Here is a 57,316-nt window from a genome sequence, read left to right as displayed (position 1 = left end):
TTTTCAGCGCGAACCAGATGAATGGCGTTAAGAACGGGCCATGCCAGCCACCAAAGAACAGCGTGACCATCAGCGCGGAAATGGTGACGATACCGATGTACTCGCCCACGAAGAACAGACCGAACTTCATACCGGAATATTCAATGTGGTAACCGTCGGCCAGTTCCTGCTCGGCTTCTGGCTGGTCAAACGGGTGACGGTGACACACCGCCACGCCCGCGATAGCAAAGGTAACAAAACCAAAGAACTGCGGGATGACGTTCCAGATGTCGGCCTGGTTGTTGACGATGTCGGTCATGTTGAATGAACCGGCCTGCGCCACCACGCCCATCAGGGAGAGACCCAGGAACACTTCGTAGCTGAGCGTCTGCGCGGAAGCACGCATCGCACCCAGCAGGGAGTATTTGTTGTTACTGGACCAGCCTGCGAACAGCACCGCGTAAACCGCGAGACCTGCCATCATCAGGAAGAACAGAATGCCGATGTTCAAGTCAGCGACCACCCAGGTCGGGCTGACCGGAACGATAGCAAACGCCAGCAGCAGCGAGGTAAAGGCGATCATCGGTGCCAGAGTAAAGATCACGCGATCCGAGAAGCGTGGGATCCAGTCCTCTTTAAAGAACATCTTGATCATGTCCGCGACCAGCTGGAGTGAACCACCCCAGCCCACGCGGTTCGGTCCGTAACGGTTCTGGAACAGACCGAGCAGACGACGTTCACCGAAGCTCATGAACGCACCGCAGGTGACCACCACCAGCAGAATAACAACCGCTTTCAGGATGTTCAGCAGGATGTCGATAAGATCAGGCGTTAACCAACTCATGCTTTTGCCTCCTGCAGGTTATCAAGACGCGCGCCGGCCAGCACCGGGGCAATGCCAGGCATACCCATCGGCAGACCCACCTGCCCTGCTGTCAGACCTTCAGAGATAATCAGCGGCAGGCTGATTGTCTGGCCTTCATAGCTAAAGCTGATGTTCGCGCCCGCGTTGACGCCAAGCTTCGCGGCATCCGCCGGGTTGAGCTTGATGTACGGCTGCGGCATACGGGTCTGGAAGACCGGGGAACGCTGGGACAGCTCGTCGCTACCAAACAGATGGTAGTACGGCGCAATACGCCAGTTGCCCTCTTCTGCCTGGAAGCGTGCCGGAACGGTGGAGAAGAACCCCAGACCGGTTTCGGAGGCTTCAATCAGGCGTACGCCCGGATCGCCGTGGCGCAGAGAACCACCCACTTCAGCCTGAAACTTGTTCCATGCCTGCGGGGAGTTCCAGCCTGGCGCCCATGCGAATGGGATCTGCGAACGTGGCGCAGACGGCTGGTTGTTCCCTTCCATCGAGAAGGCGAACATGGTGTCTTTATCCTGCGGCTGACGCGGTTCGTGTACGCTGATGTTGGCGCGCATTGCAGTACGGCCACTGTAGCGATGCGGTTCACGCGCCAGTTTCTGGCCGCGAATACGGAAGCTCGCTTCCGGCGCCGCATCTTTGATGCCTGCCAGTTGCGGCAGCTTTTCAATAACGGCGTCGATCACGTGGTCGAGCTGCGTCCAGTCCACCTCACGGCTCAGCACGGTGCTGTGCAGGGAGTGCAGCCAGCGCCAGCTTTCCAGCATCAGGGTAGTGTTGTCGTAGTAGGCCGGGTCATAAACCTGGAAGAAGCGCTGGGCGCGGCCTTCGTTGTTAATCACCGTCCCGTCGCTTTCCGCGAAGCTTGCCGCAGAGAGCACCAGGTGCGCTTTGTCCATAATGGCGGTGCGCTGATGGTCAATAACCATCACCAGCGGCGCTTTAGAGAGCGCAGCATCTACGCGTGCGGCAGAAGCATGGCGGTGGAGATCGTTTTCAAGTACGACAACGGCATCCGCAGAGCCAGATTCCAGCTCGCTCAGCGCCTCTTCCAGAGAGCCGCCGCCGATCATACCCAGACCAATGCTGTTTACCGCACGGGCAATCATGGTCACGCCAACGTCGGCGCCACGGCCTTTCAGCGCTTTGGCCACGTTCGCTGCCGCCTGAATGATCTCGCTGCTGCCGGCGTTGGTACCGGAGATAATCAGGGGTTTCTTCGCACCGGCCAGCGCCTGCACGATAACGTCAACTTTGTTCTGCAGATCGCGATCCAGTTCAACGGCCGGGGCACTGCTGTCCAGGCCATTAGCAATAGCAAAGCCGAGACGGGCCTGATCTTCCACCGGTGCACGGTAGGTCCAGGCCGCGATGTCATCCAGACGGGTGTCATCAACGTTGGTCACGAACAGCGGATGCTTCGCGCGCTGACCGATGTTGAGAATAGCCGCGATCTGCCAGTCAGCCACTTTCTGTGCCGCTGCCATTTCACGCGCTTTCCCTTTCACCGCCTGACGAACCGCCAGGGCTGCGCGCGCGCCGGTCTGGGTCAAATCTTCGCCCAATACCAGTACCGCATCATAGGATTCGATTTCGCGCAGCGCCGGGGTATGGATACCACCTTCGCGCAGCACTTTCAGCACCAGCTGCAGACGTTCCTGCTCGCCCTGGGCGATACCGGTGTAGAAGTTATCCGCACCCACCAGCTCGCGCAGCGCGAAGTTGCTTTCGATGCTGGCGCGCGGGGAGCCGATACCGATCACTTTCTTCGACTGGCGCAGAATATCTGCCGCGCCCTGCATCGCCTGTTCAGCGTTCAGGGTAATGACGTCGTCGCCACGGCGTTGAACCGGACGACGCGGACGGTCTTTCAGGTTCACATAGCCATAGCCGAAACGACCGCGGTCGCAGAGGAAGTAGTGGTTCACGGTACCGTTGTAACGGTTTTCGATACGACGCAGTTCGCCGTAACGTTCACCCGGGCTGGTGTTACAGCCCAGCGAACACTGCTGGCAGATGCTTGGCGCAAACTGCATGTCCCACTTACGGTTGTAACGCTCGGAGTGGGTTTTGTCGGTGAACACACCAGTCGGGCAGATCTCTACCAGGTTACCGGAGAATTCGCTCTCAAGCGTACCGTCTTCCGGACGACCGAAGTAGACGTTGTCATGCGCGCCATAAACGCCCAGATCCTGACCATCCGCGTAGTCTTTGTAGTAACGCACGCAGCGGTAGCAGGCGATGCAGCGGTTCATTTCGTGAGAGATGAACGGCCCCAGATCCTGGTTACGGTGGGTACGCTTGGTGAAACGGTAACGACGGAAGCTGTGCCCGGTCATCACGGTCATATCCTGAAGGTGGCAGTTACCGCCCTCTTCACAGACCGGACAGTCGTGCGGGTGGTTGGTCATCAGCCACTCCACCACGCTTTCGCGGAACTCTTTGGCTTCCAGATCGTCGATAGAAATAAAGGTACCTTCGGCGGCTGGCGTCATACAGGACATCACCAGGCGACCACGCGTGTCTTCCGCGTTTTGATATTGCTTCACCGCACACTGGCGGCAAGCACCGACGCTGCCCAGCGCCGGATGCCAGCAAAAATACGGAATATCAAGGCCGAGAGACAGACAAGCTTCCAGCAGGTTGTCCGCCCCGTTGACCTCATATTCTTTGCCGTCTACATGAATCGTAGCCATTAGCATGCTTCCAGTTGTCTCGAATAAATTCGAGCGTTAATCAAAATTCTTTTTACGCTTCATCCTTCAGGCTGCCTCTGCGTTGGCTTCCCTCGCTCACACCAGTCACTTACTGATGTAAGCTCCTGGTCCTCACTCAGTCGCCGCCTTGACGCAGACTGAATGATTTTGCGTAAGGAATTACCAGCGCGCTTTCAGCAGGTTCGGCTGAATACCATTGATTGAATGGGTATTGCTGAACGGCTGCTTGATACCTGCTTCGAATTCGTCGCGGAAATATTTAATCGCGCTCTGCAGCGGCTCGACCGCACCTGGCGCATGCGCACAGAAGGTTTTACCTGGACCCAGGAATCGACACAGTTGCTCAAGTGTCTCGATATCGCCAGGCTGGCCTTCGCCACGCTCAATAGCACGCAGGATCTTCACGCTCCACGGCAGGCCATCACGGCACGGTGTACACCAGCCGCAGGACTCGCGGGCGAAGAACTCTTCCAGGTTACGCACCAGCGACACCATGCCAATCTCGTGGTCGACGGCCATCGCCAGCGCCGTACCCAGACGGCTGCCTGCTTTACCAATGCTTTCGAATTCCATCGGCAGGTCGAGGTGGGCTTCGGTCAGGAAGTCAGTCCCTGCCCCACCCGGCTGCCAGGCTTTGAATTTCAGGCCATCACGCATACCGCCGGCGTAATCTTCCAGAATCTCACGTGCGGTGGTGCCGAACGGCAGTTCCCAGACGCCAGGGTTCTTCACGCGACCGGAGAAGCCCATCAGCTTGGTACCAGCATCTTTACTTGAGGAGATGCCCTGATACCACTCCACGCCGTTGGCGAGGATCGCCGGGACGTTACACAGGGTTTCGACGTTGTTTACGCAGGTCGGTTTACCCCATACGCCGGAGCTTGCCGGGAATGGCGGCTTAGAACGCGGGTTGGCGCGACGGCCTTCCAGGGAGTTAATCAGCGCGGTCTCTTCCCCGCAGATATAACGCCCTGCCCCGGTGTGCACGAACAGTTCAAAGTCGAAACCGGTGCCAAGAATATTTTTGCCAAGCAGACCCGCTTCGGTGGCTTCGGCAATCGCGCGACGCAGGTTCTCTGCCGCTTCGATGTACTCGCCACGCAGGAAGATGTAGCCGCGATAGGCTTTCAGGGCGAAGGCCGAGATCAGCATGCCTTCCACCAGCAGGTGCGGCAGCTGCTCCATCAGCAGGCGGTCTTTATAGGTGCCCGGCTCCATCTCATCGGCGTTACACAGCAGGTAACGGATGTTCATGGATTCGTCTTTTGGCATCAGGCTCCACTTCAGACCAGTGGAAAAGCCTGCGCCGCCGCGCCCTTTCAGGCCAGCGTCTTTAACCGCGTTAACGATCTCATCCGGCGCCATGCCGGAGAGGGCTTTACGCGCACCGGCATAGCCGTTTTTGCTCTGGTACTCTTCGAGCCATACCGGCTGTTTGTCATCACGCAGACGCCAGGTCAGCGGATGTGTCTCAGCAGTACGAATTACAGTTTTCATTTGTACTGCTCCAGCAGGTCAGGAATGGCTTCCGGCGTCAGATAACTGTGAGTGTCCTCATCAATCATCATGGTCGGCCCCTTGTCGCAGTTACCCAGGCAGCAGGTTGGCAGCAGAGTAAAACGACCGTCAAAGGTAGTCTGGCCCGGCTTGATATTGAGCTTCTTCTCAATCGCAGCCTGAATGCCCTGATAACCAGTGATATGGCATACCACGCTGTCGCAGTAGCGGATCACGTGACGGCCTACCGGCTGACGGAAGATCTGGCTATAGAACGTTGCCACGCCTTCGACGTCGCTCGCCGGAATACCCAGCACTTTTGCGATCTCATAGATCGCGCCATCCGGCACCCAACCACGCTGTTTCTGTACGATTTTCAGCGCTTCAATGGACGCCGCACGCGGGTCTTCGTAGTGGTGCATCTCGTGCTCAATGGCGGCACGCTCTGCTTCACTCAGCTCAAAAGCCTCGGTTTGTGGTTGTTGATTCTCGTGCATAATTAGCGGTCCACATCTGACATAACAAAATCGATACTACCCAGATACACAATCAGGTCAGAGACCAGACTGCCGCGAATGGCTGACGGGATCTGCTGCAGGTGCGGGAAGCTTGGCGTACGTACACGGGTACGGTAGCTCATGGTGCTGCCGTCGCTGGTCAGGTAGTAACTGTTGATACCCTTGGTCGCTTCGATCATCTGGAAGGATTCTTGCGCCGGCATGACCGGGCCCCAGGAAACCTGCAGGAAGTGCGTGATCAGGGTTTCGATATGCTGCAGCGTGCGCTCTTTCGGTGGCGGCGTGGTCAGCGGGTGATCCGCCTTGAACGGGCCTTCCGGCATGTTGTTGAGGCACTGCTCAAGGATGCGCAGGCTCTGGCGCAGCTCTTCCACTTTCAGCATCACGCGGGTGTAGCAGTCGGAAACACCGCCGCCAACCGGGACTTCAAAGTCGAAGTTTTCATAGCCGGAGTAAGGACGGGCTTTACGCACGTCGAAATCGATACCGGTGGCGCGCAGGCCAGCACCGGTGGTGCCCCACTCCAGCGCCTCTTTCGCGCCATAGGCAGCCACGCCCTGGGAACGGCCCTTCAGGATGGAGTTACGCAGCGCGGCTTTCTCGTAAGAGGCCAGACGCTTCGGCATCCAGTCGAGGAACTCACGCAGCAGACGATCCCAGCCGCGCGGCAGGTCATGCGCGACGCCGCCAATACGGAACCAGGCCGGGTGCATACGGAAACCGGTGATCGCTTCCACCAGATCGTAAATCTTCTGACGGTCGGTAAAGGCGAAGAAGACCGGGGTCATCGCGCCGACGTCCTGAATGAAGGTGGAGATGTAGAGCAGGTGGCTGTTGATACGGAACAGTTCAGACAGCATGACGCGAATCACGTTAACGCGATCCGGTACGGTGATGCCTGCCAGTTTCTCAACGGCCAGCACGTACGGCATTTCGTTCACGCAGCCGCCGAGGTACTCGATACGGTCGGTGTACGGAATGTAGCTGTGCCAGGATTGACGCTCACCCATCTTCTCAGCGCCACGGTGGTGGTAGCCGATGTCTGGCACGCAGTCGACGATCTCTTCACCATCAAGCTGCAGAATAATACGGAACGCACCGTGCGCAGACGGGTGGTTTGGACCGAGGTTGAGGAACATGAAGTCCTCGTTGTCGGTGCTGCGCTTCATGCCCCAGTCTTCCGGCTTGAAGGTCAGCGCTTCCATCTCCAGATCCTGCTTGGCTTTGGTCAGCTCAAACGGGTCGAATTCGGTGGCGCGCGCCGGGTAATCTTTACGCAGCGGGTGGCCGGTCCAGGTCTGCGGCATCATAATGCGCGTCAGATGCGGGTGGCTATCGAAGGTCATGCCAAACATTTCCCAGGTTTCACGCTCATACCAGTTAGCGTTCGGGAAGAGTTTGGTGATCGTCGGCAGATGCATGTCGTTTTCAGACAATGCCACCTTGAGCATGATATCCGTGTTGCGGTCTATTGAGATCAGGTGGTAGAAAACGGAAAAATCCGCCGCGGGTAAACCCTGGCGGTGAGTACGCAGACGTTCGTCCATGCCGTGTAAGTCAAACAGCATGACGTAAGGTTTAGGCAATTTCTTGAGGAAATCAACCACTTCCAGTAACTGCTCACGCTTCACCCAAACAACGGGTACCCCGGTGCGGGTGGCCTGAACAGTAAAGGCATCCGGCCCAAAACGGTTGCGCAGTTCGCCGATGACCGGGTCATCCAGATGATCCCGTGTTTGCCAGGCGGCGTCTTGCGCGGTTAAGTCGGTCATAGTGTTCACCATTGCAAAAGGTCCGTGGTGACTGTCGGGCGTGGCTTCGCGCTATTTGAATAGTGATATGCGAAGGTTATCTCCATGCCCACAGGCGCAAATTAAATTTCGTCTGGTGTCCGCAGATTGGTCACTGCGATACGTTCACCGCGTTTACGCTCGCGCTCAGACTGCATGTTAGCGCGGTACACGCCCTGATCACCCACAACCCAGGAGAGCGGACGGCGTTCTTTGCCAATCGACTCCTGCAACAGCATCAGCGCCTGCATGTAGGCTTCCGGACGCGGTGGGCAGCCCGGGATATAAACGTCAACCGGGATAAACTTATCTACACCTTGTACGACGGAATAGATGTCGTACATGCCGCCAGAGTTGGCACAAGCGCCCATGGAGATAACCCATTTTGGCTCGAGCATCTGGTCGTACAGACGCTGAATGACCGGTGCCATTTTGGTAAAGCAGGTGCCCGCTACCACCATCAGGTCAGCCTGACGCGGAGATGCACGCAGTACTTCTGCACCAAAACGCGCAACGTCATGCACCGCAGTGAATGACGTCACCATTTCAACGTAGCAGCAAGAAAGGCCAAAGTTGTATGGCCAGATGGAGTTCTTACGACCCCAGTTGACCATATCGTGCATGGCATGCTCGAGCTTGCCCATGTACACGCTTTTGTTGACTTCTTGCTCCAGGGGGTCGGTTACGATCTCCTGCTTTTGCAGGGGGTAACGGTCATTCTCACCGTTAGGATCTATGCGGGTGAGCGTATAATCCATCTTATTGCCTCGCTGTTACTGCTGACGATTAGGGATACTGTTTTCCGGGTTGATACGTTCACGGCGTGAACGTGCAGGTGTCCAGTCCAGCGCGCCAATACGCACCAGATAAACCAGACCGGCCAGTAACACTAAAATGAAAATTGCGGCCTCGACAAAGCCTACCCAGCCACTCTCACGAATGGAGGTCGACCATGCGAACAGGTAAAGCGCTTCCACGTCGAAAATGACGAAGAACATGGCTACCAGATAGAACTTGGCAGACAGGCGTAAACGCGCGGTACCTACCGAATCGATACCCGATTCGAATGGCGTGTTTTTGTGCCTTGCGCGGGCGCGACCGCCCAGGAACCAGCCGCCGACTAGCATCAGGCAGCACAGGCCAATGGCAACGATAAGAAAGATTGCGAATGCCCAGTGATGAGCGATGACTTCTGTGGATGTTGACATACTCATTGCTTACTCATCAAAAGTGATACCTGGAACACTGCTCTTACTGGCAGATGGGCATCACATCGATTCATGGGGAGGAACAAATAACCGTACACTAACTGTCGAAAATGAGACATAGACAGCAAAATGATGTGGTTTTTTACTCCTTTCTATAACCTTTTGTCAACTTTAACAAAAGTTTCTTCACATTAAATTACATTGATCGAACTTCATTAACATTTAATGCCCTTTACCCTCATTAAATGTGAGGCGCGTACCTGCGTGGGGGTGTTGAATCGTGTCCGTAATGTACTAATACAAAGATTACCCGCCTATTTTGACAGGAATTGCCGTCGATTCCTCCCCCCAAAGAGGAGTATTTTCTTGATCTGTGACACGCTTTTGTTAATTCAATCAAAAAAACGGCAACATCTTTGCTGCTTTTTTAACATGCCCATTGACATTAGAAAGAACAAGTATAGCGGGATTTTAGAGAAAGGCAGGATATCTATCAGATTGATAAAACAGAAAATTGGCAATGACCTAAGTCAAATCCCTCTGGATCCCATGCAAAAAAAGAACCACTGTGCGCAGCGGCAGCGGCAGTGGTTCGTCATCGTCTGGGCGAATTGTTATCAGATTATTAGGGATTCGTTTACTCGAAATCGCTTTCAATGATTACCGAGTCATCCCCTCCTTGTTGAGTAACAGTATTGTACTGCCAGGGGTTATGGTAATCATCCATGGCGTTAAAGATGGTCTGCGCAAGCTCGTTGTTACTGGCCGGATTATGGCACAACAGATATTCCGTATCCGGCAGCGCGGGCAATCCATCCGCTTTACCTAACACACGCAAATCGGGGCTCATCATCTCAACCGGACGTGCCGTTACGCCGAGCCCTGCTTTTACCGCGGCGCGGATCGCAGGCAGCGTGGAGGCAACATAGGCCAGGCGCCATGGCACATTGGCGGCGTTGAGCGTAGCCAGCACAACGTCGCGGAACGGGCTGGGATCGTCCAGCAGGACTAACGGCACCGGCTCGCCGCGCTGCAACGTGAACTCGGCGGCGCAGTACCAGTGTGTCGGCGAGGTGCGTAGCGTCAGACATTCGAACTGGCTGGTACGATGGGTGGTGACCACCAGATCGACCTCCTGCTCCTGCAACATATGAACCATAAAGGCGTTGCGTTTCACTCTGACATCAAGAGCAAGTTTCGGGTAAACCGAACTGATGCGGTTGAGCAAGAACGGCAGAATGGTATCGGCCGACTCATCAGAGGCGCCTAATGTTAAGACACCCTGCAGGTTGCTAAACATTAATGATGAACATGCTTCATCATTGAAGCGCAGAATTTTTCTGGCGTAACCCAGGAGCTGAATACCATGCTCCGTTAACAGCTTATTGCGGCCATGACGGGCAAAAAGCTCTTTACCGACCAGTTGTTCCAGTCGTTGCATTTGTTGGCTCACTGCGGACTGGGTACGGCAAACTGCCGCCGCCGCAGCAGCAAAGGTGTTCAGATCGGCGACCGCCACAAAGGTTCTCAGCAGATCGAGGTCGAGATTCAGTATCGGACGATTTGCATTAATCATATCTTTTCACTTACAGGTTGCTCGTACGGAGCTGCCCCGGGTTTAAGCTGTGTGCGTAAAAGTAATACAGTTCCTTCTGAACGAAATCCGCTGACGTCCCGGTCTGGCAGGGGCCTGCATAATGTAATTGTGCTGGTTATATCAGTGGTCAGAAACAACTTATCTGACGTTATTTTTATTCTCAAAATCGTTCGAGATATATAGGTATTTGCCGGATGATGTAAATTCGATTAAAGAAGATGCATATCCAACGTCAACTTTATCGCAGTACAGGTTGAGCGGCAATGGTATCGCTTAACTTCTCAAGGCAGAGATAATTCTAGCAATTACAATAAACTATTAAAGGTCCAGGCATCAAGGCCTGCTGTGACCTGTTATCTTTCATCGCTAAACCCGGCATACATCTTACCCTAAAACCTTTTTCTTTATAAGCCTTATTGCAAATCCTTTGATTTAACCTGAATGGTAACTAGCTAAACTAATTTTATTTATATTAACGAAAGTTGCGATTTCGTCTTTATTTAGAAATAAACAATAATTGAAACCGGACTTAATGATTAATAATGCTTAACATTAATTTCACATGAGCAACGTTAATATAAAAAGGCAGGAAAGCGAATAGCAGTGAGTTTCATTCAGCTTTTACGAAAAATCACTACAGTAAACTGTAGCACCGCCAGCGTAAGCCGCTCAATTCACGCCTTTTTTACAGCGTAAAATCCATATTAAAACACCCACAACAGGACAAAACACCAGTAACATCCCAAAATACACACAATAAAGTGATTAACCCCTTTAAAAATAGTTAAAAGATTCAGAGCAAACCGTCAGCAATGCACAAAATCTTCTTCTGCCAACGCTTCAAAATCGGGCGTTCGAGGAGTACATTGTTTCGTGCTGACTCCACGGCAGGACGTCGCAATAACAGTGAAAAGGTCAAAGATTCATGTCACCTATCGAAAAATCCAGCAAGTTAGATAACGTTTGTTATGACATTCGTGGCCCGGTTCTTAAAGAGGCAAAGCGTCTCGAAGAAGAAGGTAATAAAGTACTTAAGCTCAATATCGGCAACCCGGCGCCATTTGGTTTTGATGCACCGGATGAAATTCTGGTTGATGTGATTCGCAACCTGCCGACGGCGCAAGGCTACAGCGACTCCAAAGGTCTCTACTCTGCGCGTAAAGCCATCATGCAGCACTATCAGGCGCAGGGTATGCGCGATGTGACTGTAGAAGATATCTATATTGGTAACGGTGTTTCCGAGCTGATTGTCCAGGCGATGCAGGCCCTGCTGAACAGCGGTGACGAAATGCTGGTTCCGGCTCCGGACTACCCGCTCTGGACCGCGGCGGTCTCCCTTTCCAGCGGTAAAGCGGTGCACTACCTGTGTGACGAATCGGCTGACTGGTTCCCGGATCTGGATGATATTCGCGCCAAAATTACGCCGCGCACCCGCGGCATCGTCATCATCAACCCGAACAACCCTACCGGCGCCGTCTATTCCAAAGAGCTGCTGCTGGAGATCGTCGAGCTGGCCCGCCAGCATAACCTGATCATTTTCGCGGACGAGATCTACGACAAAATTCTGTATGACGCCGCGCAGCACCACTCTATTGCCGCGCTGGCGCCGGATCTGCTGACCGTCACCTTTAACGGCCTGTCAAAGACCTATCGTGTTGCGGGCTTCCGCCAGGGCTGGATGGTGCTGAACGGGCCGAAGAAACACGCCAGAGGTTATATCGAAGGGCTGGAGATGCTGGCCTCCATGCGTCTGTGCGCCAACGTCCCTGCGCAGCATGCGATCCAGACCGCGCTGGGTGGCTATCAGAGCATCAGCGAATTTATCGTGCCGGGCGGGCGTCTGTATGAACAGCGACAGCGCGCGTGGGAGCTGATCAACGATATTCCGGGCGTCTCCTGCGTGAAGCCAAACGGCGCACTCTATATGTTCCCGAAAATCGACATCAAACGCTTCAACATCTTTGACGATCAGAAGATGGTGCTCGACTTCCTGCTGCAGGAAAAAGTGTTGCTGGTACAGGGAACGGCGTTTAACTGGCCGTGGCCGGACCATGTGCGTATCGTAACGCTGCCGCGTGAAGATGAGCTGGAAATGGCCATCACCCGGTTTGGACGCTTCCTCGGCGGATACCATCAGTAAACAACTCTCGGGCTGCCACTGGCAGCCCGATTTGCATCTCACCGCCCCTCCCCTCACAATGAAACCTGTCGCTGTGCAGATTTAAGGTAACTTATGAGTCAGAGTCATTTCTTCGCCCATCTTTCCCGACTGAAACTGATCAACCGCTGGCCGCTGATGCGCAACGTGCGCACCGAGAACGTTTCCGAACACAGCCTGCAGGTGGCGATGGTCGCCCACGCGCTGGCCGCTATCAAAAACCGTAAGTTCAATGGTCAGCTGAACGCCGAACGTATCGCGCTGCTGGCGATGTACCACGATGCTTCAGAAGTGCTGACGGGCGATCTGCCCACGCCGGTGAAATACTTCAACTCGCAAATCGCCCAGGAGTACAAGGCGATTGAAAAAATCGCCCAGCAGAAGCTGGTCGACATGGTGCCGGACGAGCTTCGCGATATCTTTGCCCCTTTAATAGACGAGCAGAGCTACAGCGAAGAGGAGCACTTCATTGTGAAGCAGGCCGATGCGCTCTGCGCCTACCTGAAGTGTCTGGAAGAGCTCTCTGCCGGCAATCACGAGTTTTTACTGGCGAAAACGCGTCTGGAGAAGACGCTCGAAGCGCGCCGTAGCGAGGAGATGGACTACTTTATGGAGGTGTTTGTCCCAAGCTTCCAGCTCTCGCTGGATGAGATCAGTCAGGATTCGCCGTTGTGAGTTATGCCCGGCGGCGCTTCGCTTGCCGGGCCTACGGTTTCCAGGCAGCAAGCTTAGCGCCGCCGGGCAAAACTGTCAGAACGGGAACAACATCGGGATCATCACTACACACACCACCATCACCAGGATCGTGAAGGGCACGCCGAGCTTCACGAAGTCGCTGAAGCTGTATCTTCCCGGCCCCAGCACCAGGGTGTTAACCGGTGACGATACCGGCGTCATAAACGCCGCGGAAGCGGCCATCGCCACCATCATCGCAAACGGATAAGGCGAGACTCCCATCGATTTCGCCATCGCCAGCGCAATGGGAGCCATCAACACGGCAGTTGCGGTGTTGGAGATAAACAGCCCGATCGTGGCGCACATAACAAACAGGCACATCAGCATCATGTAAGGGCCATAGCCGCCGCCGAGCTCCATCAGCCCTTTTACCACTAAATCGACACCACCGGTTTTTTGCAGCGCCAGCGCAAAGGGCATCATGCCGACGATCAAAATGATGCTCGGCCAGTGAATCGCTTTGTAAGCGCTTTCAGCGTCGATACAGCGGAATTTCCCCATCAGCAGACAGGCGATGATCGCCGCCACCGGATTAGGGATTTCGTCGGTCAGCATCAGAGCGACCATCAGCACCAGACAAAAAATGGCGTGCGGTGCCTGGCTATGCGCCGGGGATGCATCGCTGACCTCAACAGGCAGGTTGAGCACCACAAAGTCTCGCCCTCTCTGCCCCAGCTGGGTAATCAGCTTCCAGTTACCCACGACCAGGAAGATGTCCCCCAGCTCCAGAGGCTCATCCACCACCGAGCCATCCATCGCCTCGCCGTCGCGCTTTAACCCCACCACGTTCAGACCGTACCGGGTACGAAAGCCGATTTCACGAATGGTTTTGCCGAGCAGCTCCGACTCAGGGATCAGCGAGACTTCCGCCATGCCCACATCCAGCGCCTGATCGGAGAAGTACTCCCCACGCAGGACCATCGGCTCCAGCAGCTGTTCGCTGCAAAATTCGCGCAGATCGACCTCTGCCGAAGACATATCAATGAGCAACACATCCCGGGCGCGAAACTCCGATACACCGTTTACGTTGACGATAACCCGACGAAAACGGCGCCAGCGCTCCACGCCGATGACGTTAGCCCCGTAGCGTTCGCGGAGTTTTAGATCGTCCAGGCGTTGCCCAATCAGCGGTGAACCGGGGCGGATCGCCAGACGGCGCGCGCGCCCGGTGAGGCGATACTCTTTGATCAGATCGCGAAACGTGCGGCGCTTCCAGCCGTCGCGAGTTTTATCCTGCTTTTCGCTTTTCAGGGCAAAGCGGGTTAACAGCATATAGACAATGCCCATCACCAGGATAACCAGTCCCAGCGGCGTCACGCTGAAGAAGCTAAAACCGTCCAGGCCTTCACGCAACAGTTCACTGTTGACCACCAGGTTCGGCGGAGTCGCCACCAGCGTCATCATGCCGCTGATAAGCCCGGCAAAACTGAGCGGCATCATCAGGCGCGACGGCGAAATCTGCATGCGCATGGAGACGCTCAACACCACCGGTATGAAGATAGCCACCACCCCGGTGGAGCTCATAAAGGCCCCGAGTCCAGCGACGGTGAGCATCAAAAAGACCAGCATTTTGGTCTCGCTGTTGCCCGCCACGCTCACCAGCCACGAGCCCATACTGGTTGCCACGCCGGTCCGCACCAGGCCGTCGCCGATAATAAACAGGGCGGCAATCAGAATCACGTTGGGATCGCTAAAGCCTGAGAAGGCTTCCGGGAGGGTTAAGGTGCCGCTCAGCACAAAAGCGACGATCACCAGCAGCGCCACGGCATCCATGCGGACTTTGCCGGTTGCAAAAAGAATAATGGCGATAAGAAGCAGGCTTAACACCCAGATAAGTTCACCGTTCACAACAGATCCTTGTCAGAAAAGAGTGCATCAGATAGTGCCATAAAAAAGCCCCAACAATGTGGGGCTAAATCATGTGATTACATTTTCCGGGTGACTGTTACATTCCCGTCGGGCTCACGGCTGACGGCGAGTGCCTCCAGCGTGGTGAGCACAAAATCTGCCTCATCCAGACGCGGCGAGTTAGCGGGGACATTGACGGCAATGACGTGGCTTCCGGCATTGAGGCCCGCCAGCACGCCGGCTGCGGCATCTTCTACCACCACACACTCTTCAGGCGCCAGCCCCAGCAGCTCCGCGCCCAGTAAAAAGGCATCGGGCTCTGGCTTGCCGCGCTTGACCCGCTCCGCGGTGATAAAGACTTCCGGCAACGGCAGGCCTGCCGCTTTATGGCGCGCATGGGCCACAGGAACCGAACCGGAGGTGACGATAGCCCAGGGGATCCCTGCTTCATTCAGATGCCTGAGCAGCGCCTGTGCCCCTGGCAGCGCGGTGATACCGTCGGTATCGGTAGCCTCGACCTGCTCAAGCCAGGTGAACTCCGCCTGAATTTCCGCTTCACTTTTTCCCTGGAGAAAGTGCCGTAAAGAGGTTATGGCCTGTTTGCCATGGATAAAATTCAGTACGTCCTGATGGTCGATGCCATGTCTGTCGGCCCAACGGCACCAGGAGCGTTCTACAACCGGTAGCGAATCGACCAGCGTACCGTCCAGATCAAACAGAAAACCTTTACACTGCACATCTACCTCCGTCAGGCATTAATAATTTGTTGAATCTCGTTGCTGCTCAGGTGGTACTGGCGCGGGCAAGCGTGCCACACGCTGAGCATGCGCTGATATTTTTCCCACATCGGGGTCTGGGCATTAAAGCCATGGGTACCGGCATCGAAATGGGTATAGCGACCTTCGACATTGACCATAAAGCGGACATAGCTCAGGTAACGGGATTCAGTGGCCGCATCAAAACCCAGGAAGGTGACACGACGTTCGTCGATGGTCTGGGCATCTTTCAGGTTGGTCCAGGAAACATGCAGGGCGTGGTACATCTCCATGATGTCGATGACCTGGCGGCAGGTCTCTTCTTTCAGTTCGCCAAAATCGCGATCCAGCTCGCGCATCTGTAAACCAAAGCCACGTTCGACGATAGTCTGCAAGCGGCGATAGCGCTCTGCGTTGTCGGGATCAAGCATCGTCATCATTTTGTACTGATTGGACAAAATCAGACGTTGAGCGTGGGTCATTTCCATCTTTCGACTCCTGTTGCGCATGGCAGCTTTAAAAAAAGACACGGTAACGGTGGGTTACTGTGCCTTCTTTTGATCATCGTTTCGATGATCAATCACAAGTCATCAAGGAATGTTTTATCAAGTTGCTTAAATGCCCGCTTCAGCGTATCCGCCAGCGCCTGATAATCGGGTTTTCCCTCTACCGGCGCGAGCGCCTGACCGGCATCCTGCAATTTGCCGCGTACTTCATAGAACCAGGACAATACGGATGGCGGTAGCGGTGTGACCGAGCGTTTACCAAGCCACCACAGCCCCTGCATCGGCAGGCTCAGGGCAAACAGCGCGGTAGCAACGGCAGGGCCAAGCTGCCCGCCCAGCGCAATCTGCCAGCACAGGGTAAAGACCGCGAGAGGCGGCATCAGGCGAATAGCGTGACGAGTGGCGCGGATCACGCGGTTTTCAATAAAGACGGGCGCCAGACGCTTTTCCAGAGGCCACGTCTTTGCATAGTGCTGCCCCCGGCGAAAAAGGCTAAAAAAGCTCACGGATGGATGCTCGGGTGTCGACATGGCTTACCTCAACTTCACATATAAAGATTAAAAAAATCGTGCAAAACCACAACTGGTCATGACAACGTTCAAAAACTTTTGTCAGCGCTACCCAGTATCAGGTATCCTGTGCCGGCCTGCAAAGGCCTTAGACGAGGAACGTTCACTCGTCAAATTATCGCATATTATGCCATTGCCGGAAAAATGCGCAAAATGGCATAAAATCATATGTATTCTTTTCATGATGCCAGAATGTCCTTCCGGCATGATGTTAATCATAAATGTCAGCGATATCTTGCGCTACGATCCTGGACTCACTGACGTTTTTTTAGCCACGTATCAATAATAGGTACTTCCATGTCGAGTAAGTTAGTACTGGTTCTGAACTGCGGTAGCTCTTCCCTCAAATTCGCCATCATCGATGCGCTTAACGGTGAAGAGTACCTTTCTGGTTTGGCCGAATGTTTCCATCTTCCTGAAGCACGTCTGAAGTGGAAAATGGACGGCAGCAAACAGGAAGCGGCTTTAGGTGCAGGCGCCGCTCACAGCGAAGCGCTGAACTTTATCGTTAACACTATCCTGGCACAAAAACCGGAACTGTCCGCTCAGCTGACCGCAATCGGTCACCGTATTGTTCATGGTGGCGAGAAGTACACCAAATCTGTGATCATCGATGACAGCGTTATTCAGGGCATCAAAGACTCAGCCTCTTTTGCACCGCTGCATAACCCGGCTCACCTGATCGGTATCGCTGAAGCACTGAAAGCCTTCCCGCAGCTGAAAGACAAGAACGTGGCCGTATTTGATACCGCGTTCCATCAGACCATGCCGGAAGAGTCTTACCTCTATGCCCTGCCGTACAAACTGTACAAAGAGCACGGCGTTCGTCGCTATGGCGCACACGGCACCAGCCACTTCTACGTCACGCAAGAAGCAGCAAAAATGCTGAACAAGCCGGTAGAAGAAGTGAACATCATCACTTGCCACCTGGGCAACGGCGGTTCCGTTTCTGCTATCCGTAACGGCAAATGTGTTGATACCTCTATGGGTCTGACCCCGCTGGAAGGCCTGGTCATGGGTACTCGCTCCGGTGATATCGACCCGGCGATCATCTTCCACCTGCACGATACCCTGGGTATGAGCGTAGAAGACATCAACAAGATGCTGACCAAAGAGTCTGGCCTGCTGGGTCTGACCGAAGTGACCAGCGACTGCCGTTACGTTGAAGATAATTACGCCGAGAAAGAAGATGCTAAACGTGCAATGGACGTTTACTGCCACCGTCTGGCCAAGTACATCGGTTCTTACACTGCACTGATGGACGGTCGTCTGGATGGCGTAGTCTTCACGGGTGGTATCGGTGAGAACGCGGCAATGGTGCGCGAGCTCTCCCTGGGCAAACTGGGCGTGCTGGGCTTTGATGTTGACCATGAACGTAACCTGGCCGCGCGCTTCGGTAAGTCTGGCTTCATCAACAAAGAAGGCACCACGCTTGCAATGGTTATCCCAACCAACGAAGAGCTGGTTATCGCGCAAGACGCGAGCCGTCTGACTGCCTGATTCCACACCGCCAGCAATGCTGGCGGTGCTGTTTTGAAGCCCGCCCGTTTTCGGCGGTAACGAAAGAGGATAAATCGTGTCCCGTACTATTATGCTGATCCCGACCGGAACCAGCGTAGGCCTGACCAGCGTCAGCCTCGGTGTGATCCGTGCGATGGAACGCAAAGGCGTTCGTCTGAGCGTGTTTAAGCCAATCGCTCAACCACGTGCTGGTGGCGACGCACCAGACCAGACCACCACAATTGTTCGTGCAAACTCTAACCTGCCAGCCGCTGAACCGCTGAAGATGAGCCACGTTGAGTCTCTGCTCTCCAGCAACCAGAAAGATGTGCTGATGGAAGAGATCATCGCTAACTACCACGCTAACGCCCAGGATGCGGAAGTGGTGCTGGTAGAAGGCCTGGTTCCGACGCGCAAGCATCAGTTTGCCCAGTCTCTGAACTTCGAAATCGCCAAGACGCTGAACGCGGAAATCGTGTTTGTGATGTCCCAGGGTACCGATACCCCGGAACAGCTGAAAGAGCGTATTGAGCTGACCCGCAGCAGCTTCGGCGGCGCAAAAAACAGCAACATCACCGGCGTGATTGTGAACAAACTGAACGCCCCGGTTGATGAGCAAGGCCGTACCCGCCCTGACCTGTCCGAAATTTTCGACGACTCCTCCAAAGCGAAAATCGTGAAAATCGAACCCGCTAAGCTGCAGGAATTCAGCCCGCTGCCAGTGCTGGGCGCGGTGCAGTGGAGCTTCGATCTGATCGCCACTCGTGCTATCGACATGGCGCGTCACCTGAACGCCACCATCGTGAACGAAGGCGATATCAATACCCGTCGCGTGAAGTCCGTCACCTTCTGTGCGCGTAGCATTCCGCACATGCTGGAGCACTTCCGTGCAGGTTCCCTGCTGGTGACCTCTGCTGACCGTCCTGACGTGCTGGTTGCAGCCTGTCTGGCCGCGATGAACGGCGTGGAAATCGGTGCGATCCTGCTGACCGGTGCCTATGAAATGGACCCACGCGTCAGCAAACTGTGCGAACGCGCATTTGCCACCGGCCTGCCGGTCTTCATGGTGAACACCAACACCTGGCAGACCTCCCTGAGCCTGCAGAGCTTCAACCTGGAAGTGCCGGCTGATGACCACCAGCGTATCGAGAAAGTGCAGGAATATGTGGCCGGTTGCATCAATCCTGACTGGATTGAATCCCTGACCGCGACCTCCGAGCGCAGCCGTCGTCTCTCTCCACCAGCCTTCCGTTACCAGCTGACCGAGCTGGCGCGTAAAGCGGGCAAACGCGTTGTTCTGCCTGAAGGCGACGAACCACGTACCGTTAAAGCCGCAGCAATCTGTGCCGAGCGCGGTATCGCGACCTGTGTGCTGCTGGGTAACCCGGATGAGATCACCCGCGTCGCAGCGTCCCAGGGCGTTGAGCTGGGTGCGGGTATCGAAATCGTGGATCCAGAAGTGGTGCGCGAAAGCTACGTTGCCCGTCTGGTTGAGCTGCGTAAGAGCAAGGGCATGACCGAAGCCGTTGCCCGCGAACAGCTGGAAGACAACGTGGTTCTCGGTACCCTGATGCTGGAGCAGGACGAAGTTGACGGTCTGGTTTCCGGGGCTGTTCACACCACTGCGAACACCATCCGTCCGCCGCTGCAGCTGATCAAAACTGCACCAGGCAGCTCTCTGGTCTCTTCCGTGTTCTTCATGCTGCTGCCGGAACAGGTTTACGTTTACGGTGACTGTGCGATCAACCCGGATCCAACCGCTGAACAGCTGGCAGAGATCGCGATTCAGTCCGCTGACTCCGCGATTGCCTTCGGTATCGAACCGCGCGTAGCGATGCTCTCCTACTCCACCGGTAACTCTGGTGCAGGTAGCGACGTAGAGAAAGTACGTGAAGCCACCCGTCTGGCGCAGGAAAAACGCCCGGATCTGGTTATCGATGGCCCGCTGCAGTATGACGCCGCAGTAATGGCTGACGTGGCTAAATCCAAAGCGCCTAACTCGCCGGTTGCCGGTCGTGCTACCGTGTTCATCTTCCCGGATCTGAACACCGGTAACACCACTTACAAAGCGGTACAGCGTTCTGCCGACCTGATCTCCATCGGGCCGATGCTGCAGGGTATGCGCAAGCCAGTGAACGACCTGTCTCGTGGCGCGCTGGTAGACGATATCGTCTACACCATCGCACTGACCGCGATCCAGGCTTCACAGCAGTAAGCTGCTGCCAAACGTAAAAAGGCGACCCCAGGGTCGCCTTTTTTATTATCAGAATTACGCTTCTTCTTGCTTAGCCGGTTCGTTGTTGGCGTTACGACTCATCCACAGCGCCAGCGCTTTTAACGAATCAGGCGTGAAGTCATCGCAACGGGCAGTGATCTCCGCCGGGGTCATCCAGAACACTTCGCTGACCTCTTCTTCCTGCAGCGCAAACGGACCGTGGGAGACGCAGCTGAAGAGGCCTCCCCAGACGCGGCAGTGACTGTCTTCAAAATAGAACTGACCGTGTTCGGCAAACGGCACACCGGCAATCCCCAGCTCCTCTTCCGCTTCTCGGCGGGCGGAGTCAAGTAACAGCTCATCGGCCTGCACCACGCCGCCAGCCGTTGCATCGAGCATGCCGGGCATGAAATCTTTCGTTTCGGTACGGCGCTGCACCAGAATGTTGCCCATACCATCATGCACCACGATATAGGTTGCGCGATGGCGCAGGCGCTGCGCCCGCATCTGCTCGCGGCTCGCCTGGGCGATGACTTCATTGTCTTCGCTGACTATATCTACCCACTCAGTACTTGCCAAATGACTCTGCTCCACCATCGGGAAACCTTCTCTTTAAAGCGCTCTCACGGCGCGTTTACTGTTGAGGAGTAAGTTACGGATTAATCCTGGACTCTGCAATAACCTGGCTGTCATTCAGCGTCATAACGCACAAATGGCCCTCTTCCAGCATCCCATAGCTGGGTGGAAACCCGCCTTTAGGCAGGCTGACGGAGCCAGGGTTGAAATGAATAATGTCGCCCTTCTTCCCGGCTACCGGAATATGAGTATGACCATAAACCAGTACATCGCCAGCATTCAGCGCGGGCAGATTATCCGGACCAAACAGATGGCCGTGGGTGATAAAGAGACGGCAGTCCTCCAGCAAGATCTGCTGCCACGGGGCGGTGATGGGAAAGTCCAGTAACATCTGGTCGACTTCGCTGTCGCAGTTGCCCCGTACGGCGATAATGCGCGAGGCAAAAGCGTTAAACCGCTCTGCAACCTCAGCAGGCGCATAGCCTTCAGGAAGCGGGTTGCGCGGGCCGTGATTCAGCACATCGCCGAGGATCACCAGCCATTGCGCCCCGCTCTGGTTAAACAGCGAAAGCACTTTTTCGGTCGCCGGTAGCGAGCCGTGAATGTCCGATGCAAACATCAGCTTCATCAGTGACTCCTTGTAGTGAAAAGCCGCCCCATCATACCTGAATCAGCAGGCCTTATCAGCCAGCCCGCTTCGCTGAAAGCGCCACATAACGCTGCACTGAGGCGCGCTGCCACTGGAAGCTGGCGTAATCCACCAGCTGCTGCGGTACGTCGTCACCATTGAGCACCAGGCGGTTGAGCATCAGCGCCAGATCGCTATCCGCAATGCACCACTCCCCGAATAAATTCTGATTGCCGTGGGCCAGCAGCGAGGTGGCGGTATCCATCAGCTGGCTTGCCGTGCGCTGGGCAGTTTCGCTCAGGGCCGGTTTTTTCACCCCTGCAAACACCACATCGGTAGAACGTTCTTCACGGATGGGCATCAGATCGCTGCGCAGCCACGCCTGAATCTGGCGCGCGCGGGCGCGTTTTTGCAGATCGAGCGGATAGATCCGTTCCCATTCCGGCGGCGCAAAACACTCTTCCAGATATTCGGTAATCGCAGAGGATTCACTGAGTTCAAACCCGTCCACCTCAAGCACCGGTACGCGACGGGTCAGCCCGTAGCCCTGCCACTGCGGCTGCCGGTTCTCCCCCCGGCTGAGGTCGATGGTCTTCAGGGCGAAGGGCAATCCCTTTTCGGCCAACGCGACGTACACGTTCATCACGTAGGGTGAGAAATAGTCGGCATCTGACCACAGGATAATCGCAGGTTGGCTCATAACGTCCTCATAAGGTTTAAGGTGATGGAGAGATATCCAAAATATAACCTCCTGTCCCGGCTGTCACTTGATGAAAACTCACGATTTATCATCACCACCTATACTCAATTCTATGCAGAAAAAAGCGCTATGACAGGAGTTGCGATGATTGACCTTTATTACGCCCCTACTCCCAACGGGCATAAGATCACTCTTTTTCTGGAAGAGGCCCAGCTGGACTACCGCATCCTGCCGATCAATATCAGCAAAGGCGAACAGTTCCGCCCCGAGTTTCTCGCCATTTCCCCCAACAATAAAATTCCGGCGATTGTCGATCACGATCCGGAGGATGGCGGTACCCCGCTGAGCCTGTTTGAGTCCGGCGAAATATTGCTCTATCTGGCTGAAAAAACCGGCAAGCTGCTGAGTGGGGAATTACGTGAACGCCACGTCACGCTGCAGTGGCTCTTCTGGCAGGTTGGCGGCCTGGGGCCGATGATTGGTCAGAACTATCACTTTAACCATGCTGCGCCGCAGCCTATTGCCTATGCCATCGAACGTTTTCAGGTCGAAACGCAGCGGCTCTACAACGTATTGAACAAGCGGCTGGAAAAATCGCCGTGGCTGGGGGGCGAACACTACAGCATCGCAGATATCGCCTGCTGGCCGTGGGTCAACACCCATGAAAATCATCGCGTCGATCTGGCATCATGGCCCGCGGTGAACAACTGGTTTGAGCGTATCCGCACCCGCCCGGCAACCGAGCGTGCAATGCAAAAAGTGCAGCAGATATAAACGCTTTCCTCATGTATTATGGTGTCGATAATGACACGGAGGAAGCCTGCAATGTCCCAGCAAGACGCAATTATTCGTATTAAAAATTTACGCCTGCGCACCTTTATTGGAATCAAAGAAGAGGAGCGTGCTAATCGCCAGGATATCGTTATTAACGTGACGATCCACTATCCGGCAGACAAAGCCCGCGCCAGTGAAGACATTAATGATGCGCTTAACTATCGCACCATTACCAAAAGCATCATTCATCTGGTGGAGAATAACCGCTTCTCTTTACTGGAAAAATTAACTCAGGATGTGCTGGATATCGCACGCGAACATCACTGGGTCACCTATGCTGAAGTCGAGATCGATAAACTTCACGCGCTGCGTTACGCCGACTCCGTCTCTATGACGTTAAGCTGGCAACGCTAAGCGCAACCCTGGAGGTTGTATGAAGATCCTGGTAACCGGCGGCACCGGCCTGATTGGCCGGCATTTAATCCCACGTTTGCAGGTATTAGGCCATGAGCTGACTGTGGTCACGCGTAGCTCTGAGAAGGCGCGCCAGCTACTCGGCTCCGGCATTGATATCTGGAAGGGGCTGACGGAGCACCAGGATCTTAACGGCTTTGATGCCGTCATCAATCTTGCAGGCGAGCCCATCGCCGACAAGCGCTGGACAAAAGAGCATAAACAGCGTCTGTGCAACAGTCGCTGGAACATCACCCAGCGGCTGGTTGATATGGTTAAGGCCAGCGACACGCCGCCCTCGGTGTTTATCTCCGGTTCGGCTTCAGGTTATTACGGCGATTTAGGCGAGGTGGTGGTGACCGAAGAGGAGCCGCCGCACAATGAATTTACCCATAAACTGTGCGCCCGCTGGGAGCAGATTGCCTGCGGCGCGCAGAGCGAAAAGACCCGCGTATGCCTGTTGCGCACCGGCGTGGTGCTGGCCCCCAAAGGGGGTATTCTCGGCAAGATGCTGCCGGTATTCAAGCTGGGTCTTGGCGGCCCGGTCGGTAACGGGCGTCAGTACCTGGCGTGGATCCATATCGAGGATATGGTCAACGGCATTCTCTGGCTGCTGGATAATGATCTGCGCGGCCCGTTCAATATGGTCTCCCCCTACCCGGTGCGTAACGAGCAGTTTGCCCATGCGCTGGGCCATGCGGTGCATCGCCCGGCCGTGGTTCGTGCCCCGGCCACCGCTGTCCGTATCCTGATGGGGGAATCCTCCGTGCTGGTGCTGGGCGGCCAGCGTGCGCTGCCGAAGCGCCTGGAAGCCTCCGGCTTTGCTTTCAGGTGGTACGACTTAGAAGAGGCCCTGGGAGATGTGGTAGGTTAAATTTACGCTGTCAGCCGTGTTAATTTGTTACGTCCGCTCCCTGTTCAAGGCGCTTCGATGGCAACAATTACTACTTCCCGTCTGACGCTCTCCCCTTTTGAGCCCTCAGACTGGCCCTTTTTCCATACCCTGCGTGAATCCCCGGAGATCATGCGCTATATGGCCACGATCGCTCCGGAAAAAGAGACCCGACGCCTGTTTGCCGCCCGTCTTACCGCCCCGCACACCTTTGTGATCCGCACCCATGATGATGCCACCCCGCTCGGGGATATTGGGCTGCAGATCAGCGCCCGCTACCCTGAAGAGGCCGATATTGGTTATACCGTGATTGCCGCCGCCCAGGGCCGGGGAATTGCCAGCGAGGCGCTGCGCGCCGTGTGTGAATATGCGTTTATCCGGGTGGGCGTCAGGGCGGTTAATGCCTGGGTGCTGGCGGAGAACGGCGGGTCGGTGCGGGTGTTAGAGAAAGCGGGATTTGTGCGCACCCAGGTACTGGAAAAAGCGTATGAGATTAACGGGGTGCGGTATGACGACTGGGTGTACCGACTGGAGGTGAGTGCGGCCTGAATGCCGGGCGGCACTGCGTTTGCCCGGCCTACACGCTCTGTTGGCCGGGCAAAAAACTACTTTAAAGACCCTTTCAGGAACTGCTGCAGACGCGGGCTCTGCGGGTTACCTAATACCTCATCCGGATGCCCCTGCTCTTCGATTACGCCCTGATGGAGGAAAATCACGTGGTTGGAGACGTTACGGGCGAAGCCCATTTCGTGCGTCACCACCACCATCGTTTTTCCCTCTTCGGCGAGCTGCTGCATGATGCGCAGCACTTCGCCCACCAGCTCGGGATCGAGCGCGGAGGTAGGTTCGTCAAAGAGCAGCACTTCCGGCTCCATCGCCAGCGCACGGGCGATAGAGACACGCTGCTGCTGACCGCCGGAGAGATGCACCGGGTATTTCATCTGCTGGCGTTCGTCGATACCCACTTTCGCCAGGTATTTCTCCGCGCGGGTACGGGCTTCCTGCTTGCTTAAGCCCAGCACCTGCACCGGCGCTTCCATGACGTTCTCCAGCACCGTCATGTGACTCCAGAGGTTAAAGTGCTGGAACACCATCGTCAGACGAGTACGCAACATCCGCAGCTGATGTTTATCCGCTACCTTCAGCTGACCGTCTTTGTCCTGCACCAGATTAATGTTCTCACCGCTGACCACAATCGAGCCGGCACTCGGCTTTTCAAGAAAGTTAATGCAGCGCAGGAAGGTACTTTTACCCGATCCTGAGGAGCCGATAATACTGATCACATCGCCCGCATTTGCCTGCAGCGACACCCCTTTCAGCACTTCATGTTCGCCGTAGCGTTTGTGCAAATCGATAACGTTTAATTTGTTCTCAGCCATCTTCATTCTCAGTGCGTCGAAGGTTTGACATGCTGCAACCAGCGTTTTTCCGCTTTGCGGAACAGGCTAATCAGGACATAAGAGATGATTAAATAGAGCACTGCCGCGATCCCGAAGGCGGTAAACGGCTGGTAGGTCGCCGAGTTAATATCACGGGCAATCTTCAGCAGATCCGGCACGGTAGCGGTAAAGGCCAGCGCGGTGGAGTGCAGCATTAAAATCACTTCGTTGCTGTAGGCAGGCAGCGCAATACGCAGCGCCGACGGCAGAATAATGCAGCGATAGAGCTTCACGGAGGAGAAGCCATACGCCCGCGCCGCCTCAATTTCACCGTGCGGCACGGAGCGGATCGCGCCGGCAAAGATCTCGGTGGTGTAGGCGCAGGTGTTCAGCGTTAAGGCCAGCACGGTACAGTTCAGCCCGCTGCGGAAGAACGCGTTCAGCATCTCGGTGCCTTTGACGATTTCCAGCGTGTACATTCCGGAGTAGAAGACCAGCAGCTGCACATAGAGCGGCGTACCGCGGAACACGTAGGTAAACAGCCATATAGGGAAGCGGATGTAGTTATTGCTGGAGACGCGGCCAATGGCGAGGAAAATCGCCAGGATCCCGCCCATCACCACAGAAGAAATCAGCAGCCAGAGGGTGATCGCCACACCGGTAAAGCGGTATCCGTCGGTCCACAGCAGGGATTTCCAGTATTCCTGAATAATTTCGATCACAGGTCAGCCCTCTTCACACCCACGGAATAGCGACGTTCGAGCAGCAGCAGCACGCCATTGGAGACGGTGGTAAACACCAGATAAATCACCCCGCAGACAATCGCGAAGTAGAACGGCTCCCAGGTGCTTTTGCCTGCCAGCTGCGTGGCTTTCACCACATCTTCCAGCCCCAGTAAGGAGACCAGCGCCGTCGCTTTGAGGATAACCTGCCAGTTGTTGCCAATCCCCGGCAGCGCAAAGCGCATCATGGCCGGAAACATAATGCGGCGAAACGTCTGTGAGGAGGTAAACCCGAAGGCCGTAGCCGCTTCGATATGCCCTTTCGGCACCGCGAGATAGGCCCCGCGGAAGGTTTCGGTAAAATAGGCGCCGTAGATAAAGCCCAGGGTGATGATACCAGCCACCATCGGATCGATATCAATCTGCGCCATACCCACAGCATCCGTAATGCCGTTAAGGGCGATTTGCAGACCGTAGAAGATCAGCAGCATCAGCACCAGGTCAGGCACCCCGCGGATCAGGGTGGTATAGCCCTCAAACAGCAGCGCCATCGCCCGATTCGCAGAGAGCTTCGCGCCCGCGCCTGCAAGGCCTATTAACACGGCCAGCACCACCGAACTGAGGGCCAGTTCAAGGGTGACCAATGCGCCTTGTAAAATTACGCCAGAAAATCCGTACAGCATACCGCCTGCCCTGTCGTGAGTGGTGTAGCCGTGTCTTTTCCCCTCCCGGGGCGGGAGGGGCCGCACGTTATTAAGTGGAGGGATTAACCACCGTAGACATCAAAGTCGAAGTATTTCTTCGCCAGTTTTTCGTAAGTGCCGTCGGCGCGCATCTCGGCAAAGGCTTTGTTTAGCGCTTCACGCAGTTCGTTATCCTCTTTACGCAGCCCCATACCGGTGCCCACGCCGAAGAGTTTCTCGTCCTTGATGGAAGGACCGCCGAACTTGTAATCTTTACCAACCGGCTGCTTCAGGAAGCCTTCACTGGCAGCCACTTCATCCTGGAAGGCGGCGTCAATACGGCCTGCAGTCAGGTCAGCGTAGATATTCTCCTGGCCCTGGTAAGAGACGATTTCAATCCCTTTTGGTGCCCAGTGCTCGTTGCCGAAGGTCTCCTGAGTGGTGCCCTGCAGCACGCCCACACGTTTACCTTTCAGTGATTCGATGGTCGGCTGAATATCGGAAGATTTTGCTACCACCAGACGCGAGTCCGCTGCATAAAGCTTGTCGGTGAAGGCAATCTCCTGCTGGCGTTTTTCGGTGATAGAGAGGGAAGACATAATGGCGTCGATTTTTTTCGCTTTCAGCGAAGGGATCAGCGCATCCAGTGGGTTTTCAACGAAGGTACACTCTGTTTTGATACGTTTGCACAGCTCTTTAGCCAAATCGATATCAAATCCTACCAGTTCACCCTGCGCATTCTTCGATTCGAAGGGAGCATAAGTCGGGTCAGTACCAATACGAACTTTTTGCGGAATTGCTGCAAATGCCGCGGTAGCGCTGGAAAAGGCCAGAGCCAGAGAAAGTGACAAAACCAGTTTTTTCATATCTATCCTCAACAGACTGTCTTCTTACGGGATTTTAACGTCGACAGGGTGCCTTTAATGTGCCACTAATCGCCGCGGCAAGGCAAAAGATTATGCCCGGCAGGCGCGAAAAAGTGCATCGCGAGTGCTTAACTATTCACTTTATAACCAACGCGGCGCACGATTTGCACCATCCTGGTTCGCAAAGGCCATTGTCGCACCATAACGGGGAGCCATTATGGTGCGCACCCGTCAGTTCCGGTTAATCGCCGTAAACATTGAAGTCGAAGTATTTCTTCGCCAGTTTGTCGTAGGTACCGTCTTTACGCAGTTCAGTAAAAGCTTTGTCAAAGGCCGCTTTCAGCTCGGCATCGTCTTTACGCAGACCGATCCCGGTGCCGTCGCCGAAATATTTTTTGTCTTTAACGGACGGGCCAGCAAAGGCAAACTCTTTACCTGCCGGTTGTTTCAGGAAGCCTTCGCTCGCGGCGACTTCATCCTGGAAAGCCGCATCCAGACGCCCTGCCGCCAGATCGGAATAGATCAGATCCTGGTTCTGGTACGCCACCACGTCCACGCCCTTCTCACGCCAGTTAGCGTTCGCATAGCCTTCCTGCGTTGAGCCCTGCAGTACGCCAACATGCTTGCCTTTCAGCGAGTCAATGGTTGGCTGGACTGGGGAGCCTTTCGCCGCAATCAGACGTGAATCCGCCGCGTAGAGCTTCTCAGAGAAGGCGATCTCCTGCTGACGCTTTTCAGTAATCGAGAGCGAGGAGATGATCGCGTCAATCTTCTTGGCTTTCAGAGACGGGATCAGCGCGTCAAAGTCGCTGCCCACCCAGGTACATTTCACGGACATGCGTTTGCACATCTCATTTCCCAGGTCGATATCAAATCCAACGAAATCCCCCTTCGCATCTTTCGATGAGAACGGGGCATAGGTTGCGTCTGTACCGATACGTACGTTCTGTGGGAGCGCCGCAAAGCTGCTTGCTGCAGCGCTTAATCCCACCAGCAAAGACAGAGCCAGAACCGTCTTCTTCATACATTACCCTCAAGTGTCGTGATTTTCTTATGTAATAGATTGTGTTGTGTGTTGTTGCAGGCAATCTCTTGCAGGTCTTATGCCACATTGCACATAACGCAAAATTACGGCGTTAAATATGTTAATGAAAGGTTGCAGGATTGCCTTAATGGTGAAAGATAGCAGGTCTGCCAAACGAACCGCAGTGCCTGGAAAGGAAAAAAGGGATTAAATGTTGAGGATATGATCGCTGTTGCAGAATTGCCCTGAAACAGGGCATGTTGCGGTGAGCTGCACTCTGGCAGAACAGCTTTACCGTCAGGCGCCCTGCCAGCGGGTAAAGAGATCGTCCGGCAGGTCAATGTCGAACTGATCGAGCACCCGGTTCACGGTCTGATTAATCACATCATCCAGGCTTTGCGGACGGTGATAAAACGCCGGCACCGGCGGCATGATCACCGCCCCCAGTTCAGCGGCCTGGGTCATCAGGCGCAGATGGCCCAGATGCAGCGGGGTTTCACGCACGCACAATACCAGCGGACGACGCTCTTTTAATATCACATCGGCCGCGCGGGTCACCAGCGTATCGGTATAGCTGTTGACGATACCGGAGAGAGTTTTGATGGAACAAGGCAGGATCACCATGCCCGCCGTTTTAAACGACCCGGAGGAGATGCTGGCGGCGATATCGCGGGCATCATGCACCACATCGGCCAGCGCCTGAACGTCACGCAGGGAGTAATCGGTTTCGAGAGAGAGGGTCTGACGCGCAGCCTGGCTCATTACCAGATGGGTTTCAACCTCGGCGACGTCGCGCAATACCTGCAACAAACGGACACCGTAAATCGCGCCGCTGGCCCCTGAGATCCCTACAATTAATCGTTTCATGATGTTCGCCCTTGCTGTTACAGGGCTGACTGTGCAGGATTTTGGCGGGAGTTGCAAGCGAGGGCAGATGCCCTCGCTTGCGATAGTGCTTAACCTTCGTTATGCATCTCTAAACTTTCGAGATCGTTCGCCAGCTGGACGGCTTTCGCGTCGTCGTTGCGCAGCGAATCGAGGTAGTCCAGGTAGCCCTGATCCACATCTTTGGTTACGTAGATACCGTTAAACACCGAGCACTCGAACTGCTGAATATCCGGGTTCTCGGCGCGCACCGCGTCGATCAGATCGTTCAGATCCTGGAAAATCAGGCCGTCGGCACCGATGATCTGGCGGATCTCATCCACTTCACGACCGTGGGCAATCAGCTCGTTGGCGGTAGGCATATCGATGCCATACACGTTCGGGAAGCGAATCTCCGGTGCCGCAGAGGCCAGATAGACCTTCTTCGCACCCGCTTCACGGGCCATCTCGATAATCTGCTCTGAGGTGGTGCCACGCACGATGGAGTCATCCACCAGCAGCACGTTCTTGTCGCGGAACTCAGCGCGGTTGGCGTTCAGCTTGCGGCGCACCGATTTACGGCGCAGCTGCTGGCCCGGCATGATAAAGGTACGGCCAACGTAGCGGTTCTTCACGAATCCCTGGCGGTAAGGTTTACCCAGAATACGCGCCATCTCCAGGGCGATATCGCAGGAGGTTTCCGGGATAGGGATCACCACGTCGATATCCAGGTCTTCCCACTCACGGGCAATCTTTTCGCCGAGCTTGGTTCCCATATTCACACGGGCGCTGTAGACGGAGATCTTGTCGATGAAGGAGTCCGGACGGGCGAAGTAGACATATTCGAACAGGCACGGATTGCTGACCGGGTTTTCCGCACACTGACGAGTAAACAGCTGGCCTTTCTCGGTGATGTAAACCGCTTCGCCAGGTGCGACGTCACGCAGGAACTCAAAGCCCAGGGTATCCAGCGCCACGCTTTCGGAGGCCACCATATACTCGGTGCGGCCGTCGCCAATATCGCGCTTGCCCAGCACCAGCGGGCGGATGCCGTTAGGATCGCGGAAGGCAACCATACCGTGGCCGATAATCATCGCGACGCAGGCATAAGCGCCACGGATCAGACGGTTAGTGGCGGCTACCGCGGCAAAAATGTTGTCAGCTTCCAGCGGATAGTGACGGAAGTTATCCAGCTCGCTGGCAAAGACGTTGAGCAGGATTTCAGAATCAGAAGTGGTGTTAATGTGACGACGCTTCTCTTCAAACAGCTTCTTACGCAGCTCGTGAGCATTGGTCAGGTTGCCGTTGTGGGCAAGCGTAATGCCATACGGCGAGTTAACGTAGAACGGCTGAGCTTCAGAGGCGCTGGAACTGCCAGCAGTCGGGTAACGAACGTGACCAATACCCATGTTGCCTTGAAGACGCTGCATATGGCGGGCTTCGAACACATCGTTTACCAGGCCGTTGGCCTTACGTAAACGGAAGCAGTTGTGTGCATCAATGGTGATGATACCCGCAGCATCCTGCCCACGGTGCTGAAGCACCGATAATGCGTCATAAATAGACTGGTTTACCGGCATGAAACCGGCGATACCGACAATACCGCACATTCGTCATTTCCTCGTTAAGCCACATCTCAGGGTTTATGCCCTGGGCAAAAAACTCGACGAGCTTTGCAGATAGTCAAAGAACCATCTGATGATGAAGCTGAACTGCGGGATAAGCTGCGATTTCTGCCAGTCTTCACTTTTTGAGAACCCGGTAAAGGTATCAAGGAAGAACAGTATCGCGGCAACAATCAGCGCGCCTCGCAATGCCCCGAAACAGATCCCCAGCACCCTGTCCGTTCCTGACAACCCGGTTTTCTCAACCAGCTGACCAATCACGTAGTTAACAATGGCGCCGACAATCAGCGTCGCGATAAACAGCACCGCGATGGCAATCCCATTTCGAACCAGTTCATCTTCAAAGCCCGTGAACCAGACAGACAGGTAAGTGTAGTAATGACTGGCAACAAAGAAGGCACAGCCCCAGGTTACCAGCGATAACGCTTCACGAACAAAGCCACGGATCAGGCTAACCAGACAGGAAAAACCTATCACCGCAATGATGGCGTAATCAATCCAGACCATATGTGTCCCACGATCAAACGCCCTGTCATCCAGTTCGGGGCGAATTCTAACAGAAAAAGAAAACGTTTGCGTAGGGATTTCCTTCCCGCGCGTAAATAAAAAAAGCGCTGAAAAAATATTCAGCGCCCCAGGCGGGTTACCTTCTCAGGCAATCTGCTGCGCCTGTTTTTGCCTTATCCCGTAAGTGAGGGAAACCCTCAATTCACGCTGTAGTTCATCACCACGCCGCTCAAACCCGAGAGTTTATTCAGCTCTCCAAGCGATCCCTTCAGCTTGTCTCTCGACGCATCCGGCCCTACGAGAATACGGGTGATTTTACCCTGTACCGGTGTGGTAGGTGAAGTGTAAACGCGATACCCCGCGCCACGGAGTTTAGCCACCACCTCGTTGACCTTATCGGCGTTTTTCAGGGCACCGAGCTGCACAACGTAGGCTTTGCCGGTCGGGGCCGGTTTTTCTTCTGCCGCCGGTTTGGCCGGTGGGGTTTCTGTCGCCGCTGCCAGCTGCTGGCTGGTGTTATCGCGCTGCGGCTTCTCAACCGGTTTCGGTTTTTGCACCGGTTTTGGCGCGTACTGCTCTACCGGCGCCGGAACGGGATCCAGCTCGTTGTTGTTTCCGGCTGCCAGACGCGCCGGATCTAAGGATGGCGCCGCGGCATCGCCTGCGCGTACCTCTTCAGCTGCCCCTTCTGGTGGCTGTGCAGGCAGAGCCTGTGTTGCCGCCGGAAGCATGTCCGGCTCATCCCGATCGCCCGGTTTCGGCACCAGCGGGATCGCCGCAAACTCATCCTGATAATGTTTTTTCTGTCCATCAAGCAGCCCGGGGAGAATAATCACCCCCAGCGCCACCAGCACAATGGTGCCTGCTAAACGGTTCTGAAACTTACTTGCCACCGGTTCTCCCCGTATCCATTACGTCCATGACATGTGCCACCGTGTGGAACGAACCACACACCAGCACGGTAGCTTCTGGTCTGGCATCGGCCATCGCCGCCCGCCAGGCCTGCGCCACGCTATCAAAGCGCTGCCCTGCGCCGAGATGCGCCATCAACTGTTCGGCAGTCGCCCCGCGTGGGCCTTCCAGAGGGGCACAATACCAGCTATCGACCACACTCTCCATGCAGGCCAGCGTGCCGCCAATATCTTTATCATGAAGCATACCGATAACCGCCAGCACACGCCCGGTTTTTGGCAACGATTTGAGACGTCCTGCGAGATACGCCGCGGCATGGGGGTTATGCGCCACATCCAGAATCAGACGCGGTGATTCGCTGACTATCTGGAAACGCCCCGGCAGAATCGCATGCTGAATGCCGTCGCGCATCGCCTGCTCCTCTACCGCCAGACCACTGGCGCGCAGTGCGGCCAGCGCCGTGGCGGCATTTGGCTGCGGTACCTGGGGCAGCGGCAGGTTATCCAGCGCGCCCGCTGCATCTTCAAAGCGCCAGCCGCTTTCCGTCACGCTGTAGCGCCAGTCGACATCACGGCGCTGCAACAGCGCCCCTTTCTCCTGCGCCACGTCAGCAATGGTGTGCGGCATATCGGGTTCGCCGACGATAGCCGGTTTGCCCGGGCGGAAAATACCGGCTTTTTCACGGCCAATGCTCTCGCGATCGGGCCCCAGCCAGTCAGTATGATCCAGCGCGATGCTGGTGATTACCGCCACATCCGGGTCGACAATATTCGTGGCATCCAGACGCCCGCCTAACCCGACCTCAAGGATCACCACGTCCAGCTGCGCCTGCTTAAAGAGCCACAGCGCTGACAAAGTGCCATATTCAAAATAGGTCAGCGAAATATCGCCGCGCGCGGCTTCGATCTCTGCAAACGAGGCGGTGTGCGCGGATTCGGCTAATTCTGTATTCTGCACCCGCACGCGCTCGGTATAGCGCACCAGATGGGGCGAGCTGTAGACCCCTACTTTGTAGCCCGCCGCCATCAGCATCGCTTCCAGGGTGCGGCAGGTGGTGCCTTTGCCGTTGGTACCCGCCACGGTGAAGACAAAGGGAGCCGGTTTCAGAACATCAAGGCGCGCCGCGACCTGGCTGACGCGCTCAAGTCCCATGTCGATGGCTTTACTGTGCAGGTTTTCCAGATAAGAAAGCCACGCGGCCAGAGGCGACGTGGCTTGGGGAAGAGTAGTATTTTCCATGTTGCGCGCTTTTCAGTTACGGTTAGAAAGCAAAAGGGCAGCGCCACTGGCCCTGCCCTTTTCAGTTATCAGGCCTCGGGTTCCTGATCCGGTACTACCACGCCTTCGCGCGGCTCATCCGGGCTCGGCGATGGCAGATTCATCAGCTTCGCCAGAATGCTGGCCAGTTTCAGGCGCATCTCCGGACGGCGAACGATCATGTCGATAGCGCCTTTCTCGATAAGGAACTCACTGCGCTGGAAGCCCGGCGGCAGCTTTTCACGTACCGTTTGTTCGATAACGCGCGGGCCGGCAAAGCCGATCAGCGCTTTCGGTTCAGCGATATTCAGATCGCCCAGCATCGCAAAACTTGCCGATACGCCGCCCATGGTTGGGTCGGTCAGCACGGAGATGTACGGCAGACCGCGCTCCTGCATTTTCGCCAGCGCTGCGGAGGTTTTTGCCATCTGCATCAGCGACATCAGCGCTTCCTGCATACGGGCACCACCGGAGGCGGAGAAGCAGATCAGCGGACAGTTGTCTTCCAGCGCCTGCTCAACGGCACGCACGAAACGCGCGCCTACTACGGAGCCCATTGAGCCGCCCATAAAGGAGAACTCAAACGCCGCTGCGACAACCGGCATCTCGTGCAGGGTGCCTTTCATCACCACCAGGGCATCTTTCTCGCCGGTCTCTTTTTGCGCAGAGGCCAGACGATCTTTGTATTTCTTGGAGTCACGGAACTTCAGCACATCTTTCGGCTCAAGCTCGCTACCCAGTTCAACCAGAGAACCTTCATCCAGCAGGCTATGCAGGCGGTTACGCGCCGACATACGCATGTGGTGATCGCACTTCGGACAAACTTCGAGATTACGCTCCAGTTCGGCGCGGTACAGGACCTGGCCGCAGCTGTCACATTTAGTCCACACCCCTTCAGGAATACTCGCTTTGCGGGTTGGGGTGATATTGCTTTTAATTCGTTCAATCCAGCTCATTGATAACCTTTCTGCCTGAACCAGGTTTGCTGCAAGGGGCGCATAATGCCATTTTTGCCCCCGACAGACCATGAATGTTGCACATTAAAACATAACAGCCCGAAACTTTGGATAAAAAAGTGGTCGAACCGCAGTCGTGCCTTTATTTTGCTTGTTTTGCCGCCGCGCGACGGTGACGAATCACTTCGATGACGCCCGGCAGAATGGAAACCACAATAATCCCTACGATCAGCAACTTAAGGTTTTCCTGGATCATAGGAATGGTCCCGAAGAAATAACCCGCGTAGGTAAAGCTCAGCACCCAGAGCAGCGCGCCGGTGACGTTATAGAGCGCGAACTGACGGTACGACATATGACCCATACCCGCAACAAAGGGGGCGAAGGTTCTGACGATGGGCACAAAGCGCGCGAGAATGATGGTCTTACCGCCGTGTTTCTCATAAAACGCATGAGTTTTATCGAGATAGCTGCGACGGAAAATCTTCGAGTCCGGGTTACTGAACAAACGCTCGCCGAATAGCCGCCCTATAGTGTAGTTCACCGCATCGCCAAGGATGGCGGCAATCAGCATTAACACCACCATCAGGTGAACGTTAAGGTCGTTGGTCTCCAGCGACGCCAGCGCGCCCGCCACGAACAGCAGCGAATCGCCCGGTAAGAAGGGCGTCACCACCAGCCCGGTTTCGCAAAACAGGATCAGGAACAGAATGGCATACACCCAGACGCCATAATCAGCGACCAGCTCTGCCAGGTGAACATCGATATGCAGAATGAAATCGATCAGAAAGCGAATTAAATCCATATTGTCTAAACCTTTATTGCCACGGCTATCAGTCCGCTAAGAACAGCGGGCCCATTGGCGGTTTTGGAAGGTCAAAACGATCCGGGTAATCGACCGAGACCAGATAGAGCCCTTCCGCTTTCGCCGTTGCTGCCGCCAGCGTTCTGTCCTTCGCCGCCAGCAACTCTGCAATCCAGCTCTCCGGCTGGTGTCCGGCGCCTACTTCCATCAGGCTGCCTGTAATATTCCTGACCATATGATGAACAAAGGCATTCGCTTTGATGTCCACCACCACATACGCGCCATGCCGGCTGACGTTAATGTGCATCACGTTGCGCCACGGTGTGCGAGACTGGCACTGTACGGCACGGAACGAGGTGAAGTCGTTTTCGCCGATCAATGCCTGCGCCGCGCGATGCATGCGATCGGCATCCAGCGGCTCGTAAAAATGGGTGACGCCCTGGCCTAACACCGCCGGACGAAGACGCTGGTTATAGATGATGTAGCGGTAGCGGCGCGCGGTGGCGCTGAACCGCGCATGAAAATCATCCGGCACATTTTTGACCCAGCGTACCGCGATGTCACCAGGCAAATTCGCATTTACCCCCAGCGTCCAGGCCGCATCTTTACGCACTGCGGTGGTTTCAAAATGCACCACCTGCCCCGTACCATGGACACCGGCGTCGGTACGCCCCGCGCACAGGACATTGATGGGCTCATTCGCCACCTGAGAGAGCGCTTTTTCCAGCTTTTCCTGGACGCTGCGCACCTCATTCTGACGCTGCCAGCCATAATATTTACTGCCATCGTACTCAATACCGAGGGCAATCTTATGAACGGGCTTTTGCTCCACTTCAGACATCAGTAGAGATACTCCTGCACCAGTTTCTCGGCAATTTTCACCGCCATCAGCGCGCCGCCGAAACGCACGTTATCGGCGACCGACCAGAACTGGATCTGCTCCGGCATACCGTAATCGTTACGTACACAGCCAATGGAGAGACGCGCGTTGCCCGTTGCATCGCCCACCTGGGTCGGGAATTCGCTCTCTTCAGACAGCTCAATATCTTCACCGCGGCCAAAGGCGTCGCGCGCCTCTTCCGCTGCCAGCGGACGTATGGCTTCAAAGCTCACCATCTGGGCATGGCCGTAGAACACCGGCGACTGCACGCAGTTGGCGGAGATCATCAGCCCGTCATCCTGCAGGATCTTACGCACTTCATCGATGATACGGCGCTCTTCGCGCACGCTGCCTTCACGATCCGGCAGCAGCGGCAGCATGTTGAACGCCAGCTGACGGCCAAAGAAATCCTCTTCGTCCACCGGAATACCGTTCAGCAGCTTCGCGCTCTGCCCTGCCAGGGCATCCACCGCTTTTTTACCGCGGGCAGAGACTGACATCAGGCTGGTTACGGCGATACGGGACAAGCCACCTTCGTCGATGAGCGGTTTCAGGGCGCTAAGCAGCTGGCTGGTCAGGCTGTCCGGGACGGCAATGATGTTACGGTTGCGATAGTCGGCCAGCACGAAGGGGTTCACCTCCGGCACCACCAGCGGCACGTCCGGCTCAAGGGCAAACAGGCCGCTCAAATCAATGACCAGACAGCCCGCGTTGGTGGCCTCTTCAATATATGCTGCGGAGGCGTCGACCCCGGCCGCGAAAAAGGCCAGCTGCGCCTGGGTCCAGTCGAACTCAGCCGCATCCTGAACCATGACGGATTTACCCGCAAAACGCAGGTGCTCGCCCGCGCTCTCATTACGCGCCAGGGCATAGATGTCGCCCACCGGGAACTGACGCTCAGCAAGGGTTTCGAGCAGGGCTTCGCCCACGGCGCCCGTTGCGCCCAGTATGGCAATGTTCCAGCCTTCAGACATGGTGGTTTACTCCAGAAATAAAAAAGCGTCCCTGGCGGGGTATCCGCCAGGGAGCATTAAGAAGACATTAACGAACCGGGTGATGAACGGCGTTGAAACCCAGCTTATGCAGCAGCGACGCCGCAGCAGGATCATCACACATCACATACAGAGAGGACCATTCGCGGCGCTCAACGTAATGCTTACGCAGCTTGTCAAACTCACCCGGCATACCCGCTACTTTTCGCAGCAGCGCGTCATCGCGGCGCACATCATACACTAAATGCACCAGCCTTTTCAGCGTTCCCTGATCCAGCGGGCCGTGCAGGGTGATGCGGCCAAAATCCGGGGTTGGCAGCAGGGTATCCAGCGCCACCTGCTGGGATTTACCGATAAAGGCGCTGTACGCCTCAAACACCTGGGTGGTGCCGCGGGCTTTACCTTCGAGGGTGTAACCCGCGATATGCGCGGTACCGATATCCACTTTGTCCAGCAGGGCCACGTTGAGATCCGGCTCTGGCTCCCACACATCCAGCACCACGCTCAGATCCTGACCCGCTTCCAGGCGCTGCAGCAGGGCCGCGTTATCCACCACCGGGCCACGGCAGGCATTAATCAGGATGGTGCCCGGCTTCAGGCGGCTAATCAGAGCGTCGTCTGCCAGATGGCGCGTTTTATACGGCCCGTCTTTAAATAGCGGCGTATGGAAGGTGAGCACGTCACACTCGGCCACCAGCTCATCCAGGCTGCGGAAATCCCCTTCATCGCCACGGTCAGCGCGGGGCGGATCGCACAGCAGCGTGCGGATACCTAACGCCTCAAAGCGCTTTTGCAGGCGGCTGCCGACGTTACCGACCCCGACAATGCCTACGGTGCGATCGGCCAGGCTAAACCCGTCACGCTCGGCCAGCATCAGCAGAGAGGAAAAAACATACTCCACGACGGCAATAGCGTTACAGCCCGGTGCGGCGGAAAAGCCAATCCCGGCCTGCTTCAGCCACGCGTCATCCACATGATCGGTTCCTGCGGTTGCCGTGCCGACAAATTTGATCCCTTTGCCAGACAGCAGCGCCTCATTCACTTTGGTCACTGAGCGCACCATCAGCGCGTCGGCATCATCCAGCTCAGCGAGCGGAATGGGACGCCCAGGAACGGCCTTAACCTCACCCAGGCGGCTGAACAGCTCGCGGGCGTAAGGCATATTTTCATCAACGAGGATTTTCACGTCTGAGTACCTGTTTGAGAGGAAGAAAACCTGTCAAGTGTGCCATAATCTGGCCGCCAGGCATATACGTAAACCTGGTTAACGATGAGTAACGACTTTAAGGATTTTTTGCCGATGCAGCCCATTTCAGGTACGCCGCCACAACCTCCGGGTGATGGCCCGCGTCCATCCCACGTCGCGGGCGAACAGCCCCTCTCCACACAGCAACGCACTGTACTGGAACGTCTGATCACCCGGTTAATCGCCCTGACGTCGCAGCAGAATGCGGAGGTGTGGGCCGGAGTGAAACACGATCTGGGATTAAAGAGTGATGCGCCCATGCTGTCGCGCCACTTCCCTGCTGCGGAGCAAAACCTCAACCAGCGCTTGAACACCGCCCAGCAAAACCATACCACCCGGCAGATGGTCTCCCAGTTGACGGAGCTGCTGACCCAGGGCAATAACCGCCAGGCGGCCAGCGATTTTATTCGCCAGCAGTATGGCCAGACCGCTTTGAACCAGCTGACGCCCGAGCAGCTCAAAACGGTGCTGACGCTGCTGCAAAATAATCAGCTCAATATTCCGCAGCCGCAGCAGCGCCCGGCCACGGAGCGCCCGCTGCTGCCTGCCGAACACAATACGCTGAAGCAGATGGTGACCAAACTTGCCGCCGCCACGGGCGAGCCGACCAAGCTCATCTGGCAGTCGATGCTGGAACTGTCGGGGGTGAAAGCGGGAGAGTTAATCCCGGCAAGGCAGTTTACCCACCTTGCCACCTGGCTACAGGCACGCCAGACGCTGAGCACGCAAAGCGCGCCAACCCTGCACACCCTGCAGGCTGCGCTGAAGCAGCCGCTGGAGGCCCAGGAGTGGGACAGCATTCAGGACTATGCCCGACAGAACTGGCAGGCGACGCCGCAGACGGTGCTGACCACCGCCCAGGTACAGGATCTGCTCAACGAGATCTTCGTCCGCCGCACCGAGCGTGAAGCTGGCGTGACGGAAGTGCGCAATATCCAGCCGATCTACAGCCCGCTCTTTGCCCCGGTAGTGGAAACCTTCAAAACGCTGTCTGCCCGTCCAGGCCTGATGTTGGTTGCTTTAATCATTGCGCTGGCGATTTTCTGGCTGGTTGCCTGATGTTTTGCCCGGTGGCGCTACGCTTACCGGGCCTACAAAAACACAACCTGCAGGCCGGTTAAGGCGTAGCCGCCACCCGGCAACAAACCGCTAAGATTTCCGAAACGCCACCAGCGTCACCACAATCCCAACCACCGCTGAAACCGCCCCCGCCAGGAAGACCGACGGATAGCCAAACGAGGTGGCTAATAGCCCCGCCAGCGGCCCGGTCACGCCGTATGAGATATCCTGAAAGGCGGCATAGCCACCCAGCGCCGTGCCCCGCACCTGTGGGGCAACGCGTTTAACCACCTCAACACCCAGCGCCGGGAAGATCAGCGAACAGCCGCAGCCGGTCAGGGCTGCCCCCAGCAGTGCTACCGGCGCGGTTGGCGCCTGCCAGAGCAACACCAGACCCACGGTTTCAATCACCAGCGACGCCACCGCTACCTTCACGCCACCATAACGATCCGGCATCCAGCCGAACAGCACCCGCATCAGAACAAACGCGCCGCCAAAAGCGGTGAGCGTAAAACCGGCCATCGCCCAGCCGCGGCTCATAAAGTAGAGCGAGACGAAGGTACCAATCACCGCAAAGCCAACGCCCTGCAGCGCAAGGCCCAGGCCTGGCTGCCAGATCTGCCCCACCACGCTCCACAGGGAGGGACGTTCGCCTTTATGAGCCGGAACTTTACGCACCGTGCCGTTAAACGCCCATGCCAGCAGCGGCAGTGCCATGGTGGTGGCGGCCAGCGCCGCAAAGCCAAACTGACTGTTGATCAAAAGACCCAGCGGTGCACCCGCAGCCAGCGCACCATAGATAGCCATCCCGTTCCACGACATCACTTTGCCGGAGCGCGCGGGCCCGACCAGCCCCATCCCCCAGGTGAGTGTGCCGGTCAGGAGCTGACTTTCACCAAAACCGAGTATTAAGCGCCCTACCACCAGCAGCGCGAATTTATAGGCCGCCTCCACTGGCAGCAACGCGGCCAGTAACCATGCGCCACCCGCCAGTGCGCAGGCGAACATGCCCTGCAATGCCGAGCGTTTTGCGCCGTGCTGATCCGCCAGCCGTCCGGCATAGCCGCGGGTTAACACCGTGGCTAAAAACTGAATACCCACGGCGATGCCGACCATGGTGTTGCCATAGCCCAGCTCCTGATGCACAAACAGCGGGATCACCGGCAATGGCAGGCCGACGGTCATATAGGTGAGGAATACCGCAAAGGCGATACGGAACAGCGAGACGTTGCCGGAAGCGGCGTTTTTATCTTTGGTAACGGCCGTCATGCATAACTCCATGTTCAGGCATAAAAAAAGGGAGCCATCAGGCTCCCTTCTACTATACATTCAAACGCTTATGCTTTCAGCTTACGCATCACCAGCGTGGCGTTGGTGCCGCCGAAACCGAAGCTGTTGGACATGACGGTAGTCAGTTCACGCTCGGTGGTTTCGGTTACGATGTTCAGACCTGCGGCCTGCTCGTCCATCTCTTCAATGTTGATGCTCGGCGCGATAAAGCCGTTTTCCAGCATCAGCAGGGAGTAGATCGCTTCCTGCACGCCAGCCGCGCCCAGGGAGTGACCGGTCATGGCTTTGGTGGCGGAGATAGCCGGGCTGTTGTCGCCGAACACTTCACGGATAGCACCCAGCTCTTTCACGTCGCCTACCGGAGTAGAGGTACCGTGGGAGTTCAGGTAGTCGATTGGGGTATCAACGCCGTGCATCGCCATCTTCATGCAGCGCACTGCGCCTTCGCCTGATGGAGCCACCATGTCTGCGCCGTCGGAGGTTGCGCCGTAGCCAACAATCTCAGCATAGATGTGCGCACCGCGGGCCAGCGCGTGTTCCAGCTCTTCCACCACTACCATACCGCCGCCGCCTGCGATAACAAAGCCGTCACGGCTTGCATCATAGGTACGGGAGGCTTTTTCCGGGCATTCGTTATATTTGGTGGACAGGGCGCCCATCGCGTCGAACTCACAGGCCATTTCCCAGCCCAGCTCTTCGCCGCCGCCAGCAAATACGATGTCCTGTTTACCCAGCTGGATCTGCTCAACCGCGTTACCGATACAGTGTGCGGAGGTCGCGCAAGCGGAGCTGATGGAGTAGTTTACGCCGTGGATTTTGAACGGGGTCGCCAGACAAGCGGAAACCGCTGAACCCATCGCTTTGGTCACCACGTATGGACCCACCGCTTTCAGACCGCGCGGGCTACGCATCGCGTCCGCACCAAACACCTGCGCTTTAGAGGAGCCGCCGGAGCCAGCAATCAGACCCACACGCGGGTTGTTCTGATAAACCTCTTCGCTCAGGCCAGCGTCAGCAATCGCTTCCTGCATAGAGAGATAGGCGTAGATGGAGGCATCGTTCATGAAACGGACCACTTTGCGATCGATCATGCCCGTGGTGTCCAGTTTTACATTACCCCATACGTGGCTACGCATGCCGGAATCTTTAAACTCTTCAGAGAAGGTGATCCCGGAGCGTCCTTCACGCAGAGATGCCAGGACTTCCTGCTGGTTATTACCGATGCTGGAAACGATGCCCAAGCCAGTAATCACTGCACGTTTCATTCAATACCTCTGTAAGTCGCACTATTTAAGTTTCGAGTCGCACAATAGCGTACACTTGTACGCTGAACAAGTCCGATCAGCCATTTTCTGCGGAAATTTGCACCATCAGACGCACATCGTTAAGATCGCGGCACAGCCTGTCAGACGAGTAACTTACGTGAAACAAAACGCTATACAACCCGCCAACCTCGAATTCAACGCTGAGGGTACACCTGTTTCCCGAGATTTTGACGATGTCTACTTCTCTAATGATAACGGACTGGAAGAGACACGTTATGTTTTCCTCGAAGGAAATCAGCTGAATTCCCGTTTTCCGCTGCATCCCCGCGATCTCTTTGTGGTGGCGGAGAGCGGATTTGGCACCGGGTTGAATTTCCTCACCCTCTGGCAAGCGTTCGATCGCTTTCGTGCGGCGCACCCTGACGCTACCCTGCAAAGGTTACATTTCATCAGTTTTGAGAAATACCCGCTGGCCGCCGACGATCTCCGTCTGGCGCATCAGCACTGGCCGGAATTAGCCCCCTGGGCGGAACAGCTTCAGGCCCAGTGGCCACTGCCTATCGCAGGCTGTCATCGCCTGCTGCTGGACGGCGGGCGCGTCACGCTCGATATCTGGCTGGGGGATATTAACGAACTCACCGACAAGCTGGATGACTCCCTGAACCAGCAGGTTGACGCCTGGTTCCTCGACGGTTTTGCCCCGGCCAAAAACCCGGATATGTGGACCCCAGAGCTGTTTGCCGCGATGGCGCGTCTGGCGCGGCCCGGTGGGACGCTCGCCACCTTTACCTGCGCCGGGTTTGTCCGTCGCGGCCTGCAGGAAGCGGGTTTCACGATGAAAAAAACCAAAGGCTTTGGCCGCAAGCGCGAAATGCTCGTCGGGGTGATGGAGCAGGATCGCCCCTCCCCTGCCCGCACCCCATGGTTTGCCCGTCCGGCCAGCGACGGGCGCGAAACCGCCGTGGTGGGCGGCGGGATTGCCAGCGCGCTGCTGTCGCTGGCGCTGCTGCGCCGTGGCTGGCAGGTGACGCTCTACTGCGCCGACGATACACCGGCGACGGGCGCCTCCGGCAATCGTCAGGGGGCGCTCTATCCCCTGCTTAGCGCCCACGATGCTGCGCTGAGCCAGTTTTTCCCGACGGCCTTTACCTTTGCCCGTCGCCTGTATGATGCTCTGCCGGTGGCCTTTGATCATACCTGGTGCGGCGTGACTCAGCTTGGCTGGGATGAGAAGAGTCAGCAGAAAATTGACCATATGCTGGCTCTGGGCCTGCCCGAGCAGATTGCGGTGGCGGTGAATGCCCAACAGGTGGCGGAGAGCATCGGAGTGCCGACCGGCTGCGGCGGGATCCAGTATCCGCTCGGCGGCTGGCTGTGCCCGGCGCAGCTTACCGCGGCGGCGATCGCGCTGGCCCAAACTCTGGGCCTGCAGGTGCACTATGGCCGCAAGGTAACGTCGCTGGCGCAGACCGACGCCCGGTGGATGTTGCAGTTTGCCGACGGTGAGCAGGCGCAGCATGGCAGCGTGGTGCTGGCGAACGGACACGGCATCAGCCAGTTCAGCCAGACCGCACCACTGCCGGTCTACCCGGTGGGTGGCCAGGTGAGCCATATCCCGGCGGCCCCGCAGCTGAGCCAGCTGCGCCAGGTGCTCTGCTACGACGGGTATCTGACCCCGCAAAATCCGGCCAACGGCCAGCACTGCATCGGCGCAAGCTATCATCGCGGGCAGACCGAGCCGCAGTACAGCGATGAGGACCAGCAGCATAATCGCCAGCGTCTGCTCGACTGTTTACCCGAAGCGGCATGGGCGCGTGAGGTGGATGTCAGCGCAGGCGAGGCGCGCACCGGTATTCGCTGCGCCACCCGCGATCATCTGCCGATGACGGGTGCAGTACCGGACTATGAAGCCACGCTGACGGCTTATCAGGATCTCGCCAGCAACACATCCCAGGCGGTCAGCGCCCCGGCGTTCCGGAATCTGTTTATGCTGGGCGGGCTGGGCTCCCGCGGGCTTTGTACGGCGCCGCTGACGGCGGAGGTTCTTGCCGCGCAAATGAGCCACGAGCCGATCCCGCTGGACAGCCACACGCTGGCCGCGCTCAATCCGAACCGGTTATGGGTGAGGAAGTTGTTGAAGGGGAAGAGGGTGAAAGCGTAGGCCCGGTAAGCGTAGCGCCACCGGGCGTCTGGCAAAGGAGCCGTTTTAACGCCGGGCGACGCATTCGCTTGCCCGGCCTACATGTCCAGGCGCTAACTTATGACGTCAGGCTGGCTTTCTGAAACAAGGTTTCCCACATCCCCAGCACTAATGACTGGTCGCGCGGAGAGAGTTCGCCGGCCAGAATCGCTTTTTCCAGGCTGCGGGAGACTTCAGCATGCACCGCGTCCGCAGAGTGGTCGTCACCGGCTTCCAGTTCGGCGACGGCCAGCGTCAGGTGACCACGCAGATAACCGCTGGCAAACAGTTCATCGTCACTGGCGTGCTCCACCATGTCATCAATTAACGCCAGAATGCGTGATTCAAATTCTGCGATCATCTTCTTTCCTCAGTTAAGATCTTCCGGCCACGGGAAGTGTTCCGCCGTGATGTCCGGCGTGTGGTAATAATTCTGTAAAGCCTTGATCAAGCGCGCCGGACGTTCCGGGATGCCTTTCTCAAGATACTCCATCACCTGCGCGTGTACGCGGCGCTGGAAGACAATACGGTCTGGCTCGAAGTCGCCTTCGAGATTGTCGCAGCTGACGTTGAACGGAAATCCTGCCGCCACGCAGAAGAGCCATTCCAGCGCCTGGGGTTTCACTTCCACATCTTCAAATTGCCCCTGGGTCGCGGCGTCACGCCCATCCGGGCAGTACCAGTAGCCGAAGTCCACCAGCTCGCGGCGCGCTTTACCGGCAATGCACCAGTGGGATATTTCGTGCAGCGCACTGGCGTAAAAGCCGTGTGCGAACACGATCCGGTTGTACGGTAGCTCTGCATCAGCAGGAAGATAGATCGGTTCGTCGTCGCCTTTAATCAGACGGGTATTAAAATCTTGTGCGAAGCAGCCGTCGAAAATCTCAATCAGCTGTTCGTATTTATGCGTACTGTTCATTAGTTCATCCCCAACCAGTGGAGGATCTCCTGTCCGTGGCTGTCATAAAGAAGTTTGGCACTCATCACGGCCGAGACAATGACAATCATCGGACGGATGAGCTGTTGCCCTTTGCTTAACACCAGACGCGAACCTGCCCGTGCGCCCAGAAATTGTCCGGCCATCATCACGAAGCCGGTCGCCCAAATCACCTTCCCGCCGATGATAAAGAGCAGCAGGCCACCGACATTAGAGGTGGCGTTCAGCACTTTCGCATGGGCGGTGGATTTGGCGAGGTTGAAACCAGCCAGCGTGACAAACGCCAGGGCGTAAAACGACCCGGCTCCGGGCCCGAAGAAGCCGTCGTAAAAACCGACGCAGCCGCCCGCAATCAGGGCAAACGGCAGGCCGTGCAGGCGGCGCTGCCTGTCCTCTTCGCCCAGTTTCGGCATCAGCAAAAAGTAGAGGCCAATGCAGATGACGAGAATCGGCAAAATCTGGCGCAAAATATCGGACTGCACATGCTGAACCAGCAGCGCCCCGCTGGTAGAGCCGATAAAGGTCATCAGAATGTTGAGCTTCTGATCGGCGAGGTTCACCACCTTGCGGCGGATAAAATAAAGCGAGGCGGATAACGATCCGCCACACGCCTGCAATTTGTTCGTCGCCAGCGCCTGGGCTGGGCTCATGCCCGCCGCCAGCAGGGCCGGAACCGTCAGTAACCCGCCGCCACCGGCCAGGGCATCAATAAACCCGGCCAGCATGGCGATAAAAAACAGCGCCACCAGCATCAGCGGCGACACCATAAACAACTCAGCAAATTGGTCCATCACAGGGCATGCTCATCCAGTAGCGCCTGACAGGAAGGCGGCAACGGAGGCGGTGTCTTCTTCACAGGCTTGGTGGGTCCAGGTTTCGCTGGCTCAAACCAGCTTTGTAATTCCGCGCCGCAGCCATCGCCTGGCGGCGGTAACGGTTGATCTTCACACTCGAGGCTGTTCGCCGGGCATCGCAGGCGCACGTGCATGTGCGCGCGGTGCTGGAACCACGGCCGCACTTTACGCAGCCAGTCGCGGTCGGTTCCGGCATCTTCGCATAGCTGCTGCTTGATGGCCGGGTTAACGAAGATACGTGTGACGTCGTTATCTTCCGCCGCCAGCTTGATCATGCTGGAGACCTCTGGCGACCAGCGCGACGGCACCACCCGCTTGCCATCGCTGGAAACCAGATCGAGCGCCTGCGGCTTCAGCAGTTGCGAAGATGACCAGCGCGTTTTCGGCAGCTGGAGGAAGATATCGACATCCAGCCCGGTCTGGTGGCTGGCGTGGCCGCCGTTAAAGCGTCCGCCTGCCGGCATCCCCATATCGCCCACCAGCACCGTGCCGAGTCCCAGGTTATGCACCTGGTTACCCAGTCGCTGAATAAACAGCACCAGGTCCGGGTGGCCGAAGTAGCGGCGCTGGTCGGTACGCATCACCTGATACGTATCCGACTGCAGAGGAAGTTCCTGCGCACCAACGATACAGCCATTAGAGAACGCCCCAATTGACTGCGCGCTGCCCGCGATCGGGTGGGTGATTTTTTGCCATGGCGTTGCCGCCAGAGCGGCCCCACTGGCAAGCAGCGCCAGCAGAGCAATTGCGGTTTTTTTCATGGTTACCAGCGTGGAATGGTGGTCGTCACATCCGCATTCTGCGCGCGCTGGCGCAGGAAGTGATCCATTAGCACGATCGCCAGCATTGCTTCGGCGATCGGCACTGCGCGGATCCCGACGCAGGGATCGTGACGTCCTTTGGTGATCATCTCAACTTCTTCACCAGAGCGGTTAATGGTGTGGCCCGGCACGGTAATGCTGGAGGTTGGTTTCAGCGCGATGTTGGCGATAATCTGCTGCCCGCTGCTGATGCCGCCTAAAATGCCGCCCGCGTGATTGCTCTGGAAGCCCTGGGCTGTGATCTCGTCCCGGTTCTGGCTGCCACGAAGCTGAACCACGTCAAAACCGTCGCCAATCTCCACCCCTTTTACCGCATTGATGCTCATCATCGCATGGGCGATATCAGCATCGAGGCGGTCAAAGACCGGCTCGCCCCAGCCCGGCGGGACGCCGTCAGCCACCACGGTGACTTTGGCGCCAATGGAGTCGCCCTCTTTCTTCAGGGCGCGCATCAGTTCATCGAGCGCTTCCAGCTTCGAGGCGTCAGCGCAGAAGAACGGGTTCTGTTCAACCTGCTCCCAATCGGCGATCGCCAGCGGGATATCGCCCATCTGGGTCAGGCAGCCGCGAATGGTGATGCCAAACTTCTGTGCGAGGTATTTTTTGGCAATGGCCCCTGCCGCGACGCGCATGGCGGTTTCACGGGCGGAGGAGCGTCCGCCGCCGCGATAGTCGCGGAAACCGTATTTCTGCTCGTAGGTATAGTCGGCGTGACCCGGACGGAACACATCCTTAATGGCACCGTAGTCCTGGGAACGCTGATCGGTATTCTCAATCAACAGGCCGATGCTGGTGCCGGTGGTGCGTCCTTCAAAGACGCCTGACAGAATTTTGACCTGATCCGGCTCGCGGCGCTGGGTGGTGTAGCGTGACGTGCCTGGACGGCGTCGGTCGAGATCGTGCTGTAAATCGGCTTCAGTCAGTTCGATGCCTGGCGGTACGCCATCAACGATACAGCCCAGCGCCAGCCCGTGGGACTCACCAAACGTCGTCACACGGAATAATTGTCCAATACTGTTTCCTGCCATCACGGCTCCGTTTTCGTTGTTCTGTATTTGAGCTTTCTGTGTTTGCGCAATGTGAAACGGGCCGAAGCCCGTTGGATTAATCTTTGTAGATGCTGAAGTGTTCGCGCGCGGCGAGAAGCTGCGCTTTAGTCAGCATGAAGACGCCATCGCCACCGTTGTCGAACTCGAGCCAGGTGAACGGCACATCCGGATATTGCTCCATCAGATGTACCATGCTGTTACCGACTTCACAAATCAGAATGCCGTTGTCGGTGAGATAATCTGGCGCGCAGGCCAGAATGCGGCGGGTCAGCTTCAGGCCGTCGGAGCCAGAGGCCAGTCCCAGCTCTGGTTCGTGACGGTATTCGTTTGGCAGGTCTGACATGTCTTCTGCGTCAACGTACGGCGGATTGGTCACAATCAGGTCGTACTGCATTTTCGGCAGGTCACGGAACAGATCGGAACGGATCGGCGTGACGTGATGGATCAGGCCGTGCTCTTCAATATTGTGTTCCGCTACCGCCAGCGCATCAGGGGAGATATCGACAGCATCTACTTCCGCTTCCGGGAAGGCGTACGCGCAGGCAATGGCGATGCAGCCGCTGCCGGTACACATATCCAGGATATGCTCAGGCTGATGGTCAATCAGGCCAGCGAACTGGTTGTTGATCAGTTCACCAATCGGCGAGCGCGGCACCAGCACGCGTTCATCGACAAAAAACTCATGGCCGCAGAACCAGGCTTTGTTGGTGAGGTAGGCCACCGGAATGCGCTCGTTTACACGACGGATCACGCGCTCAACGATGCGGTGTTTTTCGCTGGAGGTAAGGCGCGCGGAGCGCATATCTTCCGGAATATCCAGCGGCAGATAGAGGGATGGCAGAACCAGCTGTACCGCCTCATCCCACGGGTTGTCGGTACCATGGCCGTACCAGATATTGGCCGCGCTGAAACGGCTGACCGCCCAACGCAACATGTCCTGAATGGTTTGCAGCTCATTCACCGCTTCATCGACAAAAATTTTATCCACTATGTTCTCCAGGGCATGCTCGCTAAATTTTCGGCGGCTAGTGTGCCATGAAGACGGCGATAAATCAGCACTGTCGCTAACGGCTTGCGGGTAAAAAATGCGTTTTGCCGCGCAGTGAGTCAGGTACACTGTCGGAAATAAGAGATGAGACGACCCCATGAAAAAGAAAATATCGCTCAGCGAGGAGGATCAAACGCTGTTTCGTCAGCTAATGACCGGCACGCGTCAAATCAAGCAGGACACCATTGTCCACCGCCCGCAGCGCAAAAAAGTGAGTGAAGTTCCCGTAAAACGGCTGATTCAGGAGCAGGCCGACGCCAGCCACTACTTTTCCGATGAGTTTCAGCCGCTGCTGAACACGGAAGGTGCGGTGAAATATGTGCGCGCGGACGTCAGCCATTTCGAGCTGAAAAAACTGCGTCGGGGAGATTATTCGCCGGAGCTGTTCCTCGATCTGCACGGGCTGACCCAGATGCAGGCGAAACAGGAGCTGGGCGCGCTGATTGCCGCCTGCCGTCGCGAACATGTTTTTTGCGCCTGCGTGATGCACGGCCACGGCAAACATATTCTCAAGCAGCAAACCCCACTGTGGCTGGCTCAGCATCCACACGTGATGGCATTTCATCAGGCACCGAAAGAGTATGGCGGTGATGCCGCCTTGCTGGTGTTGATTGAAGTGGAAGAGTGGCAACCGCCTGAGCTGCCCTGAGAGGCAGGCGGGTGGCTCATGCTACCCGCCTGGGTCCGATTTACATCAGATAGCTTTCGCCATCTTCAGATTGCAGGGGCTCATCTGCCAGTTGAAGACGCCAGCACCCGTTTCAGAGAGGGTAACGTTGGCAATGGCAGAGGTGCTGAACATTGGCGGCGTTTCGCCCGGGCAGAGTTCAGCCACCAGATAGCCGACTAACGGCAGATGGGAAATTACCAACGCAGAGGCGACACCTTCATTGCACAGCGCCTGAAGATAGGCACTGACAAGACCCACGTCGCCACACGGGGTAAGCTCTGGCAGAACATCGACATTGGCTGGCAGGTTCATACACTCCCCTACCACATCCAGCGTCTGTTCAGCGCGTAAGAACGGGCTGACGAGGACACGTTCAATATCCACTTTTTGCCCTTTCAACCAGGTAGCCATTTGACGGGACTCGTCACAGCCGCAAGGCGTCAGAGGACGTACAGAGTCACTGGCAGCATCAAGTGCCGCGTCACCGTGACGCATGATAAAAACTTGCATATTGCACCGCTTTTGTTGACCAGGATCACCGGTGTTATTACCCCGTGTGAACACATAACGAGGTAGAAAACCCGATGGCCGGGCATTGTGCCTGATCCATCCGTTGAATGAAACGCTGTTTTTTACCTCAACGGCGTAAGTATAGTCAATGTCTGTTTACAAATTAGACAGGACCAGACCCTTCAACGGCGGATTTACTCTTATTTGACCTTAATTTACAAGGTCAGTTTCCTTTGCTGGCCAAAATCGCAGCCCCTGATCCGCCATCTGCAATAATGTGTCACACGGTGTAAACCGCGGCCCATATTGCACAGCCAGTCGTTGTAAAATCGCAACAACTTCACCCGCACCTACGCTATCCATATAGCGGAACGGGCCACCCAGGAAAGGTGGGAAACCAATGCCAAAGACGGCGCCAATGTCGCCATCGCGGGCATTTTTAATGATCTTCTCATCAAAGCAGCGCGCCGCTTCGTTGAGCATCATCATCACGCAGCGTTCCGCGCACTGGGTCGCAGAGAGTTTGCCCTCGCCGCCAGACTTAATAAGCCCATAAATCGCCGGGTCGACCCGCTTCTTGCTTTTACGCCCTTTTAGGTCGTAAAGATAGAAACCGCGGCCATTTTTTCTGCCTTTGCGATCGTCATTCAAAATTGCAGAAACAATGTTTGCGGGCGCGCTAAACCGTTCGCCGTAAGCGCTTTCCAGCACAGGTATAATTTTAGTGCCGGTATCGATTCCCACCTCATCCAAAAGTTGGATTGGGCCAACGGGGAAACCAAACTTCACCAGCGCATTATCGATATGCTCGACCTTTTCGCCTTCGGTCAGCAGGCGCATGGCCTCGTTGATATAGGGGGCCAGAATGCGGTTGACGTAGAACCCGGCTTTATCAGCCACCACCACCGGCGTTTTGCCCTGCATTTTTGCCAGCTTAACGACGGTGGCAACGGTCTGCGGGCTGGTTCCGGCATGGGGGATAACCTCCACCAGCGGCATTTTTTCTACCGGACTAAAGAAATGCAGCCCGATCACCTGCTCAGGGCGCGCGGCCTGGGCCGCAATATCGCCGATAGGCAATGAGGAGGTATTAGAGGCAAAAATGGTGTGCGGCGCACAGTTCGCTTCGATCTCGGCCACCATCTGCTGTTTCAGCGCCAGGTCTTCAAATACTGCCTCAATCACCACATCGCGATGACGGAATCCGCTGTAGTCAGTGGTGCCGGAGATCAGCGCCATCTGGCGATCGCGCTCGCTGGCTTTGATATGGCGGCGTTTGACCTTTTTATCAAGCAGCTGCCAGCTGTACTGCAGGGCGTGGTTGATCCCTTTCGGGTTGATGTCTTTGATCCGCACCGGTAATTTGCCTTTGCTGGCGCTGACGAAGGCGATCCCGCCCCCCATCAGGCCACCGCCCAGCACGCCAATTGACGCCAGCGGCGCAGGCTCGGCTTCGCTGCCGGGATCTTTTTTCACGTCGGTGCTGGCAAAAAAGATGCTGCGCAGCGCCTGAGACTGCGGCGTCATCGCCAGCTCGCCAAAGGCTTTCGCTTCTGCGGCATAGCCGCTGCTGCTGCCCTGGGTCAGACCGGTATGAATAACCTCAAGAATGCGTTTTGTCGCCGGGTAGTTGCCCTGGGTTTTTTGCTCGGTTTTGTTCGCCACCATTTTGAACAGCAGCGTACGCCCCAGTGGGCCTGCCAGCACGCGCTCGCGCACCGGTAAGCGACGGCTGTCGGGTTTGCCTTTCAGCGCGCGCGCCACGGCGGCCTCCAGCAGAATGGAATGCGGAACCACCTCATCCACCAGCCCGACTTTCAGGGCCTGGCGTGGGCGCAGCTGTTTGCCGGCGAGGATCATCTCCAGCGCCGTGCTGACGCCCACCAGACGCGGCAGGCGCTGGGTGCCGCCTGAGCCCGGCAGTAAGCCAAGCTGTACCTCCGGCAGGCCCAGCACCGTTTTGGCGTCGTCGGTACAAATTCGTCCGTGGCAGGCCAGCGCCAGCTCCAGGCCGCCGCCGAGACAGGCGCCGTTGATCGCCGCAATCACCGGAATGGTCAGGGCATGAATTTCGGCCATGATCTGCTGCCCCTGACGGGCCAGATCTTCCGCTGCCTGGGCGCTTTCGGCGCGGGCAATCATGTTGATATCGGCCCCGGCGATAAAGTTATCCGGCTTGGCCGAGATAAATACCAGCCCGCGCAAAGCTTTGTTTTCTCGCACCTGTTTGAGGATAGCGCGAACCTGACCGCCAAACTCCGCTTTCAGGGTATTCATCTTTTCGCCTGGGGCGTCAATGGTGACTACCGCCACGTTGTCCGGACGTACGTCCAGGGTGAATGCCGTTGTCATCTCCATTACTCTGCCTCCAGAACCATTGCGGCACCCAGGCCACCCGCAGCACAGGCGGTGACCAGTCCAAACCCACCGCCGCGACGGCGCAACTCATGCAGCGTCTGGGTGATCATCCTCGCCCCGGTCGCCGCAAAGGGGTGACCGTAGGCAATGGAGCCCCCCAGCACGTTAAATTTGCTTTCGTCCACTTCGCCGGTGGCGTGGGCGCGGCCCAGCACATCCCGGGCAAAACGGTCGCTTGCCAGCAGTTTCAGGTTAGCCAGAGTCTGGGCGGCAAAGGCTTCATGCATGTCGATGAGCGTCAGATCGCCCATCGTCAGTCCGGCACGCTCCAGCGCCAGCGGCGTGGACCAGGCCGGCCCCAGCAGCATGTCCTGCCAGACATCAATGGCGGTAAAGGCATAGCTGCGCAGATAGCCGAGCGGCTTCAGGCCCAGCTCTCTGGCGCGGGATTCGGTCATCAGGATCACCGCTGCCGCGCCATCGGTTAACGGTGTGCTGTTCGCCGCCGTGACGGTGCCATGTTTGCGGTCGAATGCCGGACGCAGTTTCGCGTAATCCGCCAGCGTAGAGGTGCCGCGAATATTGTTATCCTGGCTTAGCGGTTCGCGATACGGCGGGGTGTAGGCGGTCATCACCTCCTCCGCCAGCTTGCCTTCTGCCCAGGCTTCTGCGGCGCGCTGATGCGAGCGGTGCGCCAGGGCATCCTGCTGCTCACGGGTGATGCCATAGGTTTTCGCCATCTGTTCGGCGGTATCCCCCATTCGCAGCCCGGTGGAGTATTCCGCCACGGCGGGCGGAACAGGAAGGAGATCGCGCAGACGCAGGCGCGAGAACAGTGACAGCCGCTGCCCAGTGGTGCGGGCCTTGTTGACGTCTACCAGCACGCGCGCGAGCTTTTTGCTGACGCCAATCGGTAACACGGACGAGGAGTCTGCGCCCCCGGCTATCCCGGCGCGAATGGTGCCGGTTATCAGGCTTTCTGCCACGTTCGCCACCGCCTGAAAGCTGGTGGCGCAGGCGCGGCTGACGCTGTAGGCATCGGTGTGGACATTCATTCCGGTGCCCAGCACGATTTCACGGGCGATATTCGGCGCTTCCGGCATTTGCACCACCTGGCCAAAGACCAGCTGTTCAATCACCTCGGGTGGGATTTCACTGCGAGCCAGCAGCTCCCCTACAACCATTTTTCCCAGATCGACGGCAGGTACGCCATGATACGCCGTCGCCTGACGGGCAAATGGCGTGCGTAATCCACTGACAATGGCAATGCGATCCCCCTGACGGGTGATTAGCGGTAATGCCTGACTCATAACGCTCCCCTGTGAATAACAAATGCGCAAAGTGGTCTGACCTGATAACAGTCTTAACTAAATTTTTACATTAGCCAATCGGGGAGAGGAAAAATTGCGAGCGAACACACAGAGAGGAGACGAAACGCCTCCCGGAAGGGAGGCGCGGGAAGGGCTTAACGCAGACCGAGTTGAAAAATCAGGGATTCTGCTTCGCAGCTGAACACGAAGTCGATGTCCAGACGAACGCCGCCTTCCACTTCGGTGAAGTTGGCGTTGATTGCGCACGGTTCGGACTCCACGCTGCGGGCTTTTTCGGTCAGCGCGGCCAGCGTCTCTTCGGCGTCGGCACGGCGGGTAAACTCACGGCTGTAAGAGGCGGTGCAATCCGTGTTGTCCACAATGGTGCCCACATCCATACAGCAGCAAACCGGGGTTTCATCAGCACTGCATTTACTCATAGTAGATTTCCTCTTCATTCGCGCATGGCGCGAGATAAACACGATGCTGATATTTTACGCGCCGGGCGGGAGCGGCTCCAGTTGTTAATGGCTTTAAACCGGGTAAGTGAGCAATATCACAAGTAAAAATGATCTAAAACAAAAATCACCCATTAGGAGGACGCGAACTGGTCACAATTTTGCCAACCAGATCCCGTTTCGAAAAACATATCGGTAAATATTCATAAACACCCTTGCAACATTCTATCTGGTCAGACCTATACTCTCGCCACTGGTCTGATTTCTAAGTGTTACCACAGACCCTACACTTCGCGCTCCTGTTACGGTATGTAACAAAAATTGAATAAAAATAACTCAATGAGGTTATGGTCATGAGCCAGAAAACCCTGTTCAAAAAAACTGCGCTGGCAGTCGCAGTGGCAATCGTTTCCACCTCCGCCTGGTCAGCGGGCTTTCAGTTGAATGAGTTCTCTTCCTCAGGCCTGGGCCGCGCCTATTCCGGGGAAGGTGCTATCGCTGATGACGCAGGGAACGCGAGCCGTAACCCTGCCCTGATCATGATGTTTGATCGTCCTACCTTCTCCGCAGGCGCCATCTTTGTTGACCCTGATGTGGATATCTCCGGACGCTCGCCAACGGGCGCAAGCCTGAACGCGGATAACATCGCGCCAACAGCGTGGGTGCCAAACCTGCACTTTGTCGCACCAATCAACGATCAATTCGGCTGGGGCGCATCAGTCACCTCTAACTACGGACTGGCGACCGAGTTCAATAACAACTACGCAGCAGGGGCATACGGCGGTACCACCGACCTGGAGACCCTCAACCTGAACCTGAGCGGTGCTTATCGCCTGGATAATCACTGGAGTTTCGGTGTTGGCTTTGATGCGGTCTATGCGAAAGCGAAAATTGAGCGCTACGCGGGTGACCTGGGTCGCATCGTTGCAGGCTCCGGCGCATTACCTCCGGCTCTGGCACGACAGGTCGCGGGGATCCCGGGAGATACCCAGATTGCCTACCTGAAAGGTGATGAGTGGGGCTTTGGCTGGAACGCCGGTATTCTGTATGAAATCGATAAGAACAACCGGTATGGCTTGACCTACCGCTCTGAAGTGAAAATCGATTTCGATGGCGACTATAAGAGCAGCCTGCCTTCAGCCTATAATCAGATCCTCGGCAACTTTGGTCTGCCAATGGGGACGGATGGCCGCACCACTGGCGGTTCTCTGACCCTGAATTTACCTGAGATGTGGGAACTGTCCGGTTATAACAGAGTCGCGCCGCAATGGGCCATCCACTATAGCCTGACCTACACGAGCTGGAGCCAGTTCCAGGAGCTGAAAGCGACTAACAGCGGCGGTGATACGCTTTTCTATAAAGATGAAAGCTTCCGTGACGCTTACCGCATCGCACTGGGTACCACCTACTATATGGACGATAACTGGACATTCCGTACCGGTATCGCCTTCGATGACAGCCCGGTTCCGGCAGACAAACGCTCTATCTCCATTCCGGATCAGGATCGCTTCTGGCTGAGCGCCGGTGCGACCTATGCATTCAACAAAGATGCCTCCATCGATGCGGGTGTCTCTTATATGCATGGTCAGAAAGTGACGTTCCAGGAAGGTCCGTATGAGTTCTCTTCTGAAGGTAAAGCCTGGCTCTATGGCATGAACTTCAACTACGCGTTCTAATCACGCAGGGATAAAAAAAGGCGAGCCTCGCGCTCACCTTTTCTTTTTTATTCCGCATCAATCTCGGAGAGTTCATTCTCGATCGCTTTCGCGTTCGGGTTCTCTTCCGGTTTCAGCTTACCGCCGTTAGCAATGAAGTCGTGATTCTGGAAGTACGCTTCACGCACCATGAGATACGGATCGGAAGACTGACGCAGCAGACCGTCTGAATCCAGCAGTTGCGCGCGCGTCTCCACCCCTTCCAGCGTCCATTTACCCACCGACAGCGGCCAGGTCAGCCACGACAGCACCGGATAGAGCGTATCGACCATATCACCGCCGTCATCACGCAACGTGAAGCTACCGTAGAACGGCAGATGCACATACGGACCGTAACCCACATTGTAGTGACCCAGCGTACTACCGAAACGGTGCGGCTGTTCGCGCTGCAGCTTCGGATTCGCCATCCCGGCAACGTCAATAAAGCCACCCATCCCTAACAGGGTGTTCAGGAAGAAGCGGGTAAAGTGGACCATCCCCTGATAGGGATCGCCCTGCAGGAAGTAGTTCGCCATCACCGCTGGCTCTTCGAGGTTGCTGGTGAAGTTGCTCAGCCCGTTACGGGCAGGTTGTGGAACATAATCCCGCCATGCCA

Annotated in this window: 55 protein-coding genes (2 of these 55 only partly in view); 12 read left to right on the top strand and 43 right to left on the bottom strand. The window is 56.4% G+C overall.

What is annotated here, in order from left to right:
- The 8 genes from nuoH to lrhA form a co-directional block, all read right to left on the bottom strand.
- Positions 1–823: the 5' portion of an NADH-quinone oxidoreductase subunit NuoH gene (gene nuoH, locus DVA43_RS01730; RefSeq protein ID WP_114314375.1), read on the bottom strand. The gene continues 155 nt to the left of window position 1, outside the view; only the first 823 of its 978 coding nucleotides appear in the window; the start codon lies at positions 821–823; its stop codon lies off the left edge, out of view.
- Entirely contained in the window at positions 820–3,543 is a 2,724-nt protein-coding gene (gene nuoG, locus DVA43_RS01725) for an NADH-quinone oxidoreductase subunit NuoG (RefSeq protein WP_147271006.1), read from the bottom strand. The genes nuoH and nuoG overlap by 4 nt, the downstream gene beginning before the upstream one ends.
- A 180-nt stretch (positions 3,544–3,723) precedes the next feature.
- The gene (gene nuoF / locus DVA43_RS01720) at positions 3,724–5,061 is read right to left on the bottom strand and encodes an NADH-quinone oxidoreductase subunit NuoF (RefSeq protein WP_103180470.1); all 1,338 of its coding nucleotides are present in this window, start codon (positions 5,059–5,061) and stop codon (positions 3,724–3,726) included.
- Positions 5,058–5,558: an NADH-quinone oxidoreductase subunit NuoE gene (gene nuoE, locus DVA43_RS01715; protein WP_014170998.1), complete on the bottom strand. Its 501-nt coding sequence runs from the start codon at positions 5,556–5,558 to the stop codon at positions 5,058–5,060. The genes nuoF and nuoE overlap by 4 nt, the downstream gene beginning before the upstream one ends.
- Positions 5,559–5,560: 2 nt before the next feature.
- Positions 5,561–7,363: an NADH-quinone oxidoreductase subunit C/D gene (nuoC, locus tag DVA43_RS01710; protein ID WP_114314373.1), complete on the bottom strand. Its 1,803-nt coding sequence runs from the start codon at positions 7,361–7,363 to the stop codon at positions 5,561–5,563.
- 89 nt (positions 7,364–7,452) lie between these two features.
- Positions 7,453–8,127, bottom strand: coding sequence for an NADH-quinone oxidoreductase subunit NuoB (gene nuoB, locus DVA43_RS01705; protein WP_003861482.1), 675 nt, complete (start codon positions 8,125–8,127; stop codon positions 7,453–7,455).
- A gap of 15 nt (positions 8,128–8,142) precedes the next feature.
- Positions 8,143–8,583, bottom strand: a complete 441-nt coding sequence (gene nuoA, locus DVA43_RS01700; RefSeq protein ID WP_103825145.1) for an NADH-quinone oxidoreductase subunit NuoA — start codon at positions 8,581–8,583, stop codon at positions 8,143–8,145.
- Positions 8,584–9,214: 631 nt separating this feature from the next.
- Positions 9,215–10,153 (bottom strand): transcriptional regulator LrhA, encoded by a 939-nt coding sequence (gene lrhA, locus DVA43_RS01690; protein WP_114314371.1) that lies wholly within the window; start codon positions 10,151–10,153, stop codon positions 9,215–9,217.
- A gap of 946 nt (positions 10,154–11,099) precedes the next feature.
- Between lrhA and DVA43_RS01685 the strand changes: the two genes are divergently transcribed.
- Positions 11,100–12,314, top strand: coding sequence for a pyridoxal phosphate-dependent aminotransferase (locus tag DVA43_RS01685; RefSeq protein ID WP_103825148.1), 1,215 nt, complete (start codon positions 11,100–11,102; stop codon positions 12,312–12,314).
- Between the two features lie 93 nt (positions 12,315–12,407).
- A complete protein-coding gene (yfbR, locus tag DVA43_RS01680) occupies positions 12,408–13,007 on the top strand; it encodes a 5'-deoxynucleotidase (RefSeq protein ID WP_103180476.1) in 600 nt (199 codons plus the stop codon).
- Between the two features lie 75 nt (positions 13,008–13,082).
- Here yfbR and DVA43_RS01675 read toward each other — a convergent pair whose 3' ends face one another.
- From DVA43_RS01675 to yfbV, 4 genes are all read right to left on the bottom strand, one after another.
- Positions 13,083–14,915, bottom strand: a complete 1,833-nt coding sequence (locus tag DVA43_RS01675; RefSeq protein WP_114314370.1) for an SLC13 family permease — start codon at positions 14,913–14,915, stop codon at positions 13,083–13,085.
- A gap of 77 nt (positions 14,916–14,992) precedes the next feature.
- Positions 14,993–15,652, bottom strand: a complete 660-nt coding sequence (locus tag DVA43_RS01670) for a sugar phosphatase (protein ID WP_103825150.1) — start codon at positions 15,650–15,652, stop codon at positions 14,993–14,995.
- Positions 15,653–15,663: 11 nt separating this feature from the next.
- On the bottom strand, positions 15,664–16,158 hold the full coding sequence (locus DVA43_RS01665) for a YfbU family protein (RefSeq protein WP_103825151.1): 495 nt from the start codon (positions 16,156–16,158) through the stop codon (positions 15,664–15,666).
- 92 nt (positions 16,159–16,250) lie between these two features.
- A complete protein-coding gene (gene yfbV, locus DVA43_RS01660) occupies positions 16,251–16,706 on the bottom strand; it encodes a terminus macrodomain insulation protein YfbV (RefSeq protein WP_103825152.1) in 456 nt (151 codons plus the stop codon).
- Positions 16,707–17,042: 336 nt separating this feature from the next.
- On the opposite strand from yfbV, the gene ackA reads away from it, so the two are divergent.
- Positions 17,043–18,245, top strand: coding sequence for an acetate kinase (gene ackA, locus DVA43_RS01655; RefSeq protein ID WP_114314369.1), 1,203 nt, complete (start codon positions 17,043–17,045; stop codon positions 18,243–18,245).
- A gap of 76 nt (positions 18,246–18,321) precedes the next feature.
- On the top strand, positions 18,322–20,460 hold the full coding sequence (gene pta, locus DVA43_RS01650; RefSeq protein ID WP_114314368.1) for a phosphate acetyltransferase: 2,139 nt from the start codon (positions 18,322–18,324) through the stop codon (positions 20,458–20,460).
- 54 nt (positions 20,461–20,514) lie between these two features.
- Here pta and yfcD read toward each other — a convergent pair whose 3' ends face one another.
- Genes yfcD through yfcF form a run of 3 tightly spaced genes read right to left on the bottom strand, consistent with a single transcriptional unit; the run spans position 20,515 to position 22,364 of the window.
- Positions 20,515–21,057, bottom strand: a complete 543-nt coding sequence (gene yfcD, locus DVA43_RS01645; RefSeq protein WP_103825155.1) for an NUDIX hydrolase YfcD — start codon at positions 21,055–21,057, stop codon at positions 20,515–20,517.
- 55 nt (positions 21,058–21,112) lie between these two features.
- Positions 21,113–21,664 carry a phosphodiesterase gene (yfcE, locus tag DVA43_RS01640; RefSeq protein ID WP_147271005.1) on the bottom strand — a complete coding sequence of 184 codons (552 nt, stop codon included), beginning with the start codon at positions 21,662–21,664 and terminating at the stop codon, positions 21,113–21,115.
- A gap of 55 nt (positions 21,665–21,719) precedes the next feature.
- Positions 21,720–22,364 (bottom strand): glutathione transferase, encoded by a 645-nt coding sequence (yfcF, locus tag DVA43_RS01635; protein WP_114314366.1) that lies wholly within the window; start codon positions 22,362–22,364, stop codon positions 21,720–21,722.
- 144 nt (positions 22,365–22,508) lie between these two features.
- On the opposite strand from yfcF, the gene yfcG reads away from it, so the two are divergent.
- The 4 genes from yfcG to DVA43_RS01615 are packed head-to-tail and all read left to right on the top strand — an operon-like array spanning position 22,509 to position 25,032.
- Positions 22,509–23,138: a GSH-dependent disulfide bond oxidoreductase gene (gene yfcG / locus DVA43_RS01630; protein ID WP_114314365.1), complete on the top strand. Its 630-nt coding sequence runs from the start codon at positions 22,509–22,511 to the stop codon at positions 23,136–23,138.
- 51 nt (positions 23,139–23,189) lie between these two features.
- The gene (gene folX, locus DVA43_RS01625; RefSeq protein WP_103180493.1) at positions 23,190–23,552 is read left to right on the top strand and encodes a dihydroneopterin triphosphate 2'-epimerase; all 363 of its coding nucleotides are present in this window, start codon (positions 23,190–23,192) and stop codon (positions 23,550–23,552) included.
- A gap of 19 nt (positions 23,553–23,571) precedes the next feature.
- Positions 23,572–24,465, top strand: coding sequence for a TIGR01777 family oxidoreductase (locus tag DVA43_RS01620; protein ID WP_114314364.1), 894 nt, complete (start codon positions 23,572–23,574; stop codon positions 24,463–24,465).
- 57 nt (positions 24,466–24,522) lie between these two features.
- Positions 24,523–25,032 (top strand): GNAT family N-acetyltransferase, encoded by a 510-nt coding sequence (locus DVA43_RS01615; protein ID WP_114314363.1) that lies wholly within the window; start codon positions 24,523–24,525, stop codon positions 25,030–25,032.
- A gap of 56 nt (positions 25,033–25,088) precedes the next feature.
- Here DVA43_RS01615 and hisP read toward each other — a convergent pair whose 3' ends face one another.
- The 15 genes from hisP to pdxB all read right to left on the bottom strand — a co-directional run bounded on the left by hisP (position 25,089) and on the right by pdxB (position 39,138).
- Positions 25,089–25,862: a histidine ABC transporter ATP-binding protein HisP gene (gene hisP, locus DVA43_RS01610; RefSeq protein ID WP_114317052.1), complete on the bottom strand. Its 774-nt coding sequence runs from the start codon at positions 25,860–25,862 to the stop codon at positions 25,089–25,091.
- An 8-nt stretch (positions 25,863–25,870) separates the two neighbouring features.
- Entirely contained in the window at positions 25,871–26,584 is a 714-nt protein-coding gene (locus tag DVA43_RS01605; protein ID WP_103825161.1) for an ABC transporter permease, read from the bottom strand.
- Entirely contained in the window at positions 26,581–27,267 is a 687-nt protein-coding gene (locus DVA43_RS01600; RefSeq protein ID WP_114314362.1) for a histidine ABC transporter permease HisQ, read from the bottom strand. Before DVA43_RS01600 ends, DVA43_RS01605 begins: the two co-directional genes overlap by 4 nt.
- An 83-nt stretch (positions 27,268–27,350) precedes the next feature.
- Complete coding sequence (hisJ, locus tag DVA43_RS01595) at positions 27,351–28,133, bottom strand: histidine ABC transporter substrate-binding protein HisJ (RefSeq protein ID WP_103825162.1); 783 nt, start codon at positions 28,131–28,133, stop codon at positions 27,351–27,353.
- 241 nt (positions 28,134–28,374) lie between these two features.
- Entirely contained in the window at positions 28,375–29,157 is a 783-nt protein-coding gene (gene argT, locus DVA43_RS01590) for a lysine/arginine/ornithine ABC transporter substrate-binding protein ArgT (RefSeq protein ID WP_114314361.1), read from the bottom strand.
- Positions 29,158–29,454: 297 nt separating this feature from the next.
- Positions 29,455–30,024 carry a UbiX family flavin prenyltransferase gene (locus tag DVA43_RS01585; RefSeq protein WP_103825163.1) on the bottom strand — a complete coding sequence of 190 codons (570 nt, stop codon included), beginning with the start codon at positions 30,022–30,024 and terminating at the stop codon, positions 29,455–29,457.
- An 89-nt stretch (positions 30,025–30,113) separates the two neighbouring features.
- Complete coding sequence (gene purF / locus DVA43_RS01580; RefSeq protein WP_103180507.1) at positions 30,114–31,631, bottom strand: amidophosphoribosyltransferase; 1,518 nt, start codon at positions 31,629–31,631, stop codon at positions 30,114–30,116.
- Positions 31,632–31,664: 33 nt separating this feature from the next.
- Positions 31,665–32,153, bottom strand: coding sequence for a colicin V production protein (gene cvpA, locus DVA43_RS01575; protein ID WP_039030950.1), 489 nt, complete (start codon positions 32,151–32,153; stop codon positions 31,665–31,667).
- A gap of 197 nt (positions 32,154–32,350) precedes the next feature.
- The gene (gene dedD / locus DVA43_RS01570) at positions 32,351–33,046 is read right to left on the bottom strand and encodes a cell division protein DedD (protein ID WP_103825191.1); all 696 of its coding nucleotides are present in this window, start codon (positions 33,044–33,046) and stop codon (positions 32,351–32,353) included.
- Positions 33,036–34,304, bottom strand: coding sequence for a bifunctional tetrahydrofolate synthase/dihydrofolate synthase (gene folC, locus DVA43_RS01565; RefSeq protein ID WP_114314360.1), 1,269 nt, complete (start codon positions 34,302–34,304; stop codon positions 33,036–33,038). The genes dedD and folC overlap by 11 nt, the downstream gene beginning before the upstream one ends.
- Before the next feature lie 68 nt (positions 34,305–34,372).
- On the bottom strand, positions 34,373–35,278 hold the full coding sequence (gene accD, locus DVA43_RS01560; RefSeq protein ID WP_103825166.1) for an acetyl-CoA carboxylase, carboxyltransferase subunit beta: 906 nt from the start codon (positions 35,276–35,278) through the stop codon (positions 34,373–34,375).
- A gap of 142 nt (positions 35,279–35,420) precedes the next feature.
- Positions 35,421–36,080, bottom strand: coding sequence for a DedA family protein (locus DVA43_RS01555; protein WP_103825167.1), 660 nt, complete (start codon positions 36,078–36,080; stop codon positions 35,421–35,423).
- A 28-nt stretch (positions 36,081–36,108) separates the two neighbouring features.
- Positions 36,109–36,921 carry a tRNA pseudouridine(38-40) synthase TruA gene (gene truA, locus DVA43_RS01550; protein WP_103180516.1) on the bottom strand — a complete coding sequence of 271 codons (813 nt, stop codon included), beginning with the start codon at positions 36,919–36,921 and terminating at the stop codon, positions 36,109–36,111.
- On the bottom strand, positions 36,921–37,934 hold the full coding sequence (locus DVA43_RS01545) for an aspartate-semialdehyde dehydrogenase (RefSeq protein WP_114314359.1): 1,014 nt from the start codon (positions 37,932–37,934) through the stop codon (positions 36,921–36,923). The genes truA and DVA43_RS01545 overlap by 1 nt, the downstream gene beginning before the upstream one ends.
- Before the next feature lie 67 nt (positions 37,935–38,001).
- Complete coding sequence (pdxB, locus tag DVA43_RS01540) at positions 38,002–39,138, bottom strand: 4-phosphoerythronate dehydrogenase PdxB (protein ID WP_114314358.1); 1,137 nt, start codon at positions 39,136–39,138, stop codon at positions 38,002–38,004.
- A gap of 114 nt (positions 39,139–39,252) precedes the next feature.
- On the opposite strand from pdxB, the gene flk reads away from it, so the two are divergent.
- Positions 39,253–40,257, top strand: coding sequence for a flagella biosynthesis regulator Flk (gene flk, locus DVA43_RS01535; RefSeq protein ID WP_114317051.1), 1,005 nt, complete (start codon positions 39,253–39,255; stop codon positions 40,255–40,257).
- Between the two features lie 90 nt (positions 40,258–40,347).
- Here flk and DVA43_RS01525 read toward each other — a convergent pair whose 3' ends face one another.
- Both DVA43_RS01525 and fabB read right to left on the bottom strand, forming a co-directional pair.
- Positions 40,348–41,526 (bottom strand): MFS transporter, encoded by a 1,179-nt coding sequence (locus DVA43_RS01525; protein ID WP_114314357.1) that lies wholly within the window; start codon positions 41,524–41,526, stop codon positions 40,348–40,350.
- A 68-nt stretch (positions 41,527–41,594) separates the two neighbouring features.
- On the bottom strand, positions 41,595–42,812 hold the full coding sequence (gene fabB, locus DVA43_RS01520; RefSeq protein ID WP_103180525.1) for a beta-ketoacyl-ACP synthase I: 1,218 nt from the start codon (positions 42,810–42,812) through the stop codon (positions 41,595–41,597).
- Between the two features lie 157 nt (positions 42,813–42,969).
- On the opposite strand from fabB, the gene mnmC reads away from it, so the two are divergent.
- A complete protein-coding gene (gene mnmC, locus DVA43_RS01515) occupies positions 42,970–44,973 on the top strand; it encodes a bifunctional tRNA (5-methylaminomethyl-2-thiouridine)(34)-methyltransferase MnmD/FAD-dependent 5-carboxymethylaminomethyl-2-thiouridine(34) oxidoreductase MnmC (protein ID WP_168194634.1) in 2,004 nt (667 codons plus the stop codon).
- Between the two features lie 97 nt (positions 44,974–45,070).
- On the opposite strand, the gene DVA43_RS01510 is transcribed toward mnmC, so the two are convergent.
- From DVA43_RS01510 to prmB, 6 genes are all read right to left on the bottom strand, one after another.
- Entirely contained in the window at positions 45,071–45,352 is a 282-nt protein-coding gene (locus tag DVA43_RS01510; protein ID WP_103825173.1) for a YfcL family protein, read from the bottom strand.
- Positions 45,353–45,361: 9 nt separating this feature from the next.
- On the bottom strand, positions 45,362–45,910 hold the full coding sequence (locus DVA43_RS01505) for an elongation factor P hydroxylase (RefSeq protein ID WP_114314355.1): 549 nt from the start codon (positions 45,908–45,910) through the stop codon (positions 45,362–45,364).
- A complete protein-coding gene (locus DVA43_RS01500; RefSeq protein ID WP_114314354.1) occupies positions 45,910–46,719 on the bottom strand; it encodes a sulfite exporter TauE/SafE family protein in 810 nt (269 codons plus the stop codon). The genes DVA43_RS01505 and DVA43_RS01500 overlap by 1 nt, the downstream gene beginning before the upstream one ends.
- Positions 46,719–47,543, bottom strand: a complete 825-nt coding sequence (mepA, locus tag DVA43_RS01495; RefSeq protein WP_114314353.1) for a penicillin-insensitive murein endopeptidase — start codon at positions 47,541–47,543, stop codon at positions 46,719–46,721. Before mepA ends, DVA43_RS01500 begins: the two co-directional genes overlap by 1 nt.
- Positions 47,544–47,545: 2 nt before the next feature.
- Positions 47,546–48,631 carry a chorismate synthase gene (aroC, locus tag DVA43_RS01490; RefSeq protein ID WP_103180536.1) on the bottom strand — a complete coding sequence of 362 codons (1,086 nt, stop codon included), beginning with the start codon at positions 48,629–48,631 and terminating at the stop codon, positions 47,546–47,548.
- Between the two features lie 76 nt (positions 48,632–48,707).
- On the bottom strand, positions 48,708–49,640 hold the full coding sequence (gene prmB, locus DVA43_RS01485) for a 50S ribosomal protein L3 N(5)-glutamine methyltransferase (RefSeq protein WP_114314352.1): 933 nt from the start codon (positions 49,638–49,640) through the stop codon (positions 48,708–48,710).
- 157 nt (positions 49,641–49,797) lie between these two features.
- Here prmB and smrB point away from each other — a divergent pair, with 157 nt between their 5' ends.
- Positions 49,798–50,349 (top strand): endonuclease SmrB, encoded by a 552-nt coding sequence (gene smrB / locus DVA43_RS01480; RefSeq protein ID WP_103825178.1) that lies wholly within the window; start codon positions 49,798–49,800, stop codon positions 50,347–50,349.
- 45 nt (positions 50,350–50,394) lie between these two features.
- Here smrB and sixA read toward each other — a convergent pair whose 3' ends face one another.
- The 4 genes from sixA to DVA43_RS01460 form a co-directional block, all read right to left on the bottom strand.
- Positions 50,395–50,880 carry a phosphohistidine phosphatase SixA gene (gene sixA / locus DVA43_RS01475; RefSeq protein WP_103180541.1) on the bottom strand — a complete coding sequence of 162 codons (486 nt, stop codon included), beginning with the start codon at positions 50,878–50,880 and terminating at the stop codon, positions 50,395–50,397.
- A 210-nt stretch (positions 50,881–51,090) separates the two neighbouring features.
- Entirely contained in the window at positions 51,091–53,238 is a 2,148-nt protein-coding gene (fadJ, locus tag DVA43_RS01470; RefSeq protein WP_114314351.1) for a fatty acid oxidation complex subunit alpha FadJ, read from the bottom strand.
- Positions 53,238–54,548, bottom strand: coding sequence for an acetyl-CoA C-acyltransferase FadI (gene fadI, locus DVA43_RS01465; protein WP_114314350.1), 1,311 nt, complete (start codon positions 54,546–54,548; stop codon positions 53,238–53,240). The genes fadJ and fadI overlap by 1 nt, the downstream gene beginning before the upstream one ends.
- 155 nt (positions 54,549–54,703) lie before the next feature.
- Entirely contained in the window at positions 54,704–54,988 is a 285-nt protein-coding gene (locus tag DVA43_RS01460; protein WP_103825181.1) for a YfcZ/YiiS family protein, read from the bottom strand.
- A gap of 371 nt (positions 54,989–55,359) precedes the next feature.
- On the opposite strand from DVA43_RS01460, the gene fadL reads away from it, so the two are divergent.
- Positions 55,360–56,682, top strand: coding sequence for a long-chain fatty acid transporter FadL (fadL, locus tag DVA43_RS01455; RefSeq protein WP_168194633.1), 1,323 nt, complete (start codon positions 55,360–55,362; stop codon positions 56,680–56,682).
- A 47-nt stretch (positions 56,683–56,729) separates the two neighbouring features.
- On the opposite strand, the gene mlaA is transcribed toward fadL, so the two are convergent.
- Positions 56,730–57,316: the 3' portion of a phospholipid-binding lipoprotein MlaA gene (gene mlaA, locus DVA43_RS01450; RefSeq protein WP_103825183.1), read on the bottom strand. The gene runs 166 nt beyond the window's last position; the window shows 587 of its 753 coding nt (coding positions 167–753); its start codon lies beyond the right edge, outside the window; the stop codon is at positions 56,730–56,732.

Origin of the sequence: Leclercia sp. W6, assembly GCF_003336345.1 — a bacterium.
GTDB lineage: Bacteria > Pseudomonadota > Gammaproteobacteria > Enterobacterales > Enterobacteriaceae > Enterobacter.
The sequence above is the reverse complement of the archived record's forward strand: the minus strand, read 5'-3'. Positions and strand labels throughout refer to the sequence as shown.

What these genes read in the sequence shown, in the direction of transcription:
- nuoG (WP_147271006.1), bottom strand. Translation starts at nt 3,543, where the DNA reads ATGGCTACGATTCATGTAGACGGCAAAGAATATGAGGTCAACGGGGCG.
- nuoF (WP_103180470.1), bottom strand. Translation starts at nt 5,061, where the DNA reads ATGAAAACTGTAATTCGTACTGCTGAGACACATCCGCTGACCTGGCGT.
- nuoE (WP_014170998.1), bottom strand. Translation starts at nt 5,558, where the DNA reads ATGCACGAGAATCAACAACCACAAACCGAGGCTTTTGAGCTGAGTGAA.
- nuoC (WP_114314373.1), bottom strand. Translation starts at nt 7,363, where the DNA reads ATGGTGAACACTATGACCGACTTAACCGCGCAAGACGCCGCCTGGCAA.
- nuoB (WP_003861482.1), bottom strand. Translation starts at nt 8,127, where the DNA reads ATGGATTATACGCTCACCCGCATAGATCCTAACGGTGAGAATGACCGT.
- nuoA (WP_103825145.1), bottom strand. Translation starts at nt 8,583, where the DNA reads ATGAGTATGTCAACATCCACAGAAGTCATCGCTCATCACTGGGCATTC.
- lrhA (WP_114314371.1), bottom strand. Translation starts at nt 10,153, where the DNA reads ATGATTAATGCAAATCGTCCGATACTGAATCTCGACCTCGATCTGCTG.
- DVA43_RS01685 (WP_103825148.1), top strand. Translation starts at nt 11,100, where the DNA reads ATGTCACCTATCGAAAAATCCAGCAAGTTAGATAACGTTTGTTATGAC.
- yfbR (WP_103180476.1), top strand. Translation starts at nt 12,408, where the DNA reads ATGAGTCAGAGTCATTTCTTCGCCCATCTTTCCCGACTGAAACTGATC.
- DVA43_RS01665 (WP_103825151.1), bottom strand. Translation starts at nt 16,158, where the DNA reads ATGGAAATGACCCACGCTCAACGTCTGATTTTGTCCAATCAGTACAAA.
- yfbV (WP_103825152.1), bottom strand. Translation starts at nt 16,706, where the DNA reads ATGTCGACACCCGAGCATCCATCCGTGAGCTTTTTTAGCCTTTTTCGC.
- ackA (WP_114314369.1), top strand. Translation starts at nt 17,043, where the DNA reads ATGTCGAGTAAGTTAGTACTGGTTCTGAACTGCGGTAGCTCTTCCCTC.
- yfcD (WP_103825155.1), bottom strand. Translation starts at nt 21,057, where the DNA reads ATGGTGGAGCAGAGTCATTTGGCAAGTACTGAGTGGGTAGATATAGTC.
- yfcE (WP_147271005.1), bottom strand. Translation starts at nt 21,664, where the DNA reads ATGAAGCTGATGTTTGCATCGGACATTCACGGCTCGCTACCGGCGACC.
- yfcF (WP_114314366.1), bottom strand. Translation starts at nt 22,364, where the DNA reads ATGAGCCAACCTGCGATTATCCTGTGGTCAGATGCCGACTATTTCTCA.
- yfcG (WP_114314365.1), top strand. Translation starts at nt 22,509, where the DNA reads ATGATTGACCTTTATTACGCCCCTACTCCCAACGGGCATAAGATCACT.
- folX (WP_103180493.1), top strand. Translation starts at nt 23,190, where the DNA reads ATGTCCCAGCAAGACGCAATTATTCGTATTAAAAATTTACGCCTGCGC.
- DVA43_RS01620 (WP_114314364.1), top strand. Translation starts at nt 23,572, where the DNA reads ATGAAGATCCTGGTAACCGGCGGCACCGGCCTGATTGGCCGGCATTTA.
- DVA43_RS01615 (WP_114314363.1), top strand. Translation starts at nt 24,523, where the DNA reads ATGGCAACAATTACTACTTCCCGTCTGACGCTCTCCCCTTTTGAGCCC.
- hisP (WP_114317052.1), bottom strand. Translation starts at nt 25,862, where the DNA reads ATGGCTGAGAACAAATTAAACGTTATCGATTTGCACAAACGCTACGGC.
- DVA43_RS01600 (WP_114314362.1), bottom strand. Translation starts at nt 27,267, where the DNA reads ATGCTGTACGGATTTTCTGGCGTAATTTTACAAGGCGCATTGGTCACC.
- hisJ (WP_103825162.1), bottom strand. Translation starts at nt 28,133, where the DNA reads ATGAAAAAACTGGTTTTGTCACTTTCTCTGGCTCTGGCCTTTTCCAGC.
- argT (WP_114314361.1), bottom strand. Translation starts at nt 29,157, where the DNA reads ATGAAGAAGACGGTTCTGGCTCTGTCTTTGCTGGTGGGATTAAGCGCT.
- DVA43_RS01585 (WP_103825163.1), bottom strand. Translation starts at nt 30,024, where the DNA reads ATGAAACGATTAATTGTAGGGATCTCAGGGGCCAGCGGCGCGATTTAC.
- purF (WP_103180507.1), bottom strand. Translation starts at nt 31,631, where the DNA reads ATGTGCGGTATTGTCGGTATCGCCGGTTTCATGCCGGTAAACCAGTCT.
- cvpA (WP_039030950.1), bottom strand. Translation starts at nt 32,153, where the DNA reads ATGGTCTGGATTGATTACGCCATCATTGCGGTGATAGGTTTTTCCTGT.
- folC (WP_114314360.1), bottom strand. Translation starts at nt 34,304, where the DNA reads ATGGAAAATACTACTCTTCCCCAAGCCACGTCGCCTCTGGCCGCGTGG.
- accD (WP_103825166.1), bottom strand. Translation starts at nt 35,278, where the DNA reads ATGAGCTGGATTGAACGAATTAAAAGCAATATCACCCCAACCCGCAAA.
- DVA43_RS01555 (WP_103825167.1), bottom strand. Translation starts at nt 36,080, where the DNA reads ATGGATTTAATTCGCTTTCTGATCGATTTCATTCTGCATATCGATGTT.
- truA (WP_103180516.1), bottom strand. Translation starts at nt 36,921, where the DNA reads ATGTCTGAAGTGGAGCAAAAGCCCGTTCATAAGATTGCCCTCGGTATT.
- DVA43_RS01545 (WP_114314359.1), bottom strand. Translation starts at nt 37,934, where the DNA reads ATGTCTGAAGGCTGGAACATTGCCATACTGGGCGCAACGGGCGCCGTG.
- flk (WP_114317051.1), top strand. Translation starts at nt 39,253, where the DNA reads ATGCAGCCCATTTCAGGTACGCCGCCACAACCTCCGGGTGATGGCCCG.
- DVA43_RS01525 (WP_114314357.1), bottom strand. Translation starts at nt 41,526, where the DNA reads ATGACGGCCGTTACCAAAGATAAAAACGCCGCTTCCGGCAACGTCTCG.
- fabB (WP_103180525.1), bottom strand. Translation starts at nt 42,812, where the DNA reads ATGAAACGTGCAGTGATTACTGGCTTGGGCATCGTTTCCAGCATCGGT.
- DVA43_RS01510 (WP_103825173.1), bottom strand. Translation starts at nt 45,352, where the DNA reads ATGATCGCAGAATTTGAATCACGCATTCTGGCGTTAATTGATGACATG.
- DVA43_RS01505 (WP_114314355.1), bottom strand. Translation starts at nt 45,910, where the DNA reads ATGAACAGTACGCATAAATACGAACAGCTGATTGAGATTTTCGACGGC.
- DVA43_RS01500 (WP_114314354.1), bottom strand. Translation starts at nt 46,719, where the DNA reads ATGGACCAATTTGCTGAGTTGTTTATGGTGTCGCCGCTGATGCTGGTG.
- mepA (WP_114314353.1), bottom strand. Translation starts at nt 47,543, where the DNA reads ATGAAAAAAACCGCAATTGCTCTGCTGGCGCTGCTTGCCAGTGGGGCC.
- aroC (WP_103180536.1), bottom strand. Translation starts at nt 48,631, where the DNA reads ATGGCAGGAAACAGTATTGGACAATTATTCCGTGTGACGACGTTTGGT.
- smrB (WP_103825178.1), top strand. Translation starts at nt 49,798, where the DNA reads ATGAAAAAGAAAATATCGCTCAGCGAGGAGGATCAAACGCTGTTTCGT.
- sixA (WP_103180541.1), bottom strand. Translation starts at nt 50,880, where the DNA reads ATGCAAGTTTTTATCATGCGTCACGGTGACGCGGCACTTGATGCTGCC.
- fadJ (WP_114314351.1), bottom strand. Translation starts at nt 53,238, where the DNA reads ATGGAGATGACAACGGCATTCACCCTGGACGTACGTCCGGACAACGTG.
- fadI (WP_114314350.1), bottom strand. Translation starts at nt 54,548, where the DNA reads ATGAGTCAGGCATTACCGCTAATCACCCGTCAGGGGGATCGCATTGCC.
- DVA43_RS01460 (WP_103825181.1), bottom strand. Translation starts at nt 54,988, where the DNA reads ATGAGTAAATGCAGTGCTGATGAAACCCCGGTTTGCTGCTGTATGGAT.
- fadL (WP_168194633.1), top strand. Translation starts at nt 55,360, where the DNA reads ATGAGCCAGAAAACCCTGTTCAAAAAAACTGCGCTGGCAGTCGCAGTG.